Source organism: Streptomyces sp. NPDC096311, assembly GCF_044763085.1.
GTDB lineage: Bacteria > Actinomycetota > Actinomycetes > Streptomycetales > Streptomycetaceae > Streptomyces.
Window position 1 is genome coordinate 120,738 of sequence record NZ_JBIWFN010000002.1, and the last position, 57,671, is coordinate 178,408.

Consider the following 57,671-nt stretch of genomic DNA (forward strand, 5'->3'; position numbering starts at 1 on the left):
TTGTTTTTGTGACTACCCCGTCTGGGGGGCCCGCCTCGCCGCGGGGGGGGGGGGGCACCCCCCCCCCCCGCCCTTCTGCGTGTGTGCCGTACGTGCGGCTCAGCCGCTGTGGGAATGCTGGTGGTGGTCGGTCCCGACCTCCATGTCACCGCCGAGCGTGCCGCGCAGCTCCGTGACCACCTTCTGGTCGGCGACGGCGACCCACTTGGCGCCGACGAGGTAGAACCCGCCGTAGTCCTTCGCATCGTTGATCCACTCGCGCTGGCCGCGGTCGGTGGCGAAGGTCGCGAGGACGAACTTGCCGTCGGTGTTCTTGCAGATCGCCTGACGGATCTCGTCGGCATCCGTCTGTATGTCCGGCTTGCACTTCACCTCGGCCGCCAGATCCTCCAGACTGCCGGTCGCGGTGGCCGGGACCCGGTCGGCCGAGTCGCTCTTGGTTCCTCCCCCGCCCGACCCGCCGCAGCCGGTCAGCGCCAGCAGAGCCGCGGCCGCGACGACCGCAAGGCCGTGCCCGCTCAGCTTTTCGCGTGTCAACCTCATACGTTCCTCCGGTACCTGTCGGCGCCCACGCCGTCGAGAGCCCCGGCGAGGGCCCTGGTCTTCGATACGGCTGCGGCGCGCCAAGTGCTCAATCTCCCCCGTTACGGACGGAAAGGCATCCGGTGGGAATGCCGATGCCGCAACGGGCACGTGTGTGCGAAGGTGTGGCCGTGACCGAAGACTGGGAAGAGCGTACGGCGGCGGCCTGGGCCACGTTCGACGACTATGAAGAAGCGGACGCGGCGGACTTCAGGGCGGTGATCGACGCGCTGGTCGCCGAACTGCCCGCGGACAGCCCCGTCGGCCCCTTCGAGCGGGCCTGCGCCTGGGACTCCACCGGCCACTCGGACCAGGCGGTACCGCTGTACCGGGAGGCGCTCGCCCGCGGCCTCGGCGGCTACCGCGCCCGCCGCACCAAGATCCAACTCTCCAGTTCCCTGCGGAACATCGGGCAGGCCGAGGAGGGCGTCAAGCTCCTCACTCCCGAACTCGACGCCCCTTCCGACGAGTTGGACGATGCCGTACGCGCCACCCTCGCGCTCTGCCTCGCCGACCTGGGCCGCGAACGCGAGGGCCTCTCGCTGGTGATCGCCGCTCTCGCGCCCCATCTGCCGCGCTACCAGCGGTCCATGGCGAACTACGCGCGGTTGCTCGTACCACCCGGGGAGTAACTCTCCGGAGCCAGGTGACCATCCACCGATTCGCTCGTTTTGCTGAACGTGCAGTCACAGGATGTAGCCCCGCGCTCCGCAGCCTCCCCAGGACCGGTCGTCGACGTCGAGCAGGCCGAGGCCGCTCTCGTCGAGCACTACCCGCGGCTCGTCCGGCTCGCCTATCTGGTGCTGCCGCCGAGCCTCGGCCGCAACCGACGGGTGCTGACCGCGCACGCCCTCACCCAGCGCGCCCTGCCCCGGGGGCGCACGACCGCCACCCTGATCCCGGCCCAGGCCACCGGCCGCGACGGCGACCCCGGCTACGCCCTCGTCCGCCTCAAGGTCGTACGTACGGCGCTGGAGGCGGGGGTGCCGCTGCGGCGCGCGGCCTGGCCCAAGCGGTCCCAACTGCCTCCGTTGCTGCCCCAGGTGTGGGGCCTGAGGCTCTTCCCGCGCTCGGGCGGCGCCGACGAACTCGCCCTGGACCAGCGGCTGTCGGCCCTGTCCAGTCCCGCCCGCGCGGCGTATGTCCTGCGCGGCCTGGAGAAGCTGCCCGACCCCGACGTGCGCAAGGTACTGACGGCCGCGGGCGTCGACGACCCGGGCGCGGCGCTCCAGGAGGCGGGCGGTGTCGAGGCCAGGGACGCCCTGCTCCTGTCCCCCGAGTTCGACCCCTGTTCGCTGCACGCCCGGCCCACCGACCTGATGCGGCGCAGACAGCACATGAAGGCCGCGCTCGCCGCCGGCGTCGCGGCGGCCGTCTGCGGCGCGCTGCTCGCCCTGCCCAGCGGTGGCTGGGGACCCGACGGCGCCGCCGCCCCGTCGTACGCGCAGAACCCGGCCGCCGAGGCCGCTCTCGACCCCGGGAAGGTGACGCGGGTCGCCCCGACGGCGTGGCGGTCGTCCGCGCGCACCGACTTCTCCGTGTGGCCCGCGCGCGGCAACCTCGCCGGGGACACCGCGCTGCTGCGCCGCGCGCTCGCCGTCTGGGCCAGGCCCGGCGAGTCCGTGCAGGTCTCGGCGACGCCCGGCACTCCCTCGGGTGCCCCGGCCGGACCGCCGCAACTGCTGTACGCCGGTGATGCGGACCAGGCGCGCGTGGTGCTCTTCTACGACGGACTGCGCATCGCCCGGTACGCCGAGTCGCGCGCCGACACAGGCGGCGCGGCCCTCGACTTCGCCCGGGTCGACGGCGCGACCGGGGCCGAGGCGGAGGCGCTGGTCCTCGACCGGGCCGACGGCAACGTCCGCTATCTGACCGCCCCCTGGGTGACCAGGGCCGCCGAGCGCGACCTGATGAAGCCGACCGCGGGCCCGACGCCCCTCACCCTCTCGGCCGAGGGTGTCAGCACGCCGCTGGCCGGTCCCGCCCCGGCCGGCACCTGCACCTCGTGGAACGTCATGGAGGTGACCGACACCTCGGGCCCGCACCTGCTGACCGATCTCGGCGAGCTGATCCCGGCCCATCTCACCTCGGGGCCGCCCGCGACACCCCACGAGGCCGCGGGCCCGGCGGCGCTGCGCAACTGGGCGCCGTTCGCCTGCTCCCTGGCCGCCGTGCGCTCCCAGGGCGTGCGGACCGTGAACGCCTGGCAGTACGCGCAGCAGCCGCTGCCCGACGCGAGCGGGCAGGCCGCCTGGGTGTGCACCCGGGCCGACACCTGGCGGGGCGACGGCACCCGTGTCCTGGCCCAGTTCCACACCCCGGACGGGGCGTACGGCGCCATCGCGGCGAAGGCCGAGAACTCGCCCGCGTGCGGCAGCCGTGACCCCCATGTGCTGGCGGGCGTGCTGTGGAAGTCGGGCACGGGCGACTGGTACCTCCTCGCGGCGGGCAGCAAGGACACCGCCTCGATCAGCACGACGGGCGGGGTGAGCGGGTCGGCCCGGGGCGCGCTGCTCGCCGTACGGACGAAGCGGGGGGATCAGGCCGGACTGAAGGGCACCCTGACGGACGGACGGGCGGTCGACGGACTGCGCTGAGCGCTCCGCCGGAAGTGCCGGGATGTGCCGTCGGTCGTCTGCGGCGCCGTCGTGGCTGGTCGCGCCCACGCGGCGGAGCCGCTCAATGTCACGGCCCCGCGCCCCTTCAGGGCGCCGACGTACCGCGGCGGACTTCGTTCGGCCCGCTCAGGTCCTGTCCGGCCCGTCCTCGGGTGTCACGGCCGGCCCTCGCGTCAACAAGTGGGCGCACAGGGGTTCTCCCGACCCCTACCCGTCAGTACATTGACGGCATGTCTAACAAGCATGCCGCCCTGCCGCCCCGGCCGGTCGAGTCCGAGCGGATACCGCTCAAGGCGCGGAAGGTGTCGTTCTCCTGGGAGGACACACCGCTGCACTGGGTGCCGGGTGAGCCGTTCGCCACGCACACCATGAACGTGCTGCACCTGCTGCTGCCGGCCGGTGAGCGCTGGTTCGTGCACGTGTACAAGCAGGTACTGCCCTACATCCGGGACGAGCGGCTGCGCGCGGACGTCATCGGGTTCATCGGACAGGAGGCGATGCACTCGCAGGCCCACGACGAGGTACTCCCCCACCTCAGGGAACTCGGGCTCGACCCGACGCCGTACACCGCGCAGGTCGACTGGTTCTTCGAGAAGCTGCTCGGCGACCGCACCCTCCCGCCGGGCAGGGCCCGCAGATGGTGGCTGATGGAGCGCGTCGCGATCATCGCGGCGATCGAGCACTACACCGCCTTCCTCGGCGACTGGATCCTGAACGCCGAGGAGCTGGACCGGCGCGGCGCCGATCCCACCATGCTGGACCTGATGCGCTGGCACGGCGCGGAGGAGGTCGAGCACCGGTCCGTGGCCTTCGAACTCTTCCTCCACGTCGACGGGAGCTACCGGCGCCGCGCCCGGACCTGGGCCACGGCCTTCACCGCCCTGGTCTTCCTGTGGCAGCGCGGGGCGCGGTTCTTCATGGAGAACGACCCGACCCTCACGGCGGGCAGGGCGAGCTTCAAGGACTTCTACCTGGGCGGGAAGCGGGGTGTACTGCCGTCGACCGGCGACATGCTCAAGTCCATTCCCCGCTATCTCAGCCGCACCTACCACCCCTCCCAGGAGGGTTCGACCGAGCAGGCGGTCGCCTATCTCGCCTCGTCACCGGCGGCGACGGCTGCCGAGAGGAGAGCCGGATGACGCCCCGGCTGCGGACCGTCGTCGCCGTCGCCGGTACGGCCCTGCTCGTCCGGCGGGCGCTGCGCCGCCGGATCGAGGTCTCGCCGCTGTGGCCGCTGCCCGCCCTGGAGGAGCCGATCTCCGGCCGGCCGCGCTCCCGGGCGCTGCGGCTGCTGGTCACCCGGCACGAGCGGGTCGCCGACGGGGTCGTACAACTGCGCCTGGAGGGGCACGGTCTGCCGCGCTGGGAGCCCGGCGCCCACCTCGACCTCGTCCTGCCCTCGGGGCTCGTACGGCAGTACTCGCTGTGCGGGGACCCGGAGGACACCTCGTCGTACACCGTCGCCACCCGGCTGGTCGAGGACGGGCGGGGCGGGTCGCGCGAGGTCCACGAACAGCTCGGGGAAGGCATGGAGGTCGAGGTGCGGGGGCCGCGCAACCGGTTCCCCCTCGCGCCGGCGCCCGCGTACGTCTTCGTCGCGGGCGGCATCGGGATCACACCGATCCTGCCGATGCTGCGGGCGGTCCAGGACCACGCGGAGTGGCGGCTGCTGTACGGCGGCCGGTCGCGCGCGTCGATGCCGTTCCTGGAGGAGATCGGGAAGCTGCGCGGCGGCCGGGTCACCGTCGTGGCCGAGGACGAGGACGGACGGCCGGATCTCGACGCGCTGTTCGCGGACGTGCCGGCGGGCGCGGCCGTCCACTGCTGTGGCCCCGAGGGGCTGATGGAGGCGGTCGGACGCCGCCTGCCCGACGGTGCGGCGCTGCACCTGGAGCGGTTCACGCCGGGCACCTCCGCCGAGGGCAACGGCGCCTTCGAGGTCGAACTGCGGCGCAGCGGACGTACGGTGAGCGTCGCCGCCGACACCACCGTGCTCGCCGCCGTACGCGCCGAACTGCCCGACACCGCCTACTCCTGCGAGCAGGGATTCTGCGGAACCTGCCAACAGCGCGTGCTGGAAGGGGAGATCGAGCACCGCGACGAACTGCTCACCGACACGGAGCGTGGTGACTCGATGCTGATCTGTGTGTCGCGGGCGCTCGGTGATCGCCTCGTGTTGGACATGTGAACGACCATGGCCGGACCGGCCCGTTCGGGGCCGGATCCGATCGGTAAGGTGTTCGTATGACAACCGGGGTACGCCGCAGGATGGGTGTCGAGGAGCGGCGGCAGCAGTTGATCGGCGTCGCCCTCGACCTCTTCAGCCGACGCTCACCCGACGAGGTCTCCATCGACGAGATAGCCGCGGCCGCGGGTATCTCACGGCCGTTGGTCTACCACTACTTCCCCGGCAAACTCAGCCTGTACGAGGCGGCGTTGCAGCGCGCCTCGGACGATCTCGCGAGCCGTTTCGTGGAGCCGCACGAGGGCCCCCTGGGCTCGCGGCTGCTGCGGGTCATGCGCCGCTTCTTCGACTTCGTGGACGACCACGGGCCCGGTTTCTCGGCGTTGATGCGCGGCGGTCCCGCGGTCGGCTCCTCCAAGACCAACGCGCTTGTCGACGCGGTGCGGCAGGCCGCCTACGTCCAGATCCTGTCGCATCTGAAGGTCGAGGACCCGCCCGCCCGCCTGGAGCTGGTGATCCGCTCCTGGATCTCGCTCGTCGAGTCGACGGCGCTGATCTGGCTGGACGGGCGGCGGATTCCGCGCGGCGAGCTGGAGGTGCAGCTCGTGCAGGACTTCGCGGCGCTGGCCGCGGTGAGCGCCACGCAGGACAAGGAGCTGGGCGAGCTGCTGCGCCGGGCGCTCAAGGGCGACCCGGGCGACGGGCCGTTCACCGACCTCGCCGTCCGGTTGATCGCGCTGGCCTCACCCCCGGCCGCCGCATAGCGGTTACTGCACGTACTTCCGGTACGACGGGTCGAGCTCGCGCACCTCGGCGGACACGTGCAGCGTGCGCCCGTCGGTGGGTTCGACGTGCTTGCGCAGCAGCTCAAGGGTGGCCTCGGTGAGCTTCGCCTTGGTCTCCTCGGTGCGGCCGGCCAGCAGGGCGAGGGTGACATGCACGATGGCGTGCGCGTCCGGGTCCGCCTCCGCTCCCACCACCTCGTCCTCGGTGCGCAGCGTCCGCGTCTTGCACGCCTCGATCTTCGCGGCGGCGGTCTCGACGACCACCGGGTGCAGCGCGAGGGCGAAGGCGCGCCAGTCGACGTGGTCGAGAGCCGGGGAATGCTCGACGGTGATGTTCGGCATGGGCACTCCTGTTCTAGGGTTTCCCGGTCACCCTAGCCGCAGCGCCAGCAGTGCGATGTCGTCCTCGCGGTCCCGGCCGAAACAGTCGAGCAGGGTGTCGCAGAGGGCGTCCAGGCCGGGCAGGGCGCCGGTGGCGGCGGCGCGGAGGTGCTCCATCGAGACCGCCAGATCGGTGCCCCGGGTCTCGATCAGGCCGTCGGTGACCATGAGGAGCCGGTCGGTGGGTTCGAGGAACAGCTCCGTGGGCGACGGGTGGGGCAGGCCCACACCGAGCAGCGGGCCGGCGGCCTTGGAGTAGTCGGCGCCCCCGTTGTCCCGGATGATCAGCGGCGGGATGTGGCCGGCGTTGGCGATGCGGGTGCGTCCGGTGGCGGGGTCGACCAGGACCAGGCAGACGGTCGTGGTGATGCCGGGGTGGTAGCGCTGGAGCATCCGGTCGAGGCGCTCGGCGAGCACGGCCGGGTCGCTCTCCTCGACGCTGTAGGCGCGCAGCGCGTGCCTGATCTCCACCATGACGGTGGCCGCCTCCAGCGAGTGCCCGACGACGTCGCCGACCGCGGTGAGCACGCCCTCGCCGGTGCGCAGGGCCGCGTAGAAGTCGCCGCCGATCTCGGTCTCCGCGGACGCGGGCACATACCGGACCACGACGTCGACGCCCGGCAGTTCGGGCAGCCGGTGCGGCTGGGGCAGGAAGCTGTGCTGGAGGGTGAGGGCGACGTGCCGTTCGACCTGGTACATGAGCAGTGGTTCGGCGGCGAGCGCGGTGGCCTCGGCGAGCCGGGCCAGCAGGGCCTCGTCCTCGGGACTGACCCGGCGCACCCCGCGGGTGGGCGTGGCGAGGCACACAGAGGCCCGGCCTTCCTGGATGGGGATCAGCGCCAGGCGGGCGTCGTGCTGCACGCCCGGCCGGAAGAACCCGGCCGGCCACAGCGGCGCGGGCACCGTGGTGATCTGGACGCCCGACTGCCCCCGGGTGAGCCGTCGGAGCAGTCCGGCCACGGACCGGTGGGCGCCCTCGTCGGGCATCGCGAGCGAGGTGCGGTCCCGTGAGGTGCCGCGGTACAGCTCGTCGTCCGGGCCGAGGACGAAGACGGCGGCGGGAGAGCCGGTGAGCCGCGCGGCGCCGTCGGCGGCGGCGTCGGCGAGTTCCTGCGGGGAGCGCGCCGTCTGGATGGCGACGACCGTCTCCGCCAGCCGGGTCAGCCGCCGTGCCAGCGCCTGGTCGTCGGCCCTGAGACGGGCGGCGCGCACCGCGGCCCGGACCACCGCGTCGATCTCCTCGGGCTCGGCGGGCACCGTCAGATACGCCTCGCCGCCCACGTCGAGGCCCCGGCAGCGGTCACCCGCGTCCACGGCGGCGGCCGAGAAGTGCACGACGGGCAGGCCGGCCATGTGGGGCCGGGCCTTGAGCCGACGGCACAGTTCGAAGCCGCTCATGTCCGGCAGGTCCACATCGACGAGCGCCACGTCGGGCAGGGTGCCCTTGCGCAGCCGTACGTCGAGTTCGACGAGCGCCTCGGAGCCGCTGGCGACCGGGACGACCTGGTGACCGGCGCGGCGCAGCACGGCGCTCATGGCGTACCGACTGGCCGCCACATCGTCCACGACCAGCACGGTCGTGTCTGTCCGCTTGCCGTTGACTTCCATCTGCCAGCCCTTGGACACGCCGGTGGGACAGACCGGGTTCGAGGTCTGCCCCACCAAGGTAATGCCCTTTCAGGAGGTCCGGGAGAATACCGCCACAGTGCGCCCCGGAACGGCGAACGTGCCCGTTTTCCCCTTGTAAGAGGAGGATTTGACGATAAGGTCGGCGCCCGCCGCCTGCACCGGGTGCAGCGCGTACGCCGTCCCGGCCAGGGCGCCGATCGTCTGCTCCTGTGCGGTGGGAGTCGCGTTGAAGACGACGACGAGGTCGCCGAGTTCCATCGTGATCACGCCGGGCGTCTCGTTTTTGCCGGACAGCGGGAAGGAGAGCTTCGACTGCACCTGCCCGGCGGTGGACAGCGAGAAGACGCTCTCGGTCGTACGGATCCGCTCCAGGTCCTGGTACGCGGCCGAGCTGCCCTCGATCTGCGGGCATCCCACCTTGACGGTGCTCAACAGGGGTGTGGCGTAGGGCCACTTGGACGCGTTGTCGGCCGCCATCGGCAGTCCGCGTCCGAAGCCGTTGCCGTCCCGGCAGTCCCAGTGGATGGCGTTGAACCAGTCGCCGCTGTCGAACGAGTTGCGGTCGAGGGACTTGGAGCGCAGCAGGTCGGAGCCCGCCTGGGAGAGCGACGGGCCCTGGGAGAGGGCGGCGGTCGCCATGGCGAGGACCTGCATCCGCGCCCGGTCGTCCGCGCCGGTCGTGGCGGGCAGCTTGTAGGTGAGGGCGTCGTACAGGGACTCGTTGTCGTGCGCGTCGGCGTACGCGAGGGCGTCACCCGGTGCCGCCGCGTATCCGGCGGGCTGACCGTTGTAGTCGACCTCGGAGCCCTTGACCTCCTTGCCGTCGGTGTCGGTGAAACGGTAGGTGGCGAGGTTGCCGCTGAGCCCGATCTTGATGAGGTCCTGGTAGTGCAGCAGCCGGGCCTTCTGTTCGGCCGAAGTGCCGTTGGCCGTCGAGGAGTTGGGGTCGGTGTACAGCCCCGAGGCGAAGCCCTGGACGCCGGGGTCGGAGTCGAAGGGGCTGCCGCCGCGCACCGCGTCACGCGCCCGGTCGGAGAAGGTCGCGATACCCGTGCCGGCCATGTTCTTCTGGGTGGCCTGCACGAAGCGGGCGTCGTCGGCGACCTCGCCGAAGTTCCAGCCCTCCCCGTACAGGATGATCTTCTTTCCGTCGACCCCGTCCTTCGCGAGGGTCAACGCGTCGAGGGCCCCCCGGACCGCCAGGATGTTGGCCTTGGGGTGGTGCCCCATGAGGTCGAAGCGGAAGCCGTCGACCTTGTACTCCTTGGCCCAGGTGACGATCGAGTCCACCACCAGCTTGCCCATCATGGCGTTCTCGGTGGCCGTGCCCGCGCAGCAGGTGGAGGTGGCGACGGACCCGTCGGCGAGGAGCCGCTGGTAGTAGCCGGGCACGATCCTGTCGAGCACGGAGGTGTCCGCCTGACCACTGGCGGCCGTGTGGTTGTAGACCACGTCCATGACGACCCGCAGGCCGTCCTCGTTCAGCGACTTGACCATCTGGCGGAACTCGACCGTACGGCCGGTGCCGTCCGGGTCGCTCGCGTACGAGCCCTCCGGGACCGTGTAGTGGTACGGGTCGTAGCCCCAGTTGTAGGCGTCCTTCGCGGCGATCGCGGCGACGCACTCCTGCTGCTTCTGGGAGTCGGCGGGGTAGGAGGCGAGGTCGCAGCCGGTGGTCGCCTGCTCGGACTTCCTCTCGGGGACGGTGGCGATGTCGAAGGCGGGCAGGAGGTGGACGTACGAGGTGCCGGACGCGGCGAGGGCCCGCAGGTGCCTGGACCCGTCGCTGTTCTTGTCGGTGAAGGCGAGGTAGGTGCCCTGGTCCTTCGCCGGGACGGTCTTGTCCGCCACCGAGAAGTCCCGGATGTGCAGCTCCTGGATCTGGGCGTCCCGCAGCGGCACGGCCTTGGGCTTCTTGAGGGAGGACCAGCCGCTCGGGGCGAGGGACTTGTCCTTCAGGTCGACGACGAGACTGCGCTCGGAGTCGGCGGTGAGGGCGAGCGAGTACGGGTCGGTGACCTTGTTGGTGACGACCTTGCGGACGGTGGGCGCCCACACCTTCACGACGTACCGGTAGGGCTTGTTCCGCCAGGACTTCGCGCCGGTGACGGACCAGACGCCGGTCGTGTCGTTCCTCTTCATGGCGACCGTGGAGCCGTCGAGCTCCAGCGCCACGCTCTGCGCGGTCGGCGCCCACACGGCCAGCGTGGGACGACCGTCACGGAACGTCGGACCCAGCTGTGCCTCGGTCGCGTCGTACAGATCGTCCAGTACGCCGGCGATCTGGACGCCGGTCGCCGCGAGCACGGCACCGTTCGCGGCCCGCTGGGAGGCGACGATCTGACCGTTCAGGGCCTCCTTCACCCGGCCCCGGTCGCGCGGGTCGACGGACCAGGCGGTGTAGTCCTTGAGGTGCGGGAACGCGGCCTTCTGGGCGTCGGTGAGGGTCGTCCTGGAAAGCCGGAGCCAGCGCTCGTCGTCGCTGGTCAGCGTCCCGTCCTTGACCGCGATCGAGCCGTCGTGGGAGTACAGCAACTGGGTGGAGGCCGCGGCCTCGGAGCCGTTCCAGGCGACCGTGTTCCGGTCGATCCAGACCGCCTTGGAGGTGGTCGGGTCGAGCGCGGCCGCGCTGCCCGCGGGCTGCGGGAGCAGATACTTCTCCTGCCCGTTCACCAGCCACACCTCGTGGCCGTTCGCGGTGAGGTCGAGCGACTGGTCGGTCGGGAGATCCTTCTCGTCGCCCTTGTGGAGGATGTAACTGAGGCTGGTGGCACCCGCGGTGAGCGGCACCTCGAAGACGGCGCCATAGGCGTCGGTCCTGACCGGTTCCAGGGGCTTGGACCAGTCCGTGGGTGTCGCGGCCCCGGTCCAGACGTGCAGTCCCCAGCCGGTGTAGTCGCCGTCGGCGCGGTGGTAGTGCAGTACGGCCTTGGTGGTGTCCTGCGCCGGGTAGTCGGGCCGCTGGGTCTGTACGGCCTCCTTGCCCTGCTCGACCCAGACCTCGCCCGCCTTGGTGACGTCGATCGTGCGGTCGGTGGCGACGTCCTTGTTGCCGTCCTTGTCGATGACGAGGAAGCCGACACTGGAGGCGCCGGGCTTCAACTTGACGTAGGCGAAGGCCCCGTAGGCGTCCCGGCCGATGAAGTCGTGGCCCGCGGGCCAGGTCGTCGACTCGCCGTCGGCGAGGTCGCCCCAGGCGTACAGCCGCCAGTCGGTGTAGTCGCCGTCGGTGCGCTTGTAGTGGACGATCGCGTAGTCGCGCGAGGAGGCGGTGGGGACTTCGGGGGCGGGCGGGGTCCCGGTGGTGCTCGTGGCCGTCGCACTCGCGGTCCGCCCGGCCGAGTCGACGACCACCGCCTTGTAGCGCAGGGCGGTTCCAGCGGGTACGTCCTTGCCGATGACCTGGGTGACCTTGTACGGGGCGTGGTCGGCGGAGCCGAGCGTCCGCCACTTCCCGCCTCCGACCTGGGCGGCGAAGACGACACGGTCGAGCGAACCGCCGTTGACGTCGGCGCCGAGCTCGACGGTGCCGGTGGCGCCCGCGTCCGGCGCCTTCAGGGTGAGCGAGGGCTTCGCGGCGGGGGCGCCGAGCGGGCGGGCCGCCTTGAGGACGACGGCGGAACCCGCCGGGACGGTGACGGTGACGTTCTTGCCGGCGTCACTCGTCAGCCGGGACGAGGTCCCGTAGATCCCCTGGAAGGTCATGTCGGCGGAGCCGGTCGCGAAGGTCGCCGTCTTCGCCTCGCCCGCGTTGTTGAGGGCGACGAGGTACTCGGTCTTGTTGCCGCCCGTACGGGAGAAGGCGTAGATGCCCGCCCCGTCGGCCGCGTACCGCTCCGTCTGCACCCCGTCCGCGAGGGCCGGGTTGTCCTTGCGCAGCTTCGAGAGAGCGGCGATCTCCTTGTAGAGCGGCGCACTCGTGTCGTAGGCGTCGCTCGCATGCGTGCGGTCGGTGCCGAGCTCGTCGTCGTCGAGGTAGTCGGCGACCTTGGAGGCGAACATCGTCTGGCGGGCGTCCTTGTCGCCGCCCGCACCGGTGAAGCCCTGCTCGTCGCCGTAGTAGACGACCGGGTTGCCGCGGCTGAGGAACATCAGTTCGTTGGCGAGCTCGTCCTTCTTCACCAGCTCGGCATCGGTGGCCTTCGGGTTGTCCTGGTTCAGGAAGTATCCGATGCGGCCCATGTCGTGGTTGCCGAGGAAGGTGACCTGCTCGTACGCGTTGGCCTTGTCGGTCGTGTACTTGTAGTCGTCACCGAAGACCGAGGCGAGCTTCTTGGCGCTGCCGCCCTGGGAGGCGTACGAGCGTGCCGCGTCCTGGAAGGGGAAGTCGAGGGTGGCGTCGAGCCGGCCCTGGGTGACGTACGGGGAGGTGATCGACGTGTCGGCGGAGTAGACCTCGCCGAACATGAAGAAGTTCTTCCGGCCCCGCTCGGCCGCGTACGCGTCCAGCGCGGTGGCCCACTGCGTCCAGAACTCCATGTCCACGTGCTTCACGGTGTCGATCCGGAAGCCGTCGACGCCGAAGTCCCTGACCCACTTCTCGTAGATCTTCTCCATGCCGCTGACGACCTCGGGACGCTCGGTCCACAGGTCGTCCAGGCCGGAGAAGTCGCCGTAGGTGGTGGACTCGCCGGCATAGGTGGAGTCGCCGCGGTTGTGGTACATCGTCGGGTCGTTGAGCCAGGACGGCACCTTGGCGTTCTTCTTGGCGGCGGGCACGACGGGCGTACGGGGGAAGGACCCGGCGCCCACGGACGGGAACCCGGCGCCTCCCGCCGCGTAGTCGGCGTCGTCGAAGGGCTTCCCGTCCTTGGTCAGATACGGGAAGGCACCCTTGGAGAGGTAGTCGTAGGACTTCTGCTCATAGTCGACGACGTCGGCGGTGTGGTTGGTGATGACGTCGAAGAAGACCTTCATACCCTTGGCGTGCGCCTTGGAGATGAGGGTCGCGAGGTCCTTGTTGGTGCCGAAGTGCGGGTCGACCTGGGTGAAGTCGGTGATCCAGTAACCGTGGTACCCGGCCGAGGCGTTGCTGCCCTCGCCCTGCACGGGCTGGTTCTTGAAGATCGGCGCCATCCAGATGGCGGTGGTGCCGAGCCCCTTGATGTAGTCGAGCCTGCTGGTCAGCCCCTTCAGGTCGCCGCCCTGGTAGAAGCCCTTGTCCGTGGGGTCGTACCCGGTGGCGAGGCGCGAACCGGTCAGCCCGCCCCGGTCGTTGGACGTGTCGCCATTGGCGAAACGATCCGGCATCACGAAGTAGAACTGCTCGCGGGTGTCGTCGTGCCGGGCCGGCTCGGCGGCGAGCTTCGCGTCCGAGGGCGGCGCGGGCGGGGTCTGCGCCCGCGCCGCGATCGGCTGGAGGAACGCTGCCGCGAGGGCGGCCACGGCGACGGCGGCGATTCTTCGCCGGGGTGGGGTGCGGCGGCGCGCCCCGGGCGCCGGCCATCTCGGTATCAGGGCCACAGGCGTGAACTCCTAGTGAATACGGCTCAGTACGGCTACGGCTCGAACAGCTCGTCCGGACCGGCTTCAAGCCGAGACACGGCCTCGATGCCGGGCGACCGGCGCGACGGTATCGCCCACGCAAGCCTTACAGCAAGAGTCTTGAAACTCTGAGCAAGAACTTTCAGTGCCAGGTGTCGCTGACGCTGTAACCCGTTCCCGAGCCGGTGCTGTAGGCGCGGTTGGCGCCGGACTCCCACGTCACGTTTCCGGAGGAGTCCTTCTTGATGTACTTGTACGCGAACGACGTCGACTTGGGCACGATGACCAGTCGGCCCCAGTACGGGTACGACGCCGAGGACAGCGGGATCGCGTCGGCGGTGTTCCAGGAGCCGAGGGAGGGGAGGGAACCGACGACGTACACGTTGGTGCCGTAGTCGGTGGTGGCGTTGACTGCGAAGGTCACGTCCGTGGCGTCGGCGTCGGCCACGTTCCAGGAGTTGTCGACCTCGACCGCCGAAGTACCCGTCGTGAGAGCCCGGTTGGCGTTGGACTCCCAGGTGACGTTTCCGGACGAGTCCTTCTTTATGTACTTGTACTCGATGCTCGTGCTCGCCGGAACGGAGACGTCGGCCTTCCAGATCGGGTAGCCCGACGCCGCCAGCTTCACCGCGTTCGCCGTGTTCCAGCTGCCCAGCGCGGCGACCGAACCGACCACGTACACATCGGTGCCGGTGGTGGTGGAGGCGTACTCGTCGAAGGTCGCGGTGACGCTGGTGGAACCACCGCCGCCTCCGCCCCCACCGTCTCCGCCGCAGTTCACCGTGCAGATGTAGTCCGGGTCGTAGAAGGCGACCGCCGACTTCGCGGGCACGGTCAGGGAGGCCTTGCCGCCCGTGACGGTGACGGTGGTCGCGCCACCGTCGATCACGTTCGGGTACGTCCCGTCGGCCAGGCCCGTCGTGTACGTGTACGTGCTGGCGCCGGAGCTGTTGTTGATGGCGACGAAGCCCGCGCCACCCCTGCCGAAGCCGATGACGTTCGAGGACGGGGACTGCCAGTTGGCGACCGCGTAGCCGCTCGCCGCGTTGTGCCAGCCGATCATGCCGGAGACCGCGGTGTTGCGGTCGAGGCAGTACCAGCCGCTCGCGCAGGTGGTGTCGGTGACGAAACCGGCGGAGTTCGGCGGGGCCTCGTCGCTCTGGCTGAAGGTCCAGCCGGAGTAGACGGACGGGCGGCCGTAGCCCCGGGCCAGCTGGAAGACGTTGGCGAGGACCGCGGTGTCGCCGTCCTTGTAGCTGAGCGAGTAACCGTTGCGCTCGGTGTCGTGGTTGGTGACGAAGGTGTTGGAGTTGGCCTCGGCCGTCAGGCCCCAACTGCTCCCGAAGCCGGCCAGGTTGGCGATGTCGCCCTGGAACTGGGACTTCATCTGCGCGGCGAAGGTGAAGTCGAGGACGTCACCGGTGCCGTAGTACTCGTCCTGCGCGGGCGGGGTGCCGGGGTAGATCTCCTGGGTGATGTACGGCGCCGTGCCGGAGGTCGTGGTGTGCAGTCCGGCGACGATGGCGCTCAGGTCGGCGGCGTCGATGTGCTTGGCCGCGTCGACACGGAAGCCGTCGACACCCAGGTCGATCTGCTGGTTGAGGAAGCCGATGATCTTCGTGCGGACGCCGCTCTCGGCGGTGTCCAGGTCGGGCAGGCCGAGCAGTTCGCAGTGCTGGACCTCGTACCGGTCGGACCAGTTGGAGATGGTTTTCGTGCAGTCGTCGCTGTCGGCGGGGTCGTAGTCGGGGGTGTCGTACTTGTTGGTGATGACCGTGCCGTTGTAACCGGTGCCCGTCTGGGCGGCGGTGTGGTTGATCACGGCGTCCGTGTAGACCTTGATGCCGGCCGCGTGACACGTGTCGACCATGGTCTTGAACTGGGCCGCGGTGCCGAAGCGGCTGTTCAGGTTGTAGGCGTAGGGCTGGTAGACGTCCCACCAGTAGTAGTTCGTCTGCTTCAACGACTCCGCGGGCGGGGCGACCTGGACCGCCCCGTAGCCGGCCGGGTCGAGCACGTTCGTGCACTCGGCGGCGACCGACTTCCAGTTCCACTCCCAGAGGTTGGCGATCACATCGCCGTTGGGGATGCCGGTGTCGAAGACGGCGGCGTGGGCGGCCGGGGCGGGCAGCGCGGCGGCTCCGCCGAGGGCCAGCAGTCCGGCTGTGGCCAGGGGTAACGCCCGTGATCTGATCCAGCGCATGACGGCAACTCCTTGCGGGGGACGGAGGTGCGGGAATGCGGCCAACTGGGTTGCTGGGGAAGCAAGTTGACCGCGGTGCGAGAGTGGGCGCGGTCAAGGGGCCACGTCAATACACGCGTTGGAAGTTCTTTCGACATCTTGCTGAAACCCGAACCAACGGATAGCTTCCGTTCCCCCCACCCGCACGACGAAGTGCAGGAGCACCCACATGGCAGGAAACATGGCCAGGAAGACACTTGCCGCCTCGTTCGCCCTCGCGGCGGGCCTGGCGGTCTCGGTGGCCCTCCCCCCGGGTGTCGCGGCGGCTTCCCCGCCGGGCACGAAGGACGTCACCGCCGTTCTGTTCGAGTGGAAGTTCGACTCGGTCGCCAAGGAATGCACCAACACGCTGGGCCCGGCCGGTTACGGCTATGTCCAGGTCTCGCCACCCGCCGAGCACATACAGGGCTCGCAGTGGTGGACCTCGTACCAGCCCGTGAGTTACCGGATCGCCGGACGGCTCGGTGACGCGACCGCCTTCCAGAACATGATCAACACCTGTCACGCGGCAGGCGTGAAGGTCGTGGCGGACACGGTCGTCAACCATATGGCGGCGGGTTCCGGCACCGGTACCGGCGGCTCCTCGTACACGAAGTACAACTATCCGGGCCTGTACTCCTCGTACGACATGGACGACTGCACGGCGACGGTCAGCGACTACACCAACCGCGCCAACGTCCAGAACTGCGAGCTCGTCGGGCTCGCCGACCTGGACACCGGCGAGGAGTACGTCCGCAAGACCATCGCCGGGTACATGAACAGCCTGCTCGGGTACGGCGTGGACGGCTTCCGCATCGACGCGGCCAAGCACATCCCGGCGACCGACCTCGCCAACATCAAGTCGCGGCTGACCAATCCGTCGGTGTACTGGAAGCAGGAGGTCATCTACGGCGCCGGGGAGGCGGTCCAGCCGACCGAGTACACCGGCAACGGCGACGTACAGGAATTCCGGTACGCCTACGACCTCAAGCGGGTCTTCAACAACGAGAACCTCGCCTACCTGAAGAACTACGGCGAGGGCTGGGGCTATATGAGCAGCTCCGTCGCGGGCGTCTTCGTCGACAACCACGACACCGAACGCAACGGCTCGACGCTCAACTACAAGGACGGGGCGAACTACACCCTCGCCAACGTCTTCATGCTCGCCTACCCGTACGGCGCCCCGGACATCAACTCCGGCTACGAATGGTCGGACGTGGACGCCGGCCCGCCCAACGGCGGCACGGTCAACGCCTGTTGGCAGGACGGCTGGAAGTGCCAGCACGCCTGGCCGGAGATCAAGTCGATGGTCGCCTTCCGCAACGCCACCCGGGGCCAGTCGGTCACCGACTGGTGGGACGACGGCAACGACGCGATCGCCTTCGGCCGCGGCGCCAAGGGGTACGTGGCCATCAACCACGAGTCGGGCTCGCTGACCCGGACCTATCAGACATCCCTCGCGGCGGGGACGTACTGCAATGTCCAGAACAACACCAGCGTCACGGTGAACGGCTCCGGGCAGTTCACGGCGACCCTCGGCGCGAACACGGCGCTGGCGCTCTACGCGGGCAAGACCAGCTGCTGAGCGGCTTCCGCGAGCCGCGCGGAAGCCTGTAGCGAAAGCGCCGTATCGGACATACCCGATACGGCGCTTTCCTCTTTGCGACCTCTTTGCGACACCTTGCGGTAACGGGAACGTCACGCTTGCGGGATCTTGCGGAAATTTCCTTGCAACGTCTTTCGCAAGGACTTGCAGCGCTGTTAGTTTCCTCCCCAGCCCGGCGGCCGTCGATGGGACAGACGGCACCCGCGGTCCTCCCAAGGGAAGATCCGGGCAAACCCTCTTCTAGGAGTTCATATGCGACGTGGCATATCGATCGCCGCCGCGGTGACCGTCATCGCGCTGACCGCGACCGCCTGCGGTGGTTCCGACGACAACTCGTCGAGCAAGCCGAAGGCCGCAGGCGACATTTCCGGGACGATCACGTACTGGGACACATCGGACGCGGCGACCGAAGCCCCGACGTACAAGGCTCTCATCAAGAAGTTCGAGGCCAAGTACCCGAAGATCAAGGTGAACTACCAGAGCGTCCCGTTCAGCGACGTCGAGCAGAAGTTCAAGTCGGCGGCGAAGAGTGGCAAGGGCGCCCCGGACGTCGTCCGCACCGACGTCGGTCTGATGGCCGAGTACGCCTCGCTCGGTTACATCGCCCCCCTCGACGGCACGATCGCGCTGAAGGACACCTCGGACTTCAACTCGGGTCCGCTGAACACCACCAAGTACAACGGCAAGACGTACGGCGTCCCCTCGGTCACCGACACCCTGGGTCTCCTCTACAACAAGGACCTCCTGAAGAAGGCCGGCATCGCGCAGCCGCCGACCACCTGGGACGAGTTCATCTCCGACTCGAAGACCATCAAGAAGAAGACCGGGGCGTACGGCACCTACCTCAACCCGGACTCCTACTTCCTGCTCCCGCTGCTCTACAGCAACAACGCGGACATGGCCGACACCTCGGCCAAGAAGATCACCATCTCCGACGCCAACGCCGTCACCGCGATCACCACGGCGAAGAAGATCCAGGACGAGGCGTCGATGAAGGTCGACTACGCCAACGCCTACCAGAACATGCAGACGGCGTTCAAGACCGGCAAGGTCGCCATGCTGGTCCAGGGTCCCTGGTCGGTCAGCGAGGACCTGAGCGGCAGCGCCTTCAAGGGCAAGGAGACCAACCTCGGCTACGCGCCCGTCCCGGCCGGCCCCGGTGGCAAGGCCCAGGCGCCGACCGGCGGTCACAACCTCGCGGTCTACCAGGGCTCCAAGAACCTGGACGCCGGGTACCTCTTCACCCAGTTCATGACCTCGACCGACAGCCAGGTCGAGATCGCCAAGGGCACCGGCACGCTGCCGACCCGCAAGTCGGCGTACACGGCCGAGGTCACGGCGGACGCCAAGATCGCCGGCTTCAAGCCGATCCTGGAGCAGACCGCCCGTCCGCGCGTCGCGCTGCCGCAGGTCGGCTCGCTCTTCACGCCGCTCGCGCAGAACTACGTGAAGATCCTCCAGGGCAGCGAGGACGTCAAGACCGGTCTCGACGCCACCGCCAAGGAGTTCCAGAAGCTCCTGCCCGGCTACACCATCGGCTGACCGGGCAACCCCTGATCCACCGGTAACCGAAGAACGCGCAGCCCCGGGGAACGTTTTCCCCGCTGCCGCCCCGAATGGGGCTCCCCCGGGGCTGCGGTCACCGGTTCCCTCAGGACCACCGGCCCCACCGGCCCCCGGACCCAGCAGGCCCCGGACCCGGATCCCCGGACCCCGGGTCCACCAGGCCCCGGAACCCCGGAACCCGGACCCAGCAGGCCCCGGACCCGGATCCCCGGACCCGCCAGGCCCCGGACCCGGATCCCCAGATCCCGGACCCACCGGGCCCTGGACCCCGGATCCACCAGACCCCCAGGGCCCCGGCCCCGCGGGTCGACCGAGTCCCGGATCCCTGATCCGCAGGCCCGGGACTCTGGACCTTGGGCCCGCCGGATCCCTGGATCCATCAGGCCCCGGACTTCGGACCCCGGGCCCACGGGATCCCGGGCCCCTGGACCCGGGTTGACCAGACCCCCAGACCCTCAGACTCCCCGGACCCCGGGTCCACCCGCCCCTGGACCCCTGATCCACCAGACCACCAGACCCTGGCCACCCGAGCCTCTGGACCCAGGACCCACCAGCCCCAGACCTCGGATCCACCGGACCCCGGGCCCACAGACCCACCAACCCCCGGGCCCACGGACCCACCAACCCCCGGACCCGGACCCCGGGCCCACCGGCCCCCGGACCCACCGAGCCCCGGACAACCCCGGGCCTACCGACCCCCGGACCCACCGGCCCCCTGACCCACGGACCCCGGACTCCGGACCCCGGGCCCACCGAGTCCCGGATCCACCGGACCCCGGGTCCACCGGGGCAACGGGGCCAACGGGGTCGCCAGACCCCGGGGCACCAGATCTCCCCCGCCCCAGACCTCCGCATTTCCGCCGCGAAAGAGCCGATGAGGATGACGACCGCAGCGAGCACCGAGAAGACCGATCAGCCAGCGCCCGGCAAGAACGCCGCGCGCCCCCCACGCGTTTCGGCGCTCCGGCGGTCCTGGGACAAGTACTGGTACGCCTGGGCCATGGTGACCCCGGTCGCCATCGTCCTCACCGTCCTCGTCCTGTATCCGCTCGGGTACGGCATCTACCAGTCGCTGACCGACGCCAACGAGTCGAACGTGGCGTCCACCATCGGCGCCTTCCACCGCCCGGCCACGTACAAGTTCGTGGGCCTCGACAACTACTGGCACGTGTTGTCGGGCGCGGACAGCGACTTCTACCCGCGCCTGTGGTGGACGATCATCTGGACCGTGGTCGGCGTGGGGGTGATGGTCGGCCTCGGCATGGGCCTCGCGGTGCTCCTCAACCGCAAGGTCCGCTTCCGGGGCTTCTACCGCGCGATGCTGATCCTGCCGTGGGCGGTTCCGTCGTTCATCGGCGTCTTCGCCTGGCGGCTGATGCTCAACTCCCAGTACGGCGTCTTCAACGAGATCATCACCGCGTTCGGCCTGCCGGCCCAGGACTGGCTCGGCACCCCGCTCGCCCAGAAGGTCGCCGTCATCATGGTGAACGTATGGGTCGGCGTCCCCTTCAACATGGTCGCGATCCTGGGCGGTCTGCAGTCCATCCCCAAGGAGCTGTACGAGGCCGCCGAGATGGACGGTGCCTCCCCCTGGCAGCGCTTCGTGAACGTCACCTTGCCCGGCCTGCGTCCGGTGACCAACACCGTGATCCTGCTGGGCTGCATCTGGACGTTCAACATGTTCAACATCATCTACCTGCTGCTGGGCAACAACACGAGCGGCGACGCCGACATCCTCGTCACCTTCGCCTTCCGCAAGGCGTTCACCGGCGTCTCGGACTACGCGGGCGCGGCGACGTACGGGATCATCATCCTCGCCCTCCTGCTGGCCTTCTCGACCTTCTACCGCCGCAGCACCCTGAAGTCCGAGCAGGCGTAAGGAGCCCTCGCCATGACCGCAGCAACCCACGAGTCCTCCGCGACCGCCACCGCCGGCCGGTCCGCCATGGCCACCCCCCGCAAGGTGCGCGGCCGCGAGGAACGCAGCCTCGGCTCCTCGATCGCCCTGCACGGCACGCTGATCGTCGCCACGGTGATCGCGGCCTTCCCGGTGATGTGGATCCTGTTCATCTCGCTCGGCCCGAAGAACGCCTGGCAGCAGCCGAGCGAGGTGTTCTCGCACCTCAGCCTGCACAACTACAGCGATGTGCTGTCCCAGACGGACCTGCCGAAGTGGTTCCTGAACACCGTCGTCGTGGCGGGCGGCACCACCGTGCTCGGCGTCTTCCTCGCGGCGACCGCCGGATACGCCGTGTCCCGGATGAAGTTCCCCGGCAGCAGGCAGCTGATGTGGACCTTCCTGGTCACGCAGATGTTCCCCAGTATCGTGCTGATCGTGCCGCTTTACCTGCTTATGTCCGAGCTGAACCTGCTGGACAACTACCTCGGTCTGATCCTGGCGTACGCGACGACGGCGGTGCCGTTCTGCGCCTGGATGATGAAGGGGTACTTCGACACCATCCCCAAGGAGATAGACGAGGCGGGCCGGGTCGACGGGCTCACCCCGTTCGGCACGTTCTGGCGGCTGATCGTGCCGCTGGCCAAGCCGGGTCTCGCGGTGACCGCGTTCTACAGCTTCCTCACCGCCTGGGGCGAGGTCGCGTACGCCACGCAGTTCATGCAGTCCGACCACTACACGCTCGCCGTCGGCATCCGCACCTTCGCGCAGGACCAGCGGCCCGACTGGGCGTGGACCTCGGCCACGGCGATCATCATCACCCTTCCGGCGGCCCTCGTCTTCATGCTGGTGCAGCGCAGCCTGGTCTCCGGTCTGACGGCCGGAGGCACGAAATCCTGACGGCCCGCCCGCACTTAGCGGCCCCCTCGTACTCAGCAAGCGCCTCCGTCGTTCCCCCCGCACCCCTAAGGGAATCCATGACCCAGCACGTCACCGACGCACTCCCCACCGACGCCTCCTCCGCCGCCTCCGGGCGCCGGGAGTGGTGGCGCGACGCGGTCATCTACCAGGTCTATCCGCGCAGCTTCGCGGACGGCAACGGCGACGGCATGGGTGACCTGCCGGGCGTCCGGGCCCGGCTCCCGTACCTGAAGGAACTCGGCGTCGACGCGGTGTGGCTGTCCCCCTTCTACGCCTCCCCGCAGGCGGACGCGGGCTACGACGTGGCCGACTACCGCGCGGTGGACCCGATGTTCGGCAACCTCACAGACGCCGACGACCTGGTGCGGGACGCGCACGGGCTGGGGCTGCGGGTGATCGTCGATCTGGTGCCCAACCACTGCTCGGACCAGCACGAGTGGTTCAAGCAGGCGCTGCGCGAGGGCCCGGGTTCGCCGATCCGGGAGCGCTTCCACTTCCGTCCCGGCAAGGGGGAGGACGGCGAACTGCCCCCCAACGACTGGGAGTCCATCTTCGGCGGGCCTGCCTGGACCCGCGTCGAGGACGGCGAGTGGTACCTGCACCTGTTCGCGCCGGAGCAGCCCGACTTCAACTGGGACCACCCGGCCGTCCACGACGAGTTCCGCTCCATCCTGCGCTTCTGGCTGGACCTCGGCATCGACGGCTTCCGCATCGACGTCGCCCACGGTCTCGTCAAGGCGGCGGGTCTGCCGGACATCGGCCACGACGAGCAGGTCAAGCTGCTGGGCACCGAGGCCGTGCCGTACTTCGACCAGGACGGCGTGCACGAGATCTACCGCAGCTGGCGGCGCATCCTGGAGGAGTACGCGGGTGAGCGCATCGCGGTCGCCGAGGCATGGACGCCGACCGTCGAGCGCAGCGCCCTCTACCTGCGCCCGGACGAGCTGCACCAGGCCTTCAACTTCTCCTATCTGACCACCGGTTGGAACGCGACGGACCTGCGCGAGGTCATCGACCGCTCGCTCGGCGCCATGAACGCCGTGCACGCGCCCGCGACCTGGGTCCTCTCCAACCACGACGTGGTACGGCACTCCACGCGTCTCGCGGAAGGGGACGAGGCGCGTGGTCTGCGCCGGGCACGGGCGGCGACCCTGCTCATGCTGGCGCTGCCCGGCTCGGCGTACCTCTACCAGGGCGAGGAGCTCGGGCTGCCCGAGGTCGTCGACCTGCCCGACGAGGTCCGCCAGGACCCGGCGTTCTTTCGCAGCGCGGGCCAGGACGGCACCCGCGACGGCTGCCGGGTGCCGCTGCCGTGGTCCGGCGAGGTCGCGCCGTTCGGCTTCGGCCCGGTCGAGGGCGGCCCGAGCTGGCTGCCGCAGCCGGCCTCCTGGAAGAACCTCACGGTCGAGGCGCAGGAGGGCGACCCCACCTCGACGCTGGAGTTCTACCGCAGCGCGCTCGCCGTGCGCCGCGAGCACCCGGCGCTCGGCGCGGGCCGCCAGGTGACCTGGCTGCCGACGCCCGACGGGGTCCTCGCCTTCCGCCGGGACACCGCCGAGGGCTCGTTCGTCTGCACGGTGAACCTCACCGCGGACCCCCTCTCGCTGCCCACCCCGGGCACCCTGCTGCTCGCCAGCGCGGACGTCGAGCCGGGTACCGAAACGACCGAACTGCCCGCAGATTCAACGGTCTGGTGGGCAGTCTGAGATGCGACCGGTACAGTCCAATCCTGTGACCACACGGCTTGCCGACATCGCAGCCCAGGCGGGGGTCAGCGAGGCGACTGTCAGCCGCGTCCTGAACGGGAAGCCGGGCGTCGCCGCGACCACCCGCCAGTCCGTCCTGGCCGCGCTCGACGTCCTGGGCTACGAGCGCCCGGTCCGGTTGCGGCAGCGCAGCGAGGGCCTGGTGGGCCTGATCACCCCGGAGCTGGAGAACCCCATATTTCCGGCCCTGGCGCAAGTCATCGGCCAGGCCCTGACCCGCCAGGGCTACACCCCGGTCCTCGCCACCCAGACGCCGGGCGGCTCCACCGAGGACGAGCTGACGGAGATGCTGGTGGACCGGGGCGTCGCCGGCATCATCTTCGTCTCCGGTCTGCACGCCGACACCTCGGCGGACATGCAGCGCTACGAGCAGCTGCGCGCCCAGGGCGTCCCGTTCGTCCTGGTCGACGGTTTCTCGCCGAAGGTCCAGGCGCCCTTCATCTCCCCGGACGACCGCGCGGCGATGGCCCTGGCGGTCACGCACCTCGTCTCGCTCGGGCACACCAGCATCGGACTCGCCCTGGGTCCGAAGCGGTTCGTGCCCGTGCAGCGGAAGATCGAGGGCTTTGTGCGCACGATGCAGGAGCAGTTGGGGCTGAGCCCGGCCGACATCGAGGAGCGACTGGTCCAGCACTCGCTGTACACGCTGGAGGGCGGCCAGGCCGCGGCCACCGCCCTCATGGACCGGGGGTGCACGGCGGTGGTCTGCGCGAGCGACATGATGGCCCTCGGCGCGATAAGGGCGGCGCGCCAGCGGGGTCTGGAGGTGCCGAAGGACATATCGGTCGTAGGCTTCGACGACTCCCCCCTGATCGCCTTCACCGACCCACCCCTGACGACGATCCGCAAGCCGGTCCCGGCCATGGGACAGGCTGCCGTGCGGACGTTGCTGGAGGAGATCGGTGGAACTCCGGCGCCGCACAGTGAATTCGTGTTCATGCCGGAGCTGGTGGTGCGCGGTTCGACCGCTTCGGCCCCTGGGGACCGGAATCGTCCCTAAGGAGGAGCGCATACGTTGCGCGGAGGACTCCTCCTGTCGTAGAACGTGCGGCCAGGACCCAACCAAGGGATGATCGGTCGCGGAACGCTTTTCTGGCAGACTTTGTGCCTATGGGTGAGACGACCGTGACGACACTGGAAGGCCAGGACCGGGCCGCTCCACGCCCCGTCGCGGAGGAGAACGCGGGGAAGGCGTTCCTGCGCCGACTGCGCACCCCGCGTCGCCCCCGCTTCTGGTTCGAGATCCTGCTCATCGCCGTGAGTTACTGGACGTACTCACTGATCCGCAACGCCGTGCCCGAGCAGAAGCAGGAGGCGCTGCGCAACGCCGACTGGCTGTGGCGCATGGAGCACCACCTCGGGATCGCCGTCGAGCAGTCGGTCAACCACGCCGTGAACTCGGCGACATGGCTGATCATCGGGATGAACTACTACTACGCGACGCTGCACTTCGTCGTGACGCTCGGGGTCCTGGTGTGGCTCTATCGCAGCCACCCCGGCCGGTACGCGGCGGCGCGCCTCGCGCTCTTCGCCACCACCGCGGTGGCCCTGCTCGGCTACTACTTCTTCCCGCTGGCCCCGCCCCGCCTGATGAACGGCGGCGACTTCGTCGACACGGTGGTCGTCCACCACACGTGGGGTTCCATGGCCTCCGGGGACCTCAAGCACATGTCGAACCAGTACGCCGCGATGCCGTCGATGCACATCGGCTGGTCCCTGTGGTGCGGTCTGACCATCTTCGCCCTGGCCTCGGTGCCGTGGGTGCGCGTCCTGGGTCTGCTCTATCCGGCGGCCACGCTGCTGGTCATCGTCTCCACCGCCAACCACTTCTGGCTGGACGCGGTGGGCGGCATGCTGTGCCTGGCCTTCGGCTTCATGGTCGCCCGCCTCTGGTACGGGGCTCTGCCCTACGCCCTGCCCCGCTGGGTTCCGGGGACGCGTGGCGCGCCCCTGGTGCCGCTGGAGGCCTGACACCCGGAGCTGTCGTCGAACGGGCCCGTCGGTGACCGACGGGCCCGTTCGCCGTCCACCGGAGCGATACGTCCCGTCTCGCGCCCCTCCAGCGCCTGGAGCCGGAGCCGTCATGAGCCGTCACCGGTCGGGGTGGGCCGCGCCCCGGAGCGCGTCCAGCAGTCCGCGCAGCGCCGTCCGTTCGGCCGCGCCGAGACCCGCCTCCCGCACCGCCGCGTAAAGGACCCGCACGGGCTCAGGAGCACGCACCTTCCGCACCACCACACCGGGGTGCCGGCTCCCCAGCCCGAGCCGGGGAATCAGACTCACCCCGAGCCCGGCCGCCACGAATCCCTGAGCGGTGGCGTAGTCCTCGCTCTGCACCGCGAACGAGGGCCGGAACCCGGCAGTCGCACAGGCGTCCAACTGAGCGTCGAGGCAGGGCCCCGGCCACTCGCTCCCGACCCACGGCTCATCCGCCAGCTCCGCCAGTTCGAGCAGCCGCCGCCCCGCGAGCCGGTGCCCCCTGGGCAGCACGACCCGGTACGGATCATCGAGCAGACGTACGAGCCGGATGCCCTCGGGACCGGCAGCGTCGGCCCGCACCACCAGGGCGAGATCGGCCCGCCCCTCCTTCACGTCGGGCAGCGGATCCTCCACGTCGATCAGCTTCAACTCCACCCGTACGCCGGGGTGCTCACGCCGAAACCGCGCAACGGCGGGAGCGACCAGCGCGGCCCCGGCCGTGGCGAAGTACCGCATCGCGAGCCGCCCCGTCCGCCCCGCCCGCAGATCCGCGAGGGCGGTCTCCGCCTCGGCGACCTGCCGCCCGATGGCGTCCGCGTACTCGGTCAGCAGCAGCCCCGCCGCGGTGGGCCGCACCCCGCGCCCCACCCGCTCCAGCAGCTCGGTCCCCGCCTGCTTCTCCAGCGCCCCGATCTGCTGACTGACGGCGGACGGCGTGTACCCCAGATCCGCCGCGGCCGCCGTCACCGACCCGCTGCTGACCACAGCCCGCAGCACCTGCATACGCCGCACATCAAGCATGAAGCACACCTTAACAGTGCATGCAAAACACTTCACTTGTCCTCAATCCAAAAACCACGGACGGTAGGACGCATGGCAAGCCCCGTCACCGCCTCGCCCTCCTCCCGCCGCTCCTCCTTCCGCTCCTCTCTCCGCATGGCCACCCTGGCGCTCCTCTGGGGCTCCGGCTTCCTCTGGATCAAGGTGGCCCTCGACCACGGCCTGTCCCCCGCCCACCTCACCCTCGCGCGCTGCGCCCTGGGCACGGCGGTCCTCCTGCTCCTGGCCCGCGGAGCGCAACAGCGCCTCCCCCGCTCCCGCGCCCTCTGGCTCCATGTCACCGTCGCGGCGCTGTTCTGCAACGCGATCCCCTTCGCCCTCTTCGCGCTCGGCGAGCAGACGGTCGACTCGGGGGTCGCGGGCGTCATGAACGCGACCACTCCCCTCTGGTCGCTCCTGCTGGGCGCGGTTCTCGGCACGGACCGCGCCCTCCACCCCCTCCGCCTGACCGGCCTGTTCCTCGGCTTCGCGGGCGTCCTGCTGATCTTCGCTCCCTGGCAGCACGGCGGCCTGGCCGGCTGGGGCGCCGGAGCCCTCCTGGCCGCCGCGGCCAGCTATGCGATCGCCTTCACCTACATGGCCCGCCACCTCACCCCCCGCGGCGCCCCCCTGGCCGTATCGGCGGCCCAACTCCTCATGGCCACGGCGTGGACGACGTCGGCCCTCCCCACGGCGGCCCCCAGCCACCCCGACAGCACGGCCCTGCTGGCGGTCGCCGTCCTAGGCGTCTTCTCCACCGGCCTGACCTTCTACCTCAACTACCGCATGATCGCCGAAGAGGGCCCCACCAGCGCGGCCACGGTCGGCTACCTGCTCCCCGTGGTCTCGGTGACGCTCGGCGCCCTGGTCCTGAACGAGGCGCTCGGCCCCCGCACCCTGGTGGGCATGGCGGTGGTCCTGGCCGGAGTGGCGGCCACCCGCACCCGCCCCCGAACGGAAGGGGCCGTGCCGGTACGTCAAAGTCCGTCGCTTACGTCCGGGCCTGGAAGCGGCTCCCCACAGGGCAACGCCTGATCCGGCGGCGACGGGCTGACGTACCGGCACGGCCCCGGCACCCCCACCGGGCCGCAGGCGCCCAAGGCTCACGCCCCGTAGAACAGCACCTCCACCACGGCCCGAGCCCGCCGAGTGATCCGCCGGTAGTCCTCGAGCATGTCGCCGACATGACCGGGCCCGTACCCCAAGTACCGCCCGACCGCGGCGAGTTCACGCCCGTCGGAGGGAAACGTGTCCCCGGCCCGCCCCCGCACCATCATCACCGCGTTGCGCACCCGCGTGGCCAGCACCCACGCCTCGTCCAGGATGGCCGCGTCCTCCCCGGACACCAGCCCCGCCGCGCACGCCGCGCCCAGCGCCTCCCGTGTCCGAGTGGTCCGCAGCCCCGGCTCCACCCACCCGTGCTGCAACTGGAACAGCTGCACCGTCCACTCCACGTCGGACAGCCCGCCCCGCCCCAGCTTGGTGTGCAGCGTCGGATCGGCTCCCCGGGGCATCCGCTCCGACTCCATCCGGGCCTTCAGCCGCCGGATCTCCCGTACCGCGTCGTCACCGAGCCCCTCCGCGGGATACCGCAACGGATCGACCAGCTCGATGAACCGCCGCCCCAGGTCCTCGTCCCCCGCGACGAACTCGGCCCGCAAGAGGGCCTGCGACTCCCACACCAACGACCATCGCCGGTAGTAGGCCTCATAGGAGTTCAGCGTCCGCACCAAAGGCCCGGACTTCCCCTCGGGCCGCAGATCGGCGTCGATCAGCAACGGCGGATCCGCGCTGGACACCTGAAGCAACCGCCGCATCTCCGAGACAACCGCGTTGGCCGCCCGGGATGCCTCCTGCTCGTCGACACCCTCCCGGGGCTCATGCACGAACAGCACATCCGCATCGGACCCGTAACCGAGCTCGTGCCCCCCGAACCGCCCCATCCCGATGACGGCGAACCGCGTGGGCAGCGTGTCCCCCCACTTGTCCCGCACCACGGCCCGCAGGGTCCCCGCCAGCGTCGCCGCCGTCAGGTCGGACACGGCACCGCCCACCTGATCCACCAGCGCGCCCTGATCGGCGACGGCCGGCGTCTCCTCGGTGCCGTACGAGGCGACGATGTCCGCGGCGGCCGTACGGAACAGCTCCCGCCGCCGCACGCCACGCGCGGCGGTCACCGCCTGCTCGCCCCCGTCGGCCCGCCTCACCGCGGCGAGGATCTCCTGTTCCAGATGGGCACGGCTGCGCGGTTCGAGCCCGCCCCCGTCCCCGTCGCCGAGCAGCGCGACGGCCTCCGGCGCCCGCATCAGCAGGTCCGGAGCGAGCCTCCCGGCCGACAGCACCCGCGCCAGGTTCTCCGCCGCGGCCCCTTCGTCCCTCAACAGCCGTAGATACCAAGGGGTCTTGCCCAGGGCGTCCGACACCTTGCGGAAGTTCAGCAACCCGGCGTCGGGGTCGGCGGAATCCGCGAACCACCCCAACAGCACGGGCAGCAGGGTCCGCTGGATCGCGGCCTTCCGCGAGACCCCGGAAGCCAGCGCCTCCAAATGCCTCAGCGCCGCGGCCGGATCGGCGTACCCGAGGGCGACGAGCCGCTCCCGCGCCGCGTTCGGACTCAGCCGGCTCTCACCCGGGGCGAGTTGGGCCACGGCGTCCAGCAGCGGCCGGTAGAACAACTTCTCGTGCAGCCGCCGTACGACGGCCGCGTGCCGCTTCCACTCACGGTTCAGCTCGACGACGGGATCGGCCCGAAGGCCGAGCGACCGCCCGATGCGCCGCAGATCGGCATCGTCCTCGGGCACCAGATGAGTCCGCCGCAGCCGGTAGAGCTGTATGCGGTGCTCCATGGACCGCAGGAACCGATAGGCGTCGTCGAGCTGCACGGCGTCGGCCCGCCCGACATACCCACCGGCCGCGAGTGCCTTCAACGCGTCCAGCGTGGTCCCGCTGCGCAGTGAGGTGTCGGCCCGCCCGTGCACCAACTGGAGGAGCTGCACGGCGAATTCGACATCGCGCAGTCCTCCCGGTCCGAGCTTCAGCTCGCGGTCGATCTCGGCGACGGGGATGTTCTCCACGACCCGCCGCCGCATCTTCTGTACGTCGGCGACGAAGTTCTCCCGCTCGGCGGCGTGCCACACCAGGGGCGCCAGCGTGGCCACGTACTCCTCGCCGAGTCCAAGGTCCCCGGCCACCGGCCGCGCCTTCAACAGGGCCTGGAACTCCCAGGTCTTGGCCCACCGCTGGTAGTAGGCGAGGTGACTGCTCAGGGTCCGCACCAGCGGCCCGTTCCGCCCCTCGGGCCGCAGATTCGCGTCGACGGGCCAGATACTGCCCTCGACGGTGGTCTCGGAACAGATCCGCATCATGTGGGAGGCGAGCCGGGTGGCGGCCTGCAGCGCCTTGCGCTCGTCAGACCCGTCCACCGCCTCCCCGACGAAGATGACATCGACGTCGGACACGTAGTTCAGCTCGTGCCCCCCGCACTTCCCCATCGCGACCACCGCGAGCCGGCACAGCGCGGCGTCGTCGGGCGCGGCTCTGCCGGCTATGGCGAGCGCGGCGCGCAAGGTGGCCGTGGCGAGGTCGGCGAGTTCGGCGGCGGTCTGGGCGAGGTCGGTGGTGCCGCACACGTCGCGTGCGGCGATGGACAGCAGGCAGCGCCGGTAGGCGACGCGCAGGGCGACGGGATCGGTCGCCTGCGCCAGCCCCCGCTCGAACTCCCGTACCCCGGGGTGGAGGTCCTGCGGCTCGTACGTCACGAGCGCCTGCCAGTCGCGCGGGTGCCGGGCGAGGTGGTCGGCGAGGGCGGCGGAGGCACCGAGGACGCCGAGCAGCCGGTCACGCAGCGGCTTGGCCGCGATCAGGGTGTCGAGGAGTTCCCGCTCGGCGATGTGGCCGTCCTGCGCCTCGACGAGCCGGACGAGCCCGAGCAGCGCGAGATCGGGATCGGCGGTGGCGCCGAGCGCGTCGAGGAGCACCGGATCGGACCGTACGGGCTCGAGCTCCGCACCGTCCAGGAGCCGCTCGGCGGCCGACGGATCGGTGAAGCCGTGTCGCAGCAGCCGCGTGAAGGTACTGCTCCTGCGCCCCGGCGCCATCATCCTGGGCCCTCCCGTCGGATCAGGTCGCACGACCGGTCCGATCAAGGTCGTACGAGCCCGAGCCTAACCCCGGTCCCCACGGTGGCGCCCCGCGCCGGAATCGGCTTCCGTGGAAGGTGTCCTCGGATGTGGCCCGTGCGAGCGGCGGGGAAGGTAAGAAAAGTAAGAAGGCGAGCGGGGTGGCGACGACCGCGCAGGCCGGGAAGTAAGCAGTTCATCAGGTCTTCACCCCGCCGGTTGGGTGGCTTGACGCAGGGGAATGTTGGCGTGTGCATGCTCTGTCCGCACCGCCACCGTCGTCTTCCCCCCACCGGAGGTCTGAAGTGTCCGGCAGAAACGTGTACCGCCGCAGTCGTGCCGTCGTGGCGTCCGCCCTCGCCTTCACCGCAGCCGCGGTGGGCCTGTGGACCGGCCTCGGCGGCTCCACGACCGCGCACGCCGCGGCCGGGGTACCGACCCCGGACCACGTGGTCGTCGTGGTCTTCGAGAACCACGCGTACAGCCAGGTGATCGGCTCTTCCAGCGCCCCGTACATCAACTCGCTCAAGACCGGCGGCGCCAACCTCACCTCGTCGTACGCCGAGACGCACCCGAGCCAGCCCAACTACTACGCCCTCTTCTCCGGCTCCACCCAGGGCGTCACGGACGACAGCTGTGTCACCCCCGGCTTCTCCTCCGCCGCGAACCTCGCCTCCGAGGTGATCGCGGCGGGCAGGACCTGGGCGAGCTACAACGAGACGCTGCCCAGCCAGGGCTCCACGACGTGCAGCAGCGGCAACTACGCGCAGAAGCACAACCCGTGGTTCGGCTTCAGCAACGTACCGACGTCGACCGCGAAGACCTTCACCCAGTTCCCGACGGACTACACGACGCTTCCGCAGGTCTCCTTCGTGGTCCCCAACCTGTGCAGCGACATGCACGACTGCTCGGTGTCGACCGGTGACACCTGGCTGAAGAACAAGCTGGGCGCGTACGCGACCTGGGCCAAGACCCACAACAGCCTCCTCGTCGTCACCTTCGACGAGGACAACCGGCTCAGCGGCAACAAGATCCCGACCGTGCTCTACGGCCAGCAGGTGACCGCGGGATCCACCAGCTCGACCACCTACAACCACTACGACCTGCTGCGCACCCTGGAGGACTCGCAGGGCGTGTCGACACACGCGGGCAACGCCGCCTCCGGCAAGGACATCACCGGCATCTGGACGTCCTGAGATGTACGTGGCGGACAGCCGCGCCTCCACGAGTGCGGCGTCCGCGGAAGGCGCCGTCCGGCCTCGTGCCGGACGGCGCCGTGCCGCGGTCGCGCCCACGGTGCTGGCGCTCGGCGCGGTCAGTCTCATCACCGACGTCTCCTCGGAGATGGTCACGGCGGTACTGCCCCTGTACCTGGTGACGGGCCTCGGCCTGTCCCCGCTGGGCTTCGGCCTCCTGGACGGCATCTACAACGGCTTCTCGGCACTCGTACGGCTGATCGGGGGCCACCTGGCCGACCGCGGCGGCGGCCGCCACAAATGGGTGGCGGGCTTCGGCTACGCCCTCTCGGCGGCCTGCAAACCGCTGCTGCTCCTGGCCCACACGCTCACCCCGATCGGCCTGGTCCTGGCCGCCGACCGCACCGGCAAGGGCCTGCGCACGGCCCCGCGCGACGCGCTGATCTCGCTGTCGAGCACGCCGGAGACACGGGGGCGCGCGTTCGGCGTGCACCGGGCGATGGACACCGCGGGCGCGCTGTTCGGTCCCCTCGTGGCCTTCCTGATCCTGCGGGCCACGGTCGACGGGTACGACGCGGTGTTCACGGTGAGCTTCTGCGTGGCGGTGGTGGGCGTACTGGTCCTGGTGCTGTTCGTGCCGAACGGTGCGAACGGCACTCGTACGAAGTCGGGTGCGGACGGCGCTCGTACGAAGTCGGGTGCGGACGGCGCTCGTTCGCCGGCGACAGGGACGGCACCGCAGGGAATCTCCGGGGACACCGCACCCCGCCCCACCCTGCGCGCGGCCCTCGCCCTCCTCGCCCGCCCCGACCTGCGCCGCGTCACCCTGTGCGCGCTCCTGCTGGGACTCGCGACGGTCAGCGACTCCTTCGTCTACCTGCTCCTCCAGCGGCGCCTGGGCGTACCGGACCGCTGGTTCGCGCTGCTGCCCCTCGGCACGGCCGCGGCCTTCCTGCTCCTGGCCGTCCCGCTCGGCCGCCTCGCGGACCGGGTCGGCCGCTGGCGGGTGTTCCTGGCCGGTCACGGCGCCCTGCTCCTCGCGTACGCCCTCCTGCTCACCTCCTGGCACGGAACGGCACTGCCGTACGCCGTCCTGCTCCTGCACGGCTGCTTCTACGCCGCCACCGACGGCGTACTGATGGCAGTGGCCTCGGAGAGCGTGCCCGAGGAACTGCGCTCGTCCGGTCTCGCCCTCGTCCAGACGGGCCAGGCCCTGGCCCGTTTCGTCTGCTCGCTCGGCTTCGGCGCGGCATGGACGGCTTGGGGCGACCGTACGGCGCTCACGGCGTCGACGGTGGCGCTGGCGCTCTGCGCCCTGTTCGCGCTCACACTCCGCCGTCCCACCCCCTCCGCCCCATCAGAAGGCCTCGCATGACCCTCCGTACCCGCATCCTGGTCCTGATCTCGGCGCTGGTCGTCCTGGCGGGCGTGGCCACGGCCTCCGTCCTGCACGCCTCGGCCCGCGCGGACCGCAAGAACCAGACACAGCCCGGCGGCCCGAGGATCACCGCGGGCACGGTCGCGCTCGCCACCGGGTCCGGGAGCCGCATGATCTTCCGGAACATGGCCTGGGGCCCGCACCGCGACGAACTGACGACGGTCCCGGCGTCGAACCCCTCGGGGCCCCGCACGGCGTCGAAGGTCAAATGCCTCCGCTTCTACGCGGCCGCGGGCACCGGCGTCTGCCTCCAGTCGGTGCACGGCCCGGTCCAGGACACCTACCGGGCCGTCATCCTCGACACGCGCCTGCGCGAGACGGCCCGCTACGACGTCCCCGGTATCCCGTCCCGCGCCCGCGTCTCCCCCAGCGGCCGGTACGCCGCGTGGACGGCCTTCGTCGGCGGCGACTCGTACGCGGGGACGAACTTCTCCACGCGCGCGGCGATCGTGGACACGAGAACGGGGAAACTCACCCCCTCCTTGGAGGCGTTCCGCGTCGTGAAGGACGGCAGGACGTACCACGCGGCGGACGTCAACTTCTGGGGCGTCACCTTCGCGGCCGACGACCGCACGTTCTACGCGACGCTGGCGACGAAGGGCAGGACGTACCTGGTCCGAGGGGACCTCCGGGCCCGCACCCTCACGACCCTCCACACCAACGTCGAATGCCCGTCCCTCTCCCCCGACGGCACGCGCGTCGCCTACAAGAAGCGCGTGCCGGGCCTGTCGAAGGACGCCCCCTGGCACCTGTACGTCCTCGACCTGCGCACGATGCGCGAAACCCCGCTGGCCGAGCCCCGCAGCGTCGACGACCAGGTGGTCTGGCGCGACGACCGCACGATCGTCTACGCCCTCCCCGGCGACTACGGAGCCGACCTCTACACCGTCCCCTCCGACGGCACGGGAAAGCCGCGCCGCATCAGCACCGCGGCGGTGTCACCCGCGTACGTGAACTAGCCGACGGCGTACGTGAACCTGGCGACGGCGTCCGTGAACCGGGCGAAGGCGTAAGTGAACTAGGCGAAGGCACCCCGGGCGTTGAAGACCAGCTCGGCGAAGCGTTCGCCGATACGGCGGTGGGTGGCGGCGTCCGGGTGGAGCTGGTCGGGCAGCGGCAACTCGGCGAAGTCGGCCTCGCCGTAGAGGCCCCGGCCGTCCAGGTGGTGCAGGTTCGGATCCTCGGCCGCCCGCTGCTCCACGATCCGGGCCAGCTCGTCGCGGATGACACGCAACGTCAGTTTCCCGCTCGCGCGCTCCGCCGGATCCCCCATGGCCACGAACCGCAGCCGCCCCGCACCGAGATCGGAGAAGTCCGGGGCGGTGGGCCCGGGCGTGTCCTCATGGAGGGGACAGAGAAGAGGCGAGACGACCAACAGCGGCGTGGTGGGATGCCCGTCACGGACGGTGTCGAGAAAGCCGTGCACCGCCGGGCCGAAGGCACGCAACCGCATCGCGTCGGCGTTGACCAGGTTGATCCCGATCTTGACGCTGATCAGATCGGCGGCGGTGTCCCTCATGGCCCGCGCGGTGAACGGATCGAGCAGAGCGCTCCCGCCCAGCCCCAGGTTGATCAGTTCCACACCGGCGAGCGAGGCGGCGAGCGCGGGCCAGGTGGAGGTGGGCCCTGCGGCGTCGGAACCGTGACTGATCGAGCTGCCGTGATGCAGCCACACCTTGCGTCCCCGGTCCGGCGCGGGCTCGACGGGGGCGTCGGTGCGCAGGGCGACGAGTTCGGTGATCTCGTTGTGCGGCAGCCAGATCTCGACGTCCTTGACGCCGTCGGACAGACCGTCGAAACGGAGGGTCCCGACCGCTCCGGATCGGGTCTCGACAGCTCCGGAGGTCAGGTCGATGACCTTCGCGTTGCCGCCGACGACACTCCCCTGCCCGGCCGGCCGGCCATCGACGACCCACTCGTACACCCCGTCCGGACGCGGCGGCGCACCCACGTAGACGAGCTTGGTCGGCAACGTGTCCAGTTCGACGGCGGTGGCCCGGGTACGGAAGACCAGCCGTACGCCGGAGGGCTGGGCCTCGGCCATGGCGAGCTGTCCGTCGGGGATCTGCCTGCGAGCCCGTGCGGGCAGCCGGTGCGGGAGGAGACCGTGTTCGGTGGGCTCCAGGTCGAGGGCACCGCGCAGGAGACCGGCGGTGATGGGCGTGGTGATGGGGGTGGTGATCCAGTCGTGGTCGGTGGTCATGGCCTCGGTGTCTCCCTCAGAACTCTCGGGTGCCGGAATCGACCGGCGGGACGATTCTGGCGAGACGATCAGGGGGCGGATGCGGGCGCGGTAGCTGTTTCTGTCGCACTCGCGGGCCAGTTCCGCAGCAGCGCGTCGAGGGCGTCCAGCATCCGCACCCAGGTCTCCTGCGTGTCGGGGGCGCTGTGGCTGAACCCTCCCCCCATCTCCAGACTGACGTAGCCGTGGAAGAAGCTGCCCAGCAGCCGAACGGCGTGTGTCTGGTCCGGCTCCGTCAGCGCGTAGCCACGCAGGATCGCCCGCGTCATCTGCGCGTGCCGCCCACCGGCGCTGGCGGCGGCCGTTGCCGGATCGAGTCTGAACTGGGCGGCGGCATACCGGCCGGGGTGCTCCCGGGCGTAGTCGCGGTAGACGTTCGCGAGAGCGGCCAGGGCGTCCTTGCCGGCCCGACCGGCCAGCGCGGCGGCTCCCCGGTCGGCGAGTTCCTCCAGGGCGAGCAGGGCGATCCGGGTCTTGAGGTCCTGGGAGTTCTTCACGTGCGAGTACAGGCTCGCGACCTTCACGTCGAAGCGTCGGGCGAGCTCCGAGACGGTCACCTGATCGAAGCCCACCTCGTCGGCCAGCTCCGCCCCCGCGAGGACCAGACGTTCCGTGGTCAGCCCGACGCGCGCCATGACCTTGCTCCCATTCACCACAACAGCTAATACATTTGCCTAACACTTTTAGGCAATTTACCATGTCTCTCATGAAGCCGCTGACCGAACAAGAGATCCGCGCCGCGTTCGTGAACTGCACCAAGGGCGAGGCGAAGCGCCTGTCCGTCCCACGCGACCTGGCCGACCACCCCTGGGACGACCTGGACTATCTCGGCTGGCGAGACCCCCAGTCCCCCGAACGCGCCTACCTCGTCCTCGAACTGGACGGCCACCCGAAGGCCCTGGCCCTGCGCAGCCCCAGCCCCACCTCCTGGCAGACCCGGCGCAGCATGTGCTCGATGTGCCTGACCACCCACACCGGCGGCGTCTCCCTGATGGTCGCCCCGAAGGCGGGCAAGGCCGGCCAGCAGGGCAACTCGGTCGGCGCCTACATGTGCACCGACCTCTCCTGCTCCCTGTATGTACGAGGCAAGAAGGACGCGGGCCCCGGCGCCCGCCTCCACGAGTCACTCACACGGGAGGAAAAGATCCAACGGACGGTGACGAACCTGACGGCGTTCCTCACGAAGGTGACGGCTTGACGTCGTACGGCCCCTGGCGCGCTCCAGCGAGGAGGCCCGTAAGAGGGCCCGCGAAAAGGCCCGTGCGCAGAAGATCGCCACTGGCCACCGGATCTATTCTGCTCCGGTGACCAACCAGCCGCTTGAGGGCACCGTCGTCCGCCTCGTCCGCCTGTCTCCCGACCACGCCGAGGCTCTCTTCCCGTCGGCGTCCGACCCCGAGGTCTGGCGGTGGATGCCCCGGGCACGACCCGAGACCGTGGACCACCTGCGCGAGTGGCTCGGCGAGATGACCGCCGACCCGACGCGGCGCTGCTTCGCGGTGCAGCGCCGTGACGACGGCACAGTGATCGGTTCAACCAGCATGTACGACCTCGACCTGGCCGAGAGCCGCACCGAGATCGGCGCGACCTGGTTCGACCGTTCCTGCTGGGGCGGCCCCTACAACGTCGAGTCCAAACTGCTGCTGTTCACCCACGCCTTCGAGGACCTGCGCCTGGCCCGGCTGGCCCTGCGCACCGACAACCTCAACGTGCGGTCCCAGCAGGCCCTGACCCGCCTCGGCCTGGTCCACGAAGGAACCCTGCGCAGCCATATGCGCCGCCCGGACGGCACCCGCCGCGACTCCCTGTACTACAGCCTGCTCGCCGAGGAATGGCCGACCGTCCGCGAGACACTACGCGCCCGGGTCACCACCAAAACAGCGCCCTGAACCGACCTTCACGCACGGATCCGGCACGCATCTCATCGATGCTGTGTCTGTGTCTGTGTCTGCGGCTGCGGCTGCGGCTGCGGCTGCGGCTGCGGCTGCGGTCGTGGAGTGTCCGACTGCGTGACAACGGCCACGCACAGCGGCGGACAACCACGTACGCGTGTGGACCATCGCAGCAGGTGCGAGGCAGTCCGGCCTGAGGTGAAGCGCTCGCCCAAGACACGACGCTCCATCGCTGTCTGCCGAAGCCTGTTGCTTACTTAACCTTACGTCAGTGGTCATATAATGCGCCGGTTACTGGCGGACCCTCGAAGGGCTACGGCGAAACCCCATGTCTTTGCCAGGCATACGGGCGGTGGTGACACCTCTCCCCAAACGCCTCGACTCCCTCACGAGCCTGCGCTTCTTCGCGGCCTGCGCGGTCTTCACCACCCACTTCACCGGGAGCGGCGGCAAGACCGGACTGGGACGGGCGCCGTTGATCTTCCCTTACGCGCAGTTCGGCGGAAACGGCGTCAGCCTCTTCTTCGTTCTGTCCGGCTTCCTGATGACCTGGGTCTTCAAACCGAACGAGCACCCAGGCGCCTTCTACTGGCGCCGGGTAGGCCGGATATGGCCCGCCCACCTGGTCGCCCTGCTGCTGGGCACCTACGCCTACTACACGGCGGCGCACCTCGCGATCAGCTGGCCCAGCCTGATCTCCTCCGCCTTCCTGGTGCAGACCTGGTCCCCGAACGTCACCCCGGCCCTCCCCGGGAACGAGGTCACCTGGACGCTCAGCGTCGAACTGCTCTTCTACGCCCTCTTCCCGCTGCTGGGCCGGATCGCGGTCAGGCTGCGCACCCGCTGGCTCGGGGCGGTCACGGCAGGCGGACTGGTGGGAATGTGGGCCGTCGACTGGTTCGCCACCACCCACTACTCGCCCGCCCACGCGGCCTGGGTGATGCGCCACCCCGTGGTCTACCTGCCGGAGTTCCTGCTCGGCATGACGCTCGCGCTCGCGGTCAAACGCGGCTGGCGGCTGCCGCTGCACCCCTCGCTGCCGGTGGTGCTGCTGGCGGCCTACGTCTACTGCTACTACCAGGGCCAGGCCCGATTGCCGGCCGGGGCCGCCTCGCAGCTCGACTATCTGGTGCGGCCGGTGGTCGCGGTCCTGGCCGCACTGATCATCCTCGCCTTCGTCCAGCGCGAGGTCCGCGGACTGCGCGGCGTACTCAACGCCAAGCTGATGGTTCAGCTCGGCCTGTGGTCGTACTGCTTCTACCTCCTGCACCACTCGATCAGCCGGCTGGCCATCTACCAGTGGGGCCGCATGCCCGACAACAACGGCACGCTGTTCGCGCTGGTCGGCATGGGCGTGGTCGTCATCGTGCTGGCCTGGGCGTTGTACTCCGCGGTGGAGGAGCCCGCGGAGAAGTGGTGGCGGCGGCACACGCCGCAGCGGTGGCTGCGGCAGGACCCGCCCGGCGGGCGAACAGTGGCAGTTTCGCCGCCTCGCCGGCCAGAGACCGAACCGCGCGAGCCGGTCCCCAACTGACGAGACGCGGGTGAGCACACAGGGCCCTGAGGACTCCGTTAGTTGTGAGGGCGGCTGTGCGAGGGCTTTCGGTCCAGAGCGGGCGGGCTGCAATTCGGCGCGGCTCCGTAGTCGCCTTCCGTTGGAGTGTGGCGCGTGACCAGCGACGTTCCGGCCTGTCCTGAATGCGGCCAGCCGATGAAGTCTGGTGGCCTCGTGCTAGCGGAGCGGAAGGATGACGGTCGGCGGACGTGTCGATCGCTGTGGAGCTGTGCCCGTCGGCACGTCTGGTGGAGTTGGGCGGATCGGCCGGACGAGCCGTTGGAGATCTGCCCAGTGCCGGAACTGTTCCACTGACATCCAACGCCGACATCAACGACCACGCACAGCCGCAGCCTTGGGCGCATGCACATGGCTCCCGTGCGCGCCTCCAAGGAGGCGTTCCGGTACACGCTCGCGCGGACACCCGCCGTCAGGGAACCGTGGCTGCGGGCGATCTACGACCGAGGATGCTGACCCGTCAGGCGGGTTGATCGGGCACTCGGGCGCGAAAGGTTCCCCAAAACGGATGAAATGACCTAGATTATTCGGATGAGAGTGGGTGGAGGGATGTAGATCGCCGCAGGTCCCGATCACATGCGGCCCAGCGGGTACCCAAGCGGTGAGCGGAGGCGACAGTCGGCGGTGGTTAATTCCAGAGGCGGCGATGCCGACAGCAGCGGTCCGTCCATGTCTCGCGCCCTCCGTCCGCTGCACCAGCCGCAGGGGCTGCGGACCATGCAGACCGTGCGGCCCTTGGAGGGCCACCGCGTGCGGATGCTGCTGCTCGACGCCGTGGACGAGGACCGGCACGATGTCGAGGTGCTGCTGACCGCGCTCCAGCAGGCGGTAGCCGAGGTGCACGGCCTGGGCGGCATGGTGCATCTCCCGGGCGGCGGCATGAGCGGCATCCTCTACATGGTCGCCAGCAGTGGTCTGCCGGAGTCGATGACCCGACCCTGGCTGATCATCCCAGCACGGGGCGCGGCGCCGCCCAGCAGCGCCGCCCGCACCGACACCACCACCTGGCAGCCCGACCTGGCCCCTCCTGACCCGGTGCCCGGGCGGGACCCCGCCTCCCTGTGGCCTTCCCGACTCCCCGTCGGCATCGGTCACCTGGCCGCGCCCATTCCGGGCGATGGCCGGCGACGCGGCGCGCTCTCCGTCCTCTTCGCCCCGGGCGCCGAGCCCGGCGCGGCGGAGCGCGCGTTTCTGAACGAGGTGGCGGCCTGGATGTCCGAGAGGCTCAGGTCGTCCGGGATCCTCAATCCGTCCCTTACTCTGCTGCGCGCCCTGGAACACGGGCCAGGACCGCAGGAGGCCCCGCCGTGGGACGTGAAAGGGGTGCCCTCCATCACGTACACCTGGGACCTGCGCACCGGCGAGCTGACCTCCGACGGACCCGTCGAGGAGGTGCTGGCCGGCATCGATCCGGAGGTGATGAGCGGCGGCATCGAGGCGTGGGCAGCGCTGATCCACCCGGACGACCTGCCAGGGGCGGTAGCCGGCTTCGACACGGGCATCCGGCTGCGCGGCGGCTTCCAGAACGAGTACCGGATCCGCCGCCAGGACGGCACATACCTCTGGATCGAGGCCCGCGCCCGGACGATCACGGACGAAGAGGGGACACCGGTGAAGGTGATCGGCGCCCTCCAGGACAGCAGCGAAACGCACACCGCCGCCGAGTCGGTGGGGCGGGCGCTGCAACACATGAGCGACGGCTTCGTCTCGCTGGACACGGACTGGCGCATCGGATTTCTCAATCAGGCCGCCGAGCGGCTCTTCGGCGCCGCGGGAGATGTGGCCGGAGCCCTGCTCTGGAACGTTCCCGCGGTACGTGCCGTGCCGGGGCTGGAGCAACAGTGCCGGGCCACGGCGGCCGAGGGCCGGCCGGCCGGATTCGACGTACCGTGGCCGGACGGGACGTCCTGGTACCACCTGCGGCTGGTGCCGGTGCCGGAAGGCCTCACGCTCTACATCACCGACACCACCGAGCGGCATCTGCGCGAGGCCGAGCGCGCCGCCGCGGAGCGAGCGGCCGCGGAGCGGGCGGCCCTGGTGCAGCGGATCACGCGGGAGCTGGCCGAGGCTGTCACGGCCCAGGATGTGATGGCGGCGGTGGCCGACGGCGTGATGACACCCCTCGGGTCCACCGGACTCATCATGCTCGGCGTGGTCGGCGACCGGCTGACAGTGGTCGGCTCCCGGGGATATCCGGAGCGCTTCACCCGACTGCTGGACGGGGCGTGGACGGTCGGGGACACCACGAACCCAGTGGGGGACGCCCTGCGCACCCGCACCCCCCTCCACATCTCCTCCCCGGAGGAGTTCCTGAAGCATTACCCGGGAACCGAGACCTTGGTCCGGGAGGGCGGCAAGCAGGCGTGGACCTTTCTGCCGCTGGCGGTATCGGGACGGGGGATCGGCGCGGCGGTGATCTGCTTCGGTCGACCGCGGGTGCTGGACGACAACGAACAAACGTTGCTGACCGCGCTCAGCGGACTGATCGCGCAGGCCCTGGAGCGGGCCGGACTCTACGACGAGGCGACGACCCGGGCCCGTACCCTCCAACGCAGCCTGCTGCCGCAGGCACTTCCCAAACTGCCCGAGGTGACGGCGGCAGCGCGTTACCAGCCGGCCAAGCACGGAGCCGACGTCGGCGGCGACTGGTACGACGTGATCCCGCTCTCCGCGGCCCGGGTGGCGCTCGTGATCGGCGACGTCATGGGCCACGGCATGGCCGAGGCCGCCACCATGGGCGGACTCCGCACGGCCGTCCGCACCCTCTCGGAGCTGGAGCTGCCGCCCGACGAAATCCTCGGCCACCTCAACGACATCGTCGGCGAGCCGGGCACCGATGCCTTCGCGACCTGCCTGTACGGCATCTACGACCCGGTGACCCGGCGTCTGTCGTACGCCAGTGCCGGTCAGCCGCCCCCGGCAGTGGCCCACCCCGATGGCACCGTCACCTTCCTGTCCATGACCCCGGACCCGCCGCTGGGAGTGGCCACTCCCCCCTTCGAAACCCTCGAGACCCTGCTGCCCGCCGACAGCCTGCTCGCCCTCTACAGCGACGGCCTGGTCGAGAGCAAGGACAGGGATGTCACCACCGGCATGAGCCGCCTCGCCGAGCTCCTCTCCCAGTCCGTGAACGCCATACCGACCTCACCGGCGGATGCGTCCGACCTGGACGCCCTCTGCGCCACCATCACCTCCGCTCTCCTCCCCGCCCACGGCGCGCTGATCGACGACGCCGCCCTGCTGCTGGCCCGCACCCACCCGCTGGACGCGGAGAACGTCGCCGAGTGGTCGTTGCCGGAGGACCCGGTGGCGGCGGGCGAGGCCCGCGGCCTGGTCCGCGCCCAGCTCGCCGAGTGGGACCTGGCCGATGAGGACCTGATCATGACCACGGAACTCGTGGTCAGCGAGTTGGTCGGGAACGTCATCCGGCACGCTTGCGGCCCCATCCGGCTGCGCATGCTCCGCAGCCGCGCACTGATCTGCGAGGTCGCCGACGCCAGCCTGACCACGCCGCACATCCGTCACACCTCCGCCACCGACGAGGGCGGCCGCGGCCTGCAGCTCATCTCCGCACTCTGCGAGCGCTGGGGCACCCGCCACACCCGCACCGGCAAGTCCATCTGGACCGAACAGCCCCTCCCCACCGTCCCGATCTGATTTCTCACCTCGCACGTAACCCGACCTGCCGAGATCTCCCGTACGACGCCGTGAACGCCGTAGGGCCGACGGTCGGCGACCGTCGGCCCTACGTGCCGTTCTGGCGGGATGCCCGCTTCGACCTGCGCCTACAGCACCGGCAGGTTCTTGCGGAGCTCGAAGGCGGTGACCTCGGAGCGGTACTCCTCCCACTCCGACTTCTTGTTGCGGAGGAAGAAGTCGAAGACGTGTTCGCCGAGGGTCTCGGCGACCAGTTCGCTGCGCTGCATGAGGGTGAGAGCCTCGCCGAGGTTCTGGGGCAGGGGCTCGATGCCCATCGCGCGGCGCTCGGCGTCGGAGAGGGCCCACACGTCGTCGTCGGCGCCGGGCGGGAGCTCGTAGCCCTCCTCGATGCCCTTCAGGCCGGCGGCCAGGAGCAGGGCGTAGGCCAGGTACGGGTTCGCGCCCGAGTCGATCGAGCGGACCTCGACGCGTGCGGAGCCGGTCTTGCCGGGCTTGTACATCGGGACGCGGACGAGCGCGGAGCGGTTGTTGTGGCCCCAGCAGATGTACGAGGGGGCCTCGCCGCCGGCGCCCGCGGTGCGCTCCGAGCCGCCCCAGATGCGCTTGTAGGAGTTGACCCACTGGTTGGTGACGGCGGAGATCTCCGCCGCGTGCTTCAGCAGGCCCGCGATGAAGGAACGGCCGACCTTCGAAAGCTGGTACTCCGAGCCTGACTCGTAGAACGCGTTGCGGTCGCCCTCGAAGAGGGAGAGGTGCGTGTGCATGCCGGAGCCGGGGTGCTCGGAGAAGGGCTTGGGCATGAACGTCGCCTGGACGCCCTGCTCCAGCGCGACCTGCTTCATGACCAGGCGGAACGTCATGATGTTGTCGGCCGTGGAGAGCGCGTCGGCGTAGCGCAGGTCGATCTCCTGCTGGCCGGGGGCGCCCTCGTGGTGGGAGAACTCGACCGAGATGCCCATCGACTCCAGCATGGTGATCGCCTGGCGGCGGAAGTCCATGCCGACGTTCTGCGGGGTGTGGTCGAAGTAGCCGGAGTTGTCGGCCGGGGTCGGGCGCGAGCCGTCCAGCGGGCGGTCCTTCAGCAGGAAGAACTCGATCTCCGGGTGGGTGTAGAAGGTGAAGCCCAGGTCGGAGGTCTTCGCGAGGGCGCGCTTGAGGACGTAGCGCGGGTCCGCGAAGGACGGGGAACCGTCCGGCATCAGGATGTCGCAGAACATGCGGGCCGTACCGGGGGCCTCCGCACGCCACGGCAGCACCTGGAACGTCGACGGGTCCGGCTTGGCGATCATGTCGGACTCGTATACACGGGCGAAGCCCTCGATGGCCGAGCCGTCGAAGCCGATGCCCTCGTCGAAGGCCTGCTCCAGCTCGGCCGGAGCCACGGCCACCGACTTGAGGAAGCCCAGCACGTCCGTGAACCACAGCCGAACGAACCGGATGTCTCGCTCCTCCAGTGTCCGGAGCACGAACTCCTGCTGCTTGTCCATCTTCCGCTTCCACCCATCGTTGCTGGTCAGGTCGCCTGCTCCCACGCCTCGGGGACGGTCGGGGCACCTGAGCATCCCACCACAACACCATTTCGTACGCGTTGCGGACCATGATCGCCCGGGCGACCGCGGTCTGAACGCCTCGCGTACGGCAGGTGTCCTGCTCTGGTGCCCATACTGCCTGCTCATCCGCCTGTCTGTAATGGCCGACTCCCAGAGTCCCGCCCTGTGAGCTTTAATTTGCATCTTAGATGCAAGTTTTATTACTGTGCGGGGCAGAAACGGGGACCGCAACCCCCGTTCCGCCCCAGGCATTTGAGGAGCCCCCATGCTGTCCGAGCAGTCCACCGCCACGGTGCACGCCACCCTCCCCGCCGTCGGCGCCGCCATCGGCGAGATCGCCGACCGCTTCTACGAAAGGCTTTTCGCCGCCCACCCGGAACTGCTCCGCGACCTCTTCAACCGCGGCAACCAGGCCTCCGGCACCCAGCGCCAGGCCCTCGCGGGATCCATCGCTGCCTTCGCCACCCATCTCGTCGAGCGGCCGGACGAGCGTCCCGACGTGCTGCTGAACCGCATCGCGCACAAACACGCCTCCTTGGGGATCGCCCCCGAGCAGTACGCGATCGTGCGCGAGCACCTCTTCGCGGCGATCGCCGAGGTCCTCGGCGACGCGGTCACGCCCGAGGTCGAGGCCGCCTGGGACGAGGTCTACTGGCTGATGGCGAACGCCCTCATCGCCATCGAGCGGCGGCTGTACGCGCAGCACGGCGACGGGAGGGGCGGGTGGCGGGTCTGGGAGGTCGTGGAACGCGTCGAGGAGACCGCCGACGTCGCCACCTTCCGGCTGCGCCCGGCCGACGGGGGGCCGCTGCCGGACTTCCGGGCGGGCCAGTACGTGTCCGTACGCGTCGAGCTGCCGGACGGCGCCCACCAGATACGCCAGTACAGCCTCTCCAGCGCCCCCGGCTCCCCCGTACGGCAGATCGGCGTCAAGCGGGTGCAGGGCGAGGCCTCGGGCCCCGACGGCGAGGTGTCCAACCACCTCCACGCGCGTGTGCACGTCGGCAGCACGCTCGAGCTCTCCGCTCCGTACGGCGATCTGGTGCTCGACGACACGCACGCGCCGGTGCTGCTCGCCTCTGCCGGCATCGGCGTCACCCCGATGATCGCCATGCTGGAACAGCTCGCGCTCACCGGACACCACGCCCCCGTCACGGTCGTCCACGCCGACCGCTCCCCCGCCGACCACGCGCTGCGCGCCGACCACGCGGCGTACGCGGGGAAGCTCGCGGACGCGGCCGTCCACTTCTGGTACGAGCAGGACGCCGAGGGCGCCGGCCGCCCCGGGCGCGCGGACCTCTCCTCCGTGGCCGTCGCGTCGGGCACGCGCGCGTACCTGTGCGGGCCGCTGCCCTTCATGCGGGCGGTGCGGGGGCAGCTCATCGAAAAGGGGGTGGCTCCGGCCGACATTCACTACGAGGTGTTCGGGCCGGATCTCTGGCTCGCGCAGGACTGAGGCGGTTGACGGACAACGGATACCTGACGGCAGGCGGCGGACTTCAGGTATCAGGTATCAGATGACAGACGGCAGATGACAGATGGCAGATGACAGATGGCAGATGGCAGATTTCGTCAGGTGTCAGCCGTCACTCCGATGTCAGAGCCGAGGTCGGCCTGCCGGAGATCCCCAGCAGCAGCGGCCCCGTAGGCGCGGCGACCACGTCCGCCACCGTCAGTGGGTCCAACGAGGCGAAGAACGCCTCCTGAGCCCGCCGCAGCGCACCCCGCAGTCGGCACCCGGAGTTGAGCGGGCACGGCGTGGCCCCCTCGCAGTCGACCACGTCACCGTCGCCCTCGAAGGTGCGGACGATCGCGCCGACCGAAGCCGTACGCCCGGCTTCCGTGAGGCCGAGGCCGCCGCCTCGGCCGCGACGGGCCGCGAGCAGTCCCAGGTGCTGGAGCTCGGCGACGACCTTCGCGGCATGGGTATAGGGGACGTCCATGTCCGCGGCGACCTCGCGGGTGGTGGGGGTCGACCCGTCGGCGACGGTGAGCCGCATCAGGACACGCAGGGCCAGATCGGTGGAGCGCAGCAGCCTCATACCGCCAGCGTAGTTAATACGCATCTGTCGCTCAAATTATCCGCGGATCATCCGAACAGGGCCGTCTCCCCCCTTTGCGGGGCTGCGCCACAGAGGTCTCCTTTGGACATTCCGTGACCTCCCTTCGTACTGAGCGCCCTCGTCCCATTACCATCAGCGGACCCGACCGTCCCATCCCCATAAGGACTCGCCATGGGTTCCGTCAAGAACACCACCTCCGCGCAGCGCAAGGCGCGCATAGAAGAGATGCGCAAGGCCGAGCGTGCCCGGGAGCGTCGTAACCGGATCCTCACGATCACGGCCAGCACGGTCGTAGTCGCCGGTCTTGTCGTCGGCGGTGTCGTCCTGGTCAGGTCGCAGTCCGACGACAGCAGCACCTCGGCGAGCGACTCGAAGGGCGGCTCGGGGCACTTCGTCACGGGCAAGGACGGCGTGGAGACCTGGTCGGGGACGCTGTCCCGCAACCACGTCACCAAGACCGTGAAGTACCCGATGGAGCCCCCGGTCGGCGGCAACCACAACCCCGTGTGGATGAACTGCAACGGCGACGTCTACGGCAAGGCGATCAACAACATGAACGCCGTGCACTCGCTGGAGCACGGCGCGGTGTGGGTGACGTACAACAGCAAGGCCTCCGACGCCGACGTGAAGGCGCTCGAAGCGAAGGTCAAGAAGACGCCGTACACCCTGATGAGCCCCGTCGAGGACCAGAAGGACCCGATCATGCTGAGCGCGTGGGGGAAGCAGCGCACGGTGACGAGCGCGAGCGACCCGAACGTCGACAAGTTCTTCTCGGAGTTCGTGCAGGGCAAGCAGACGCCCGAGCCGGGCGCCGCCTGCACCAACGGTCTGTCGCAGTGAGCCAGATGCGCCAGGTGGGCTGGATCGCGGGCACCACGGCGGCGGTGCTGGTGGCCGCCGGGGCGATCACGTACGCGGTCGCCGAGAGCGACGGCTCGGGGCCCTCGGGGACGAAGGTGCCGTCGGCCGGCTCGGCGGACGCGGGTTTCGCGCGGGACATGGCGGTCCATCACCAGCAGGCCGTCGAGATGTCGTACATCGTGCGCGACCGTACGGACAACGTGGAGGTACGGCGGCTCGCGTACGACATCGCGCAGACGCAGGCCAATCAGCGCGGCATGCTGCTGGGCTGGCTCGACCTGTGGGAGCTGCCGAAGGTGTCGGCGGACGCGCCCATGACGTGGATGGGCATGGGCGACATGGCGTCCGGCAAGGACGGCGCGCTGATGCCCGGCATGGCGACCAACACCGAGATGAAGAAGCTGAACACGCTGAGCGGCAAGCAGGCGGAGGTCTTCTACCTGCAGTTGATGACCGACCACCACAAGGGCGGCATCCACATGGCCGAGGGCTGCGTCGCGAAGTGCGCGGTCGGCGTGGAGAAGAAACTCGCGCAGGGCATGGTCGACGCGCAGCAGTCGGAGATCCAGCTGATGGCGGACATGCTCAAGGAGCGGGGCGCGAAGGCCCGCGACTAGGCCGAGGACGGCCGAGTGTGAACGGCTGTGTGTGAACGGCTGTGTCTGAACGGCTGCTTCTGAACGGCTGTGCGTGAACGGGTCCGGGGTATCGAATCCCGGACCCGCCCGTCCCTCTCCGCCGGGTGCGCGGCCACGCCGCCCTCGGCACCCCTGCCACCCCGGCCGTCCTCATCAGGCGTGGACCCGGCCTTCATGACGCGATCGGCCCCGGGGTGCCTTCCCGTCGCCGGGGCGAACCACGAACCTGCCGATGTCGCCATACGCTCACAGAAGCTGGGAACCCCTTTACAAGAAAACGAGGGATATCCCTACATCCGGGGCGAGGGTGACGTCATACCGTCCCAAATGCCCTTCATTCGCGGCCACTTGGTGTTTCCTTGGCCTTCTCATTCCCCTGGCATGAACGGTTCATCGCCAGAGTGACCCCAGCGTGATCCATTCCCTGTGTCCGCAATTCCGGCACACGGTTTCGCACATCACGAACGACCACACATGCGACGAACCGCATCGCAGGGGGTTTTATGAGATCCAATCGCGCCACCATGCGCGCCGGAGTGAGCATGGCAGCGACACTGCCGCTGCTCGCCGGCGCGCTGGCGCTCGGTATACCCACGGCCAACGCCGCGGACGGTCCCAGCCGGGACACCCTCACGGGCACCAAGCCCGCGTGGGCCACGGCGAAGGCGGACAAGGGGGCCGCGTCCGACAACTCCCAGGTCTCCGCCCGGGTCTACCTGGCCGGCCGGAACGCCGCCGGTCTGGCCGCGTACGCCAAGGCCGTGTCCGACCCGAACTCGGCCTCGTACGGCAAGTACCTCAGCGCCAAGCAGACCCAGGCCCGCTTCGGTGCCACCAAGGCGCAGGTCGCCGCGGTGACCTCGTGGCTGAAGTCGGCGGGCCTGAAGGTCACCGGCACCACGCAGCACTACGTCTCCGTCACCGGTGACGTGGCCGCCGCCGAGAAGGCGTTCGGCACCCAGCTGCACAACTACACCAAGGGCAAGAAGACCTACCGGGCGCCGTCGAAGACGGCTTCCGCGCCGGCCGCCCTCAACGGCGCCGTCCTGACCGTCACCGGCCTGGACAACGCCCCGCACAAGGCGACGCACGACGACACGCTGCCGCCCCCGGACGCGGTGTTCAAGAACTCCGGGCCGTTCTCCTCGTACTTCGGCTCGAACACCGCGAGCACCCTGCCGGACGCGTACGGCAAGAAGATCCCGTACGCGGTCGAGGGCTACACGGGTAAGCAGCTGCGCGCCGCCTACGGCGCGGGCAAGCGCACCGGCAAGGGCGTGCGGGTCGCCATCACCGACGCGTACGCCTCGCCGACCATCGCGTTCGACGCGGCCACGTACGCCAAGAAGCACGGTGACTCGGCGTACAGCAGCAGCCAGCTGCGTCAGGTGCTGCCCGGCACCTACACGCAGACCGAGGAGTGCGGGGCGGCCGGCTGGTACGGCGAGGAGACCCTCGACGTCGAGGCCGTGCACGCCGTCGCGCCGGACGCGAACATCACGTACGTGGGTGCGGCGTCCTGCCTCGACAACGATCTGCTCGACTCGCTGAACAAGATCGTCGACAACCACCTGGCCGACATCGTCTCCAACTCGTGGGGCGACATCGAGGCCAACCAGACGCCGGACCTCGCGGCCGCCTACGACCAGACGTTCCAGTTCGGCGCGGTCGAGGGCATCGGCTTCTACTTCTCCTCCGGTGACAACGGTGACGAGGTCGCCAACACCGGCACGAAGCAGGTCGACACCCCGGCCAACTCGGCGTGGGTGACGGCGGTCGGCGGTACGTCGCTGGCGGTCGGCAAGGGCGACACGTACCAGTTCGAGACCGGCTGGGGCACCGAGAAGGCCGCCCTCGCGGCCGACGGCAAGAGCTGGACCGGCTTCCCGGGCGCGTTCACCTCGGGCGCGGGCGGCGGCACCAGCAAGACCGTGGCGCAGCCCTTCTACCAGAAGGGTGTCGTCCCCGGCGCGCTCGCCACGGCGGGCGGCACGACGGCCATGCGCACCGTGCCGGACATCGCGGCGGTCGCCGACCCCAACACCGGTTTCAAGGTCGGCCAGACGCAGACCTTCCCGGACGGGTCCCAGCAGTACAGCGAGTACCGGATCGGCGGCACCTCGCTCGCCGCGCCGGTGATCGCGGCCGTCCAGGCCCTGGCCCAGGAGGCGCGCGGCGGCAAGGCGATCGGTTTCGCCAACCCGTCGATCTACGCGAAGTACGGCTCCAAGGCGTACCACGACGTGACGGACACCCCCACGGGCTCCGAACTCGCCGTGGCGCGCGTGGACTTCGCCAACTCCATCGACGCGTCGGGCGGTCTGCTCACCTCCGTCCGCAGCCTCGGCAAGGACAGCTCCCTGAAGGCCGTGCGCGGCTACGACGACGTCACCGGTGTGGGCACGCCCGCCTCGGGCTACGTCGAGTCGTACCGCTCGCACCACGGTCGCTGACGGTCCTCCGTCACCTCTCCGCTGCGCCCGCCCCTCGTCGAGGGGCGGGCGTCCGCGTTTCCGGGCGGACCGGCGGCCCAGCCGTGCCGGATACCCCGTGGGGGTAAGTTGTCCGGGTGGGGCGCCCCACACCCCATTGTGTCGCTCTGACGATTACACTGGGCCCGTGCCTCAACTACGCCTCGCCCTGAATCAGATCGACTCGACCGTCGGTGATCTCGCCGCCAACGCCGAGGCGATCGTCCGTTGGACCCGGCACTCCGCCGAGCAGGGAGCGCATCTGGTGGCGTTCCCCGAGATGGTGCTGACCGGGTATCCCGTCGAGGACCTGGCCCTGCGGTCGTCCTTCGTCGAGGCCTCCCGCGCGGCGCTGCGCGCGCTGGCCGCGCGGCTGGCCGACGAGGGCTTCGGGGAGCTGCCGGTGATCGTCGGCTACCTCGACCGGTCCGAGACCGCCCAGCCGAAGTACGGGCAGCCGGCCGGCGCCCCGCAGAACGCCGCCGCCGTGCTGCACGGGGGCCGGGTGGCGCTGACGTTCGCCAAGCACCACCTCCCGAACTACGGCGTGTTCGACGAGTTCCGCTACTTCGTACCCGGCGACACCATGCCGGTCGTACGGGTGCACGGGGTCGACGTGGCCCTCGCCATCTGCGAGGACCTCTGGCAGGACGGCGGGCGCGTGCCGGCGGCCCGCTCCGCCGGGGCCGGGCTGCTGCTGTCCATCAACGCCTCGCCGTACGAGCGCGACAAGGACGACACCCGCCTCGAACTGGTGCGCAAGCGGGCCCAGGAGGCCGGCTGCACCACCGCCTACCTCGCCATGATCGGCGGGCAGGACGAGCTGGTCTTCGACGGCGACTCCATCGTGGTCGACCGGGACGGGGAGGTCGTCGCACGCGCGCCGCAGTTCGCGGAGGGGTGCGTCGTACTGGACCTGGAGCTGCCGGCGGGCGCCGCCGAGCCGGTGACGGGTGTGGTGGACGACGGGCTGCGCATCGAGCGGCTGGTGCTGTCGCAGGAGCCGCTGCCCGCGTACGAGGCGGAGCTCGCCGGCGGGTACGCGGAGCGGCTCGACGCCGACGAGGAGGTCTACTCGGCGCTGGTCGTCGGACTGCGGGCGTACGTCGCGAAGAACGGGTTCCGTTCCGTGCTGATCGGGCTGTCCGGCGGCATCGACTCGGCACTGGTCGCGGCGATCGCGTGCGACGCGCTGGGCGCGCAGAACGTGTACGGGGTGTCGATGCCGTCGAAGTACTCCTCCGACCACTCCAAGGGGGACGCGGCGGAGCTGGCGCGGCGGACGGGGCTGAACTTCCGGACGGTGGCGATCGAGCCGATGTTCGACGCGTATATGTCGTCGCTGGGGCTGACCGGGCTGGCCGAGGAGAACCTCCAGTCGCGGCTGCGGGGCACGATGCTGATGGCCATCTCCAACCAGGAGGGGCACATCGTGCTGGCGCCGGGGAACAAGTCCGAGCTGGCGGTGGGGTATTCGACGCTGTACGGCGACTCCGTGGGCGCGTACGGGCCCATCAAGGACGTGTACAAGACGTCGATCTTCCGGCTGGCGGAGTGGCGGAACCGGGCGGCGGCCGAGCGGGGGCAGACCCCGCCGATCCCCGAGAACTCGATCTCCAAGCCGCCGAGCGCGGAGCTCCGTCCCGGCCAGGTCGACACGGACTCCCTCCCGGACTATCCCGAGCTGGACGCGATCCTCGAGCGGTATGTGGACCGGGACGAGGGGGCGGACGGGATCGTCGCGGCGGGGTTCGACCGGGAGCTGGTGGTGAAGACGCTGCGGATGGTGGACACGGCGGAGTACAAGCGCCGGCAGTATCCGCCGGGCACCAAGATCTCCGCCAAGGGGTTCGGGAAGGACCGGCGGCTTCCGATCACCAATCGGTGGCGCGAGCACGCGTGACCTTGCCGGGGGGCGGCAGGGGGTGTTGTGCGGGTGGGTGAGGGCTGGGCGCGCAGTTCCTCGCGCCCCTCAAGGCCGCTGTCCGTCCGTCGGCGTTTGACTGACCGACGGTGGGGGCTGGGCGCGCAGTTCCCCGCGCCCCTCAAAGCCGCCATCCGCCCGTCGGCGTTCGGCCGACGGACGGTGGGGGCTGGGCGCGCAGTTCCCCGCGCCCCTCAAAGCCGCCGCCCGCCCGTCGACGTTTGACTGACCGACGGTGGGGGCTGGGCGCGGGGCCTTGTGTCAGTGGTGGGCGTGTTCCGGGTGTGGGGGGACGTGGGTTGCGACCAGGCGGCCCGGCGTGGGGGCGGGGACCTCGGCGCGGCGGCGGTCCACGGCGTACGCCGTCGCGGCGACCGCGAGGCCGAGGACGGCGAGCAGAGCCCCCGCCAGCGCGGGCGACGTCGTACCGAAGCCAGCGGCCAGCGCGACGCCGCCGATCCACGCACCGCCGGCGTTCGCGAGGTTGAACGCGGCCTGGTTGGCGGAGGACGCCAGGGACGGCGCCGCGGAGGCCTTCTCCATGACCATCAGCTGGAGGGGCGAGCCGGTGATGAAGGCGGCGGCACCCAGGAGGGTGACCGCGACGGCCGCACTCCACTGGGCGCTCATGAGGACCGGGAAGAGGGCGAGGACCGTGACCAGCGAGACGAGTCCGCCGAAGAGGGTGCCGCGCAGGGAGTGGTCCGCGAGGCGGCCGCCCACGAGGTTGCCGACCGTCGCTCCGACGCCGAACAGCGCGAGCAGCAGCGTGACGCTGGAGTCGGCGTACCCGGCGGCGTCCGTGAGCATCGGCGTGATGTAGCTGTACGCGGAGAAGAGGGCGCCGAAGCCCGCGACCGTCGTGCCGAGGGCCAGCCAGACGGGGAGCGAACGCAGGGCGGCCAGCTCGCCGCGCAGACCGCCCGTGGGGCCGTGCGTGTGGTCGCGCGGGATGAGGAACGCGAGTGAGGCTATCGCCGCCAGACCGATCGCGCTCACGCCGAGGAAGGTGGCCCGCCAGCCGAAGTGCTGTCCGATGAAGGTGGCGACGGGGACGCCCGCGATGTTCGCGACGGTCAGGCCGAGGAACATCAGCGAGACGGAGCGCGCCTTGCGCTCGGGGGCGACGAGGTTGGTGGCGACGACGGCGCCGACGCCGAAGAAGGCGCCGTGCGGCAGACCGCTGACGAAGCGGGCGGCGAGCAGCCAGTGGTAGTCGGGGGCGAAGGCGGAGAGCGCGTTGCCGGCCACGAAGAGCCCCATCAGGGCGATGAGGACCTTGCGGCGGGACATCCGGGCGGTGGCCGCGGCGAGCAGCGGGGCGCCGATCACCACACCGAGGGCGTAGGCCGAGACGAGGTGTCCGGCGCTGGGGATGGATATGTGGAGGTCGTCCGCGACGTCGGGCAGCAGGCCCATCATCACGAACTCGGTGGTACCGATGCCGAAGGCGCCCACGGCTAGGGCGAGCAGGGCCAGAGGCATGAGGGGCCTTTCAGAGGAGCGGAGTGCAAAGAGGAGAACAAGACGGGCGGGGACGCGACCGGGTTCGTGGGCGTGCGCCCCAGTGGCCTGGGGCACATGCGCGCACGGACGCGCCCGTGCACACCGGTGTGCACGGGCTCTGTAAGTTCACCTGTGGAACAAAGTCTCGCAGGCCCAGTATTCCAGGAGGTTAAGATCCGATTGCCGCGAGCTTGACCCGGGCTGCGATCGGGAGGTGATCACTGCCGGTCCTGGGCAGGGTCCAGGAGGTCACCGGCTCGACGCCCTTGACCATGATCTGGTCGATCCGGGCCATCGGGAACGACGCGGGCCAGCTGAACCCGAAGCCGCTGCCCGCCGCGCCCTGGGTGGAGCGCATCTGCGAGGTGACACCGTTCAGCGCGCGGTCGTTCATCGTGCCGTTGAGGTCGCCGAGCAGGATGACCTGCTGCAGTGACTCGTCGGCGATCGCCTCGCCGAGCGCGTCGGCGCTCCGGTCGCGCTGGCGGGCGGTGAACCCGGCCTGCAGCTTCACCCGGACCGAGGGCAGATGGGCGACGTACACCGCGACCTGGCCGTTCGGGGTCGTCACCGTGGCGCGCATCGCGCGAATCCAGCCGAGCTTGATGTCGACGGGCTTGGTGCCGCTCATCGGGTACTTGCTCCACAGCCCGACGGTGCCCTCCACGGAGTGGTACTTGTACGTCGGGGCGAGCGCCTTCTCGTACGTGGGGACCGCCGTGGCCTTCAGCTCCTCCAGGGCCACCACGTCGGCGCCGGACGCGGCCACGTCACGGGCGGTACCGGAAGGGTCCGGGTTCTCCGCGTTGACGTTGTGCGTGGCGACGGTCAGGTCGCCGCCGGCACCGGTCCGGTCGGTGAGCAGTCCGCCGAACAGGTTCAGCCAGACGATCGCGGGCAGCACGACGGCGATCAGGGCGGTCGCGGACTTCCGCACGAGGCCGAGGACCAGCAGGACGGGGATGAGGATGCCGAGCCACGGCAGGAACGTCTCGGTGAGACTGCCGAGGTTGCCGATCCTGTTGGGGATCTGCGCGTGCAGCAGCATCACCAGGGCGAGGATCAGGGCGAGCGCGGCCAGGATCAGTCCGCGGCGCCAGATGCCGCGGTCGCCGCGCCATGAACCCAGCGCGCGCCTGAGCTTGTCCAGCAGGCGCCGAAGCCGGGGACCTCGACGCTCGGGCCCCGAGCCGTCGCTGCCCGTCTCCGTCACGTACGCCTGCGCCATACCGTCGCCTCACAACCTGCCGTGCACACCGTCAGCCCCTCGGCTACGACCCTAGGGGATGATCGGCGTCGATCTCGCCGTCCGGGGACGGCCGTACGGGCACGAGGACGAACAACTCGGCGTCCGGAGTTCCGAATACGGGGCGGAGCGCGGCCTCTGTGACGAAACGCGCACATTCGGCGCATCGGCCGAGAGGATGAATGCGAGGATGGATGAGAGGACGCCCTAGGGCCGGTCGGGACGCAGTCCCGCGAGTACCGTGTCGACGATCTGTTCGGCCAGGTCTTCGGGGAGTTCGGCGTCCGGGCGCATGACGGCGCGTACCAGCATGGGGCCGACGAAGAGGTCGTTGATGACCTCGATGTCCACGTCGTCGCGGAGCTCGCCGTCCCGCTGTCCGCGGCGCAGGACCTCGAAGGTGGTCAGGCGCCGCGGTTCGATGACGATCGCCTGGTACGCGGCCCAGATCTTGGGGCTGGACTTGATCTGGGCGTAGACGTTGTGCAGGAGCGCCGAGGAGCGGCTGGCCAGGCCCCGCTGGCGCAGCGGCTCCAGAAGGGCTATCAGGTCGTCGCGCATCGAGGTGCCCGGGAGTTCGGTGTCCGGGGGCTCGGTGGCGCGCATGACGTCGACGAAGAGTTCCTCCTTGTCGCTCCAGCGGCGGTAGATGGTCGCCTTGCCGACGCCCGCGGTCCTGGCCAGGCGTTCGATGGAGATCTCCGCGAGGGGGACGCCGTCCTCCAGGAGTTTTATCGCGCCCTCGATGATGGAGCGCTCCACGGCCTCGCTGCGGGGACGCCCCCGGGGGGACCCCTCTTGCCTGGCTCGGCTGTCCGCGAGGCTCACGTGTCGCTCCTTTCCTTGGTGGTGCTGGCGCAATTCTCCCTGCAGCGCCCCGTCAGTGCTCGGCGGCCACCAACTCCGTCTCCTCCTTGCCCTGTTGCGGGGTCGAACTGCGGCCCGGCAGGAACAGGGCCACGATCACGGCGCCGACCAGCGCGATGCTCGCACCGCACAGGGCGGTGACGTGCATGGCGTGCAGGAAGGCGTCGTTGGCCGGGGTGATGAGGGCGTCGCCCCGGGGGCCGAGCTTGGCGGCGACGCCGAGGGTGGCCTCGATGGACTCGCCCGCGGTGTGCCGCAGGCCGGCCGGCAGGAGGGTGAGCTTGTCCTCGATGCCGCTGCGGTAGGCCGAGGAGAGGACCGAGCCGAGGACCGCGATGCCGAGGGCGCCGCCGACCTGACGGAAGACGTTGCTCAGGGCGGAAGCGGAGCCGGCCTTCTCACGCGGCAGGGCCTGCATGATGACGACGCTCGTCGGGGTCATGATGTGCGCCATGCCGGTGCCCATGAGGAAGAAGATGACCTCGAGGAGCCAGATCGGCGTGTCCGCGTCCAGGGTCGCGAAGGCGCCGAGCATCGCGGCGAGCAGCACCAGGCCCGCGGTGCACGTGGCCCGGTTGCCGAAGCGGTCGACGACGAGGCGGGCGCGCGGCGCGAAGAAGAGCTGGGCCGCGGCGAGCGGCAGCAGCAGCACACCGGTCTTCAGCGGCGAGTAGCCTCGCACGCTCTGGGTGTAGAAGACGGAGAAGAAGGTCACGCCCATCATCGCGAAGAAGACGAGCGCGATCGCGGCGATGGCGGCCGAGAAGACCTTGTTCTTGAAGTAGCTGATGTCGATGGACGGATGGTCGCTGCGCTTCTCGTAGATGACGAAGCAGGCGAGAACGGCGATTCCGGCGCCGATGGTCGCGAGGACCGCCGCGTCGGTGAAGGAGGCGAGCTGGCCGCCCTTGATGATGCCGTAGACGAGCAGCACGAGCCCTATGACCGAGAGGACGACGCCGACGAGGTCGATGCGGCCGGGGCTCGGGTCGCGGGAGTCCGGGACCAGCCAGGACATCAGGCCGAGCGCCAGCAGCACGATCGGCACGTTGATCAGGAAGACCGAGCCCCACCAGAAGTGGGCGAGGAGCACGCCGCCGGTGATCGGGCCGATGGCGATGGCGATACCGACACCGCCGGCCCAGATGCCGATGGCCTTGGGCTGCTCCTCGCGCTCGAAGACGTTCATGAGGACGGCGAGGGTGGCGGGCATCACGAAGGCGGCGCCGAAGCCCATCAGCGCGCGGAAGACGATGAGCTGGACGGGTGAGCCGGCCTCCGCGGCCAGCGCGGAGCCGGTGCCGAAGACGGCGAGTCCGGCGAGCAGGACCTTCTTGCGGCCGAACCGGTCGCCGAAGAGGCCTGCGGTGAACAGCAGCCCCGCGAAGACGAGCGTGTAGGCGTTGATGGCCCACTCCAGCTCGCTCTGGGTGGCGCCGAGTCCGGTGGGCGCCGGCGTCGAGATCGTCTTGATCGCGACGTTGAGGATGGAGTTGTCCAGCACCACTATCAACAGGCTGAGCATGAGCACGCCGAGAATGGCCCAGCGGCGCCGATGGACCGCCTCGGGCACGCGCCGTTCGACGTGGGCTGCGGGAGTTGTCATGGGGCCGAGCCTAGCGATTTTCGATACGGGACCGTCTCGTATCGTAAATCCTTTACAGAGACCTTACGAAGAGATGGGTCTACGGTCCACCCGCGACCTACATCGCGGGTGGACCCGAGACGTACATCGCTCGACCCGGTCTGGCCCCCGGTGGCACGAGGTGC

The 57,671-nt window shown here is 70.0% G+C and carries 40 protein-coding genes; 25 read left to right on the forward strand and 15 right to left on the reverse strand.

Annotation, left to right across the window (positions count from 1 at the left end):
- Positions 1-99: 99 nt before the first annotated feature.
- Positions 100-543, reverse strand: a complete 444-nt coding sequence (locus ACIRA5_RS05165) for a hypothetical protein (protein WP_352051947.1) — start codon at positions 541-543, stop codon at positions 100-102.
- A gap of 134 nt (positions 544-677) precedes the next feature.
- Here ACIRA5_RS05165 and ACIRA5_RS05170 point away from each other — a divergent pair, with 134 nt between their 5' ends.
- The 5 genes from ACIRA5_RS05170 to ACIRA5_RS05190 all read left to right on the forward strand — a co-directional run bounded on the left by ACIRA5_RS05170 (position 678) and on the right by ACIRA5_RS05190 (position 6,149).
- The gene (locus tag ACIRA5_RS05170; protein WP_403687427.1) at positions 678-1,214 is read left to right on the forward strand and encodes a tetratricopeptide repeat protein; all 537 of its coding nucleotides are present in this window, start codon (positions 678-680) and stop codon (positions 1,212-1,214) included.
- Between the two features lie 48 nt (positions 1,215-1,262).
- Positions 1,263-3,179 carry a hypothetical protein gene (locus tag ACIRA5_RS05175; protein ID WP_403687430.1) on the forward strand — a complete coding sequence of 639 codons (1,917 nt, stop codon included), beginning with the start codon at positions 1,263-1,265 and terminating at the stop codon, positions 3,177-3,179.
- Between the two features lie 251 nt (positions 3,180-3,430).
- Positions 3,431-4,339, forward strand: a complete 909-nt coding sequence (locus ACIRA5_RS05180) for a metal-dependent hydrolase (protein WP_403687432.1) — start codon at positions 3,431-3,433, stop codon at positions 4,337-4,339.
- Complete coding sequence (locus ACIRA5_RS05185) at positions 4,336-5,388, forward strand: PDR/VanB family oxidoreductase (protein WP_403687435.1); 1,053 nt, start codon at positions 4,336-4,338, stop codon at positions 5,386-5,388. The genes ACIRA5_RS05180 and ACIRA5_RS05185 overlap by 4 nt, the downstream gene beginning before the upstream one ends.
- A 56-nt stretch (positions 5,389-5,444) precedes the next feature.
- Positions 5,445-6,149, forward strand: coding sequence for a TetR/AcrR family transcriptional regulator (locus ACIRA5_RS05190; RefSeq protein ID WP_403687437.1), 705 nt, complete (start codon positions 5,445-5,447; stop codon positions 6,147-6,149).
- A gap of 3 nt (positions 6,150-6,152) precedes the next feature.
- On the opposite strand, the gene ACIRA5_RS05195 is transcribed toward ACIRA5_RS05190, so the two are convergent.
- The 4 genes from ACIRA5_RS05195 to ACIRA5_RS05210 all read right to left on the reverse strand — a co-directional run bounded on the left by ACIRA5_RS05195 (position 6,153) and on the right by ACIRA5_RS05210 (position 15,867).
- Positions 6,153-6,512, reverse strand: a complete 360-nt coding sequence (locus ACIRA5_RS05195) for a 5-carboxymethyl-2-hydroxymuconate Delta-isomerase (protein ID WP_403687439.1) — start codon at positions 6,510-6,512, stop codon at positions 6,153-6,155.
- 27 nt (positions 6,513-6,539) lie between these two features.
- Positions 6,540-8,159: a SpoIIE family protein phosphatase gene (locus tag ACIRA5_RS05200; protein ID WP_403688570.1), complete on the reverse strand. Its 1,620-nt coding sequence runs from the start codon at positions 8,157-8,159 to the stop codon at positions 6,540-6,542.
- A 69-nt stretch (positions 8,160-8,228) separates the two neighbouring features.
- Positions 8,229-13,637: a pullulanase-type alpha-1,6-glucosidase gene (pulA, locus tag ACIRA5_RS05205; RefSeq protein WP_403688572.1), complete on the reverse strand. Its 5,409-nt coding sequence runs from the start codon at positions 13,635-13,637 to the stop codon at positions 8,229-8,231.
- 169 nt (positions 13,638-13,806) lie between these two features.
- Positions 13,807-15,867 carry a carbohydrate-binding module family 20 domain-containing protein gene (locus tag ACIRA5_RS05210; protein ID WP_403687441.1) on the reverse strand — a complete coding sequence of 687 codons (2,061 nt, stop codon included), beginning with the start codon at positions 15,865-15,867 and terminating at the stop codon, positions 13,807-13,809.
- 220 nt (positions 15,868-16,087) lie between these two features.
- Here ACIRA5_RS05210 and ACIRA5_RS05215 point away from each other — a divergent pair, with 220 nt between their 5' ends.
- The 7 genes from ACIRA5_RS05215 (at position 16,088) to ACIRA5_RS05245 (ending at position 25,612) form a co-directional block, all read left to right on the forward strand.
- The gene (locus ACIRA5_RS05215) at positions 16,088-17,470 is read left to right on the forward strand and encodes an alpha-amylase family protein (protein WP_382238470.1); all 1,383 of its coding nucleotides are present in this window, start codon (positions 16,088-16,090) and stop codon (positions 17,468-17,470) included.
- Between the two features lie 273 nt (positions 17,471-17,743).
- A complete protein-coding gene (locus ACIRA5_RS05220) occupies positions 17,744-19,033 on the forward strand; it encodes an extracellular solute-binding protein (RefSeq protein ID WP_403687443.1) in 1,290 nt (429 codons plus the stop codon).
- A gap of 904 nt (positions 19,034-19,937) precedes the next feature.
- Positions 19,938-20,936, forward strand: coding sequence for a sugar ABC transporter permease (locus ACIRA5_RS05225; protein ID WP_352051956.1), 999 nt, complete (start codon positions 19,938-19,940; stop codon positions 20,934-20,936).
- A gap of 12 nt (positions 20,937-20,948) precedes the next feature.
- A complete protein-coding gene (locus ACIRA5_RS05230; RefSeq protein WP_403687446.1) occupies positions 20,949-21,854 on the forward strand; it encodes a sugar ABC transporter permease in 906 nt (301 codons plus the stop codon).
- A 77-nt stretch (positions 21,855-21,931) separates the two neighbouring features.
- The gene (locus ACIRA5_RS05235) at positions 21,932-23,581 is read left to right on the forward strand and encodes a glycoside hydrolase family 13 protein (protein ID WP_403687449.1); all 1,650 of its coding nucleotides are present in this window, start codon (positions 21,932-21,934) and stop codon (positions 23,579-23,581) included.
- A gap of 25 nt (positions 23,582-23,606) precedes the next feature.
- Positions 23,607-24,641: a LacI family DNA-binding transcriptional regulator gene (locus tag ACIRA5_RS05240; RefSeq protein WP_352051959.1), complete on the forward strand. Its 1,035-nt coding sequence runs from the start codon at positions 23,607-23,609 to the stop codon at positions 24,639-24,641.
- A gap of 110 nt (positions 24,642-24,751) precedes the next feature.
- Positions 24,752-25,612, forward strand: coding sequence for a phosphatase PAP2 family protein (locus ACIRA5_RS05245; protein WP_403687451.1), 861 nt, complete (start codon positions 24,752-24,754; stop codon positions 25,610-25,612).
- A 120-nt stretch (positions 25,613-25,732) separates the two neighbouring features.
- Here the strand turns inward: ACIRA5_RS05245 and ACIRA5_RS05250 are convergent, their stop codons facing one another.
- Positions 25,733-26,620 carry a LysR substrate-binding domain-containing protein gene (locus ACIRA5_RS05250; protein WP_403688575.1) on the reverse strand — a complete coding sequence of 296 codons (888 nt, stop codon included), beginning with the start codon at positions 26,618-26,620 and terminating at the stop codon, positions 25,733-25,735.
- 153 nt (positions 26,621-26,773) lie between these two features.
- Between ACIRA5_RS05250 and ACIRA5_RS05255 the strand changes: the two genes are divergently transcribed.
- On the forward strand, positions 26,774-27,691 hold the full coding sequence (locus ACIRA5_RS05255; protein ID WP_403688577.1) for a DMT family transporter: 918 nt from the start codon (positions 26,774-26,776) through the stop codon (positions 27,689-27,691).
- Between the two features lie 68 nt (positions 27,692-27,759).
- On the opposite strand, the gene ACIRA5_RS05260 is transcribed toward ACIRA5_RS05255, so the two are convergent.
- Positions 27,760-30,756 (reverse strand): bifunctional [glutamine synthetase] adenylyltransferase/[glutamine synthetase]-adenylyl-L-tyrosine phosphorylase, encoded by a 2,997-nt coding sequence (locus ACIRA5_RS05260; RefSeq protein ID WP_403687453.1) that lies wholly within the window; start codon positions 30,754-30,756, stop codon positions 27,760-27,762.
- A gap of 323 nt (positions 30,757-31,079) precedes the next feature.
- Between ACIRA5_RS05260 and ACIRA5_RS05265 the strand changes: the two genes are divergently transcribed.
- The 3 genes from ACIRA5_RS05265 to ACIRA5_RS05275 are packed head-to-tail and all read left to right on the forward strand — an operon-like array spanning position 31,080 to position 34,367.
- The gene (locus ACIRA5_RS05265) at positions 31,080-31,970 is read left to right on the forward strand and encodes an alkaline phosphatase family protein (protein ID WP_403687456.1); all 891 of its coding nucleotides are present in this window, start codon (positions 31,080-31,082) and stop codon (positions 31,968-31,970) included.
- Between the two features lies 1 nt (position 31,971).
- Positions 31,972-33,345, forward strand: a complete 1,374-nt coding sequence (locus ACIRA5_RS05270) for an MFS transporter (protein ID WP_403687457.1) — start codon at positions 31,972-31,974, stop codon at positions 33,343-33,345.
- Positions 33,342-34,367 (forward strand): TolB family protein, encoded by a 1,026-nt coding sequence (locus ACIRA5_RS05275; protein ID WP_403687458.1) that lies wholly within the window; start codon positions 33,342-33,344, stop codon positions 34,365-34,367. The genes ACIRA5_RS05270 and ACIRA5_RS05275 overlap by 4 nt, the downstream gene beginning before the upstream one ends.
- A gap of 59 nt (positions 34,368-34,426) precedes the next feature.
- Here ACIRA5_RS05275 and ACIRA5_RS05280 read toward each other — a convergent pair whose 3' ends face one another.
- Positions 34,427-35,611, reverse strand: a complete 1,185-nt coding sequence (locus ACIRA5_RS05280) for a GDSL-type esterase/lipase family protein (protein WP_403687460.1) — start codon at positions 35,609-35,611, stop codon at positions 34,427-34,429.
- 68 nt (positions 35,612-35,679) lie between these two features.
- Complete coding sequence (locus ACIRA5_RS05285; protein ID WP_403687463.1) at positions 35,680-36,285, reverse strand: TetR/AcrR family transcriptional regulator; 606 nt, start codon at positions 36,283-36,285, stop codon at positions 35,680-35,682.
- 71 nt (positions 36,286-36,356) lie between these two features.
- On the opposite strand from ACIRA5_RS05285, the gene ACIRA5_RS05290 reads away from it, so the two are divergent.
- From ACIRA5_RS05290 to ACIRA5_RS05305, 4 genes are all read left to right on the forward strand, one after another.
- The gene (locus ACIRA5_RS05290) at positions 36,357-36,848 is read left to right on the forward strand and encodes an FBP domain-containing protein (protein ID WP_403687465.1); all 492 of its coding nucleotides are present in this window, start codon (positions 36,357-36,359) and stop codon (positions 36,846-36,848) included.
- Positions 36,849-36,954: 106 nt separating this feature from the next.
- Positions 36,955-37,539: a GNAT family N-acetyltransferase gene (locus ACIRA5_RS05295; RefSeq protein WP_403687467.1), complete on the forward strand. Its 585-nt coding sequence runs from the start codon at positions 36,955-36,957 to the stop codon at positions 37,537-37,539.
- 358 nt (positions 37,540-37,897) lie between these two features.
- The gene (locus tag ACIRA5_RS05300; RefSeq protein WP_403687470.1) at positions 37,898-39,076 is read left to right on the forward strand and encodes an acyltransferase family protein; all 1,179 of its coding nucleotides are present in this window, start codon (positions 37,898-37,900) and stop codon (positions 39,074-39,076) included.
- A 708-nt stretch (positions 39,077-39,784) separates the two neighbouring features.
- Positions 39,785-42,772 (forward strand): SpoIIE family protein phosphatase, encoded by a 2,988-nt coding sequence (locus ACIRA5_RS05305; protein ID WP_403687472.1) that lies wholly within the window; start codon positions 39,785-39,787, stop codon positions 42,770-42,772.
- Between the two features lie 128 nt (positions 42,773-42,900).
- Here ACIRA5_RS05305 and glnA read toward each other — a convergent pair whose 3' ends face one another.
- Positions 42,901-44,262, reverse strand: a complete 1,362-nt coding sequence (gene glnA, locus ACIRA5_RS05310; RefSeq protein WP_054230834.1) for a type I glutamate--ammonia ligase — start codon at positions 44,260-44,262, stop codon at positions 42,901-42,903.
- Between the two features lie 328 nt (positions 44,263-44,590).
- Here glnA and ACIRA5_RS05315 point away from each other — a divergent pair, with 328 nt between their 5' ends.
- Complete coding sequence (locus ACIRA5_RS05315) at positions 44,591-45,781, forward strand: globin domain-containing protein (protein WP_403687474.1); 1,191 nt, start codon at positions 44,591-44,593, stop codon at positions 45,779-45,781.
- A gap of 130 nt (positions 45,782-45,911) precedes the next feature.
- Here ACIRA5_RS05315 and ACIRA5_RS05320 read toward each other — a convergent pair whose 3' ends face one another.
- Positions 45,912-46,367: an Rrf2 family transcriptional regulator gene (locus ACIRA5_RS05320; RefSeq protein ID WP_403687477.1), complete on the reverse strand. Its 456-nt coding sequence runs from the start codon at positions 46,365-46,367 to the stop codon at positions 45,912-45,914.
- A gap of 192 nt (positions 46,368-46,559) precedes the next feature.
- Between ACIRA5_RS05320 and ACIRA5_RS05325 the strand changes: the two genes are divergently transcribed.
- The 4 genes from ACIRA5_RS05325 (at position 46,560) to ACIRA5_RS05340 (ending at position 52,261) form a co-directional block, all read left to right on the forward strand.
- On the forward strand, positions 46,560-47,228 hold the full coding sequence (locus ACIRA5_RS05325; protein ID WP_403687478.1) for a DUF3105 domain-containing protein: 669 nt from the start codon (positions 46,560-46,562) through the stop codon (positions 47,226-47,228).
- A gap of 5 nt (positions 47,229-47,233) precedes the next feature.
- Positions 47,234-47,866 (forward strand): DUF305 domain-containing protein, encoded by a 633-nt coding sequence (locus ACIRA5_RS05330; protein ID WP_403688580.1) that lies wholly within the window; start codon positions 47,234-47,236, stop codon positions 47,864-47,866.
- Between the two features lie 563 nt (positions 47,867-48,429).
- Positions 48,430-50,340, forward strand: coding sequence for a protease pro-enzyme activation domain-containing protein (locus ACIRA5_RS05335; protein ID WP_403687479.1), 1,911 nt, complete (start codon positions 48,430-48,432; stop codon positions 50,338-50,340).
- Positions 50,341-50,506: 166 nt separating this feature from the next.
- A complete protein-coding gene (locus ACIRA5_RS05340; protein ID WP_403687482.1) occupies positions 50,507-52,261 on the forward strand; it encodes an NAD+ synthase in 1,755 nt (584 codons plus the stop codon).
- A gap of 282 nt (positions 52,262-52,543) precedes the next feature.
- Here ACIRA5_RS05340 and ACIRA5_RS05345 read toward each other — a convergent pair whose 3' ends face one another.
- From ACIRA5_RS05345 to ACIRA5_RS05360, 4 genes are all read right to left on the reverse strand, one after another.
- Entirely contained in the window at positions 52,544-53,767 is a 1,224-nt protein-coding gene (locus ACIRA5_RS05345; RefSeq protein ID WP_403687485.1) for an MFS transporter, read from the reverse strand.
- Positions 53,768-53,957: 190 nt separating this feature from the next.
- On the reverse strand, positions 53,958-55,016 hold the full coding sequence (locus tag ACIRA5_RS05350; protein WP_403687487.1) for an endonuclease/exonuclease/phosphatase family protein: 1,059 nt from the start codon (positions 55,014-55,016) through the stop codon (positions 53,958-53,960).
- 225 nt (positions 55,017-55,241) lie between these two features.
- Positions 55,242-55,862: a TetR/AcrR family transcriptional regulator gene (locus ACIRA5_RS05355; protein WP_352045565.1), complete on the reverse strand. Its 621-nt coding sequence runs from the start codon at positions 55,860-55,862 to the stop codon at positions 55,242-55,244.
- A 52-nt stretch (positions 55,863-55,914) separates the two neighbouring features.
- Positions 55,915-57,507 (reverse strand): MFS transporter, encoded by a 1,593-nt coding sequence (locus ACIRA5_RS05360; protein WP_403687489.1) that lies wholly within the window; start codon positions 57,505-57,507, stop codon positions 55,915-55,917.
- Positions 57,508-57,671 lie beyond the last annotated feature (164 nt).

Excerpts from the sequence above, each read along its gene's own strand:
- ACIRA5_RS05180 (WP_403687432.1), top strand. The coding sequence starts at position 3,431 with ATGTCTAACAAGCATGCCGCCCTGCCGCCCCGGCCGGTCGAGTCCGAG.
- ACIRA5_RS05315 (WP_403687474.1), top strand. The coding sequence starts at position 44,591 with ATGCTGTCCGAGCAGTCCACCGCCACGGTGCACGCCACCCTCCCCGCC.
- ACIRA5_RS05250 (WP_403688575.1), bottom strand. The coding sequence starts at position 26,620 with ATGCAGGTGCTGCGGGCTGTGGTCAGCAGCGGGTCGGTGACGGCGGCC.
- ACIRA5_RS05255 (WP_403688577.1), top strand. The coding sequence starts at position 26,774 with ATGGCCACCCTGGCGCTCCTCTGGGGCTCCGGCTTCCTCTGGATCAAG.
- ACIRA5_RS05325 (WP_403687478.1), top strand. The coding sequence starts at position 46,560 with ATGGGTTCCGTCAAGAACACCACCTCCGCGCAGCGCAAGGCGCGCATA.
- ACIRA5_RS05290 (WP_403687465.1), top strand. The coding sequence starts at position 36,357 with ATGAAGCCGCTGACCGAACAAGAGATCCGCGCCGCGTTCGTGAACTGC.
- ACIRA5_RS05225 (WP_352051956.1), top strand. The coding sequence starts at position 19,938 with ATGACGACCGCAGCGAGCACCGAGAAGACCGATCAGCCAGCGCCCGGC.
- ACIRA5_RS05285 (WP_403687463.1), bottom strand. The coding sequence starts at position 36,285 with ATGGCGCGCGTCGGGCTGACCACGGAACGTCTGGTCCTCGCGGGGGCG.
- ACIRA5_RS05305 (WP_403687472.1), top strand. The coding sequence starts at position 39,785 with ATGTCTCGCGCCCTCCGTCCGCTGCACCAGCCGCAGGGGCTGCGGACC.
- ACIRA5_RS05270 (WP_403687457.1), top strand. The coding sequence starts at position 31,972 with ATGTACGTGGCGGACAGCCGCGCCTCCACGAGTGCGGCGTCCGCGGAA.
- ACIRA5_RS05345 (WP_403687485.1), bottom strand. The coding sequence starts at position 53,767 with ATGCCTCTGGCCCTGCTCGCCCTAGCCGTGGGCGCCTTCGGCATCGGT.
- ACIRA5_RS05235 (WP_403687449.1), top strand. The coding sequence starts at position 21,932 with ATGACCCAGCACGTCACCGACGCACTCCCCACCGACGCCTCCTCCGCC.
- ACIRA5_RS05185 (WP_403687435.1), top strand. The coding sequence starts at position 4,336 with ATGACGCCCCGGCTGCGGACCGTCGTCGCCGTCGCCGGTACGGCCCTG.
- glnA (WP_054230834.1), bottom strand. The coding sequence starts at position 44,262 with ATGGACAAGCAGCAGGAGTTCGTGCTCCGGACACTGGAGGAGCGAGAC.
- ACIRA5_RS05260 (WP_403687453.1), bottom strand. The coding sequence starts at position 30,756 with ATGATGGCGCCGGGGCGCAGGAGCAGTACCTTCACGCGGCTGCTGCGA.
- ACIRA5_RS05360 (WP_403687489.1), bottom strand. The coding sequence starts at position 57,507 with ATGACAACTCCCGCAGCCCACGTCGAACGGCGCGTGCCCGAGGCGGTC.
- ACIRA5_RS05245 (WP_403687451.1), top strand. The coding sequence starts at position 24,752 with ATGGGTGAGACGACCGTGACGACACTGGAAGGCCAGGACCGGGCCGCT.
- ACIRA5_RS05215 (WP_382238470.1), top strand. The coding sequence starts at position 16,088 with ATGGCCAGGAAGACACTTGCCGCCTCGTTCGCCCTCGCGGCGGGCCTG.
- ACIRA5_RS05280 (WP_403687460.1), bottom strand. The coding sequence starts at position 35,611 with ATGACCACCGACCACGACTGGATCACCACCCCCATCACCACGCCCATC.
- ACIRA5_RS05320 (WP_403687477.1), bottom strand. The coding sequence starts at position 46,367 with ATGAGGCTGCTGCGCTCCACCGATCTGGCCCTGCGTGTCCTGATGCGG.
- ACIRA5_RS05165 (WP_352051947.1), bottom strand. The coding sequence starts at position 543 with ATGAGGTTGACACGCGAAAAGCTGAGCGGGCACGGCCTTGCGGTCGTC.
- ACIRA5_RS05195 (WP_403687439.1), bottom strand. The coding sequence starts at position 6,512 with ATGCCGAACATCACCGTCGAGCATTCCCCGGCTCTCGACCACGTCGAC.
- ACIRA5_RS05330 (WP_403688580.1), top strand. The coding sequence starts at position 47,234 with ATGCGCCAGGTGGGCTGGATCGCGGGCACCACGGCGGCGGTGCTGGTG.
- ACIRA5_RS05200 (WP_403688570.1), bottom strand. The coding sequence starts at position 8,159 with ATGGAAGTCAACGGCAAGCGGACAGACACGACCGTGCTGGTCGTGGAC.
- ACIRA5_RS05210 (WP_403687441.1), bottom strand. The coding sequence starts at position 15,867 with ATGCGCTGGATCAGATCACGGGCGTTACCCCTGGCCACAGCCGGACTG.
- ACIRA5_RS05190 (WP_403687437.1), top strand. The coding sequence starts at position 5,445 with ATGACAACCGGGGTACGCCGCAGGATGGGTGTCGAGGAGCGGCGGCAG.
- ACIRA5_RS05350 (WP_403687487.1), bottom strand. The coding sequence starts at position 55,016 with ATGGCGCAGGCGTACGTGACGGAGACGGGCAGCGACGGCTCGGGGCCC.
- ACIRA5_RS05275 (WP_403687458.1), top strand. The coding sequence starts at position 33,342 with ATGACCCTCCGTACCCGCATCCTGGTCCTGATCTCGGCGCTGGTCGTC.
- ACIRA5_RS05220 (WP_403687443.1), top strand. The coding sequence starts at position 17,744 with ATGCGACGTGGCATATCGATCGCCGCCGCGGTGACCGTCATCGCGCTG.
- ACIRA5_RS05170 (WP_403687427.1), top strand. The coding sequence starts at position 678 with ATGCCGCAACGGGCACGTGTGTGCGAAGGTGTGGCCGTGACCGAAGAC.
- ACIRA5_RS05335 (WP_403687479.1), top strand. The coding sequence starts at position 48,430 with ATGGCAGCGACACTGCCGCTGCTCGCCGGCGCGCTGGCGCTCGGTATA.
- ACIRA5_RS05230 (WP_403687446.1), top strand. The coding sequence starts at position 20,949 with ATGACCGCAGCAACCCACGAGTCCTCCGCGACCGCCACCGCCGGCCGG.